49 protein-coding genes, 8 pseudogenes and 1 riboswitch are annotated in these 57,671 nt (G+C 56.3%); of the genes and pseudogenes, 25 read left to right on the top strand and 32 right to left on the bottom strand.

Annotated features, from left to right (window positions below; translation table 11 throughout):
• The 5 genes and pseudogenes from ACIPSK_RS30045 to ACIPSK_RS30065 all read left to right on the top strand — a co-directional run.
• Positions 1-391, top strand: a pseudogene (locus tag ACIPSK_RS30045) (hypothetical protein); the annotation flags it as partial.
• A gap of 38 nt (positions 392-429) precedes the next feature.
• Positions 430-666, top strand: a pseudogene (locus tag ACIPSK_RS30050) (helix-turn-helix domain-containing protein); the annotation flags it as partial.
• A gap of 39 nt (positions 667-705) precedes the next feature.
• A pseudogene (locus ACIPSK_RS30055) lies at positions 706-834 on the top strand (DUF2269 family protein); the annotation flags it as partial.
• Between the two features lie 983 nt (positions 835-1,817).
• Positions 1,818-1,955: pseudogene (locus ACIPSK_RS30060) on the top strand (GntR family transcriptional regulator); the annotation flags it as partial.
• Positions 1,956-2,088: 133 nt separating this feature from the next.
• Entirely contained in the window at positions 2,089-2,949 is an 861-nt protein-coding gene (locus ACIPSK_RS30065; RefSeq protein WP_017968989.1) for a S49 family peptidase, read from the top strand.
• Positions 2,950-3,086: 137 nt separating this feature from the next.
• On the opposite strand, the pseudogene ACIPSK_RS30070 reads toward ACIPSK_RS30065, so the two are convergent.
• Positions 3,087-3,746, bottom strand: a pseudogene (locus ACIPSK_RS30070) (IS6 family transposase).
• 500 nt (positions 3,747-4,246) lie between these two features.
• Here ACIPSK_RS30070 and ACIPSK_RS30075 point away from each other — a divergent pair.
• Entirely contained in the window at positions 4,247-5,419 is a 1,173-nt protein-coding gene (locus tag ACIPSK_RS30075; RefSeq protein WP_245268466.1) for a hypothetical protein, read from the top strand.
• A gap of 70 nt (positions 5,420-5,489) precedes the next feature.
• Here ACIPSK_RS30075 and ACIPSK_RS30080 read toward each other — a convergent pair.
• Both ACIPSK_RS30080 and ACIPSK_RS30085 read right to left on the bottom strand, forming a co-directional pair.
• A pseudogene (locus ACIPSK_RS30080) lies at positions 5,490-5,898 on the bottom strand (integrase core domain-containing protein); the annotation flags it as partial.
• Entirely contained in the window at positions 5,832-6,254 is a 423-nt protein-coding gene (locus ACIPSK_RS30085; protein ID WP_318026076.1) for a peptidoglycan-binding domain-containing protein, read from the bottom strand. The gene ACIPSK_RS30085 and the pseudogene ACIPSK_RS30080, both read right to left, overlap by 67 nt.
• A 1,752-nt stretch (positions 6,255-8,006) precedes the next feature.
• Between ACIPSK_RS30085 and ACIPSK_RS30090 the strand changes: the two genes are divergently transcribed.
• Both ACIPSK_RS30090 and ACIPSK_RS30095 read left to right on the top strand, forming a co-directional pair.
• Positions 8,007-8,672 (top strand): transcriptional regulator, encoded by a 666-nt coding sequence (locus ACIPSK_RS30090; protein WP_017968985.1) that lies wholly within the window; start codon positions 8,007-8,009, stop codon positions 8,670-8,672.
• A gap of 123 nt (positions 8,673-8,795) precedes the next feature.
• Entirely contained in the window at positions 8,796-9,347 is a 552-nt protein-coding gene (locus tag ACIPSK_RS30095; protein WP_162118153.1) for a hypothetical protein, read from the top strand.
• A gap of 953 nt (positions 9,348-10,300) precedes the next feature.
• Here the strand turns inward: ACIPSK_RS30095 and rpoN are convergent.
• From rpoN to fdxB, 3 genes and pseudogenes are all read right to left on the bottom strand, one after another.
• A complete protein-coding gene (gene rpoN / locus ACIPSK_RS30100) occupies positions 10,301-11,857 on the bottom strand; it encodes an RNA polymerase factor sigma-54 (protein ID WP_162118150.1) in 1,557 nt (518 codons plus the stop codon).
• Between the two features lie 410 nt (positions 11,858-12,267).
• Positions 12,268-12,588: pseudogene (locus ACIPSK_RS30105) on the bottom strand (RNA polymerase factor sigma-54); the annotation flags it as partial.
• A 17-nt stretch (positions 12,589-12,605) separates the two neighbouring features.
• On the bottom strand, positions 12,606-12,899 hold the full coding sequence (gene fdxB, locus ACIPSK_RS30110) for a ferredoxin III, nif-specific (protein WP_017968979.1): 294 nt from the start codon (positions 12,897-12,899) through the stop codon (positions 12,606-12,608).
• A gap of 922 nt (positions 12,900-13,821) precedes the next feature.
• Here fdxB and ACIPSK_RS30115 point away from each other — a divergent pair.
• Both ACIPSK_RS30115 and ACIPSK_RS30120 read left to right on the top strand, forming a co-directional pair.
• Positions 13,822-14,460, top strand: coding sequence for a hypothetical protein (locus ACIPSK_RS30115; protein ID WP_017968978.1), 639 nt, complete (start codon positions 13,822-13,824; stop codon positions 14,458-14,460).
• A 217-nt stretch (positions 14,461-14,677) separates the two neighbouring features.
• Positions 14,678-15,733, top strand: a complete 1,056-nt coding sequence (locus ACIPSK_RS30120; protein ID WP_162118149.1) for a TlpA disulfide reductase family protein — start codon at positions 14,678-14,680, stop codon at positions 15,731-15,733.
• A 303-nt stretch (positions 15,734-16,036) separates the two neighbouring features.
• Here the strand turns inward: ACIPSK_RS30120 and ACIPSK_RS30125 are convergent, their stop codons facing one another.
• The 10 genes and pseudogenes from ACIPSK_RS30125 to ACIPSK_RS30170 form a co-directional block, all read right to left on the bottom strand.
• On the bottom strand, positions 16,037-16,570 hold the full coding sequence (locus ACIPSK_RS30125) for a cysteine hydrolase family protein (protein ID WP_080635757.1): 534 nt from the start codon (positions 16,568-16,570) through the stop codon (positions 16,037-16,039).
• A 293-nt stretch (positions 16,571-16,863) separates the two neighbouring features.
• Positions 16,864-17,613, bottom strand: a complete 750-nt coding sequence (locus tag ACIPSK_RS30130) for a cytosine permease (RefSeq protein WP_080635756.1) — start codon at positions 17,611-17,613, stop codon at positions 16,864-16,866.
• A pseudogene (locus tag ACIPSK_RS30135) lies at positions 17,544-17,834 on the bottom strand (cytosine permease); the annotation flags it as partial. The pseudogene ACIPSK_RS30135 and the gene ACIPSK_RS30130, both read right to left, overlap by 70 nt.
• Positions 17,835-18,249: 415 nt before the next feature.
• Positions 18,250-19,353, bottom strand: a complete 1,104-nt coding sequence (gene nodX, locus ACIPSK_RS30140) for a nodulation protein NodX (protein WP_017968975.1) — start codon at positions 19,351-19,353, stop codon at positions 18,250-18,252.
• A gap of 285 nt (positions 19,354-19,638) precedes the next feature.
• Complete coding sequence (locus tag ACIPSK_RS30145; protein WP_017968974.1) at positions 19,639-20,130, bottom strand: MaoC family dehydratase; 492 nt, start codon at positions 20,128-20,130, stop codon at positions 19,639-19,641.
• Positions 20,131-20,209: 79 nt separating this feature from the next.
• Entirely contained in the window at positions 20,210-22,036 is a 1,827-nt protein-coding gene (glmS, locus tag ACIPSK_RS30150) for a glutamine--fructose-6-phosphate transaminase (isomerizing) (protein WP_017968973.1), read from the bottom strand.
• Positions 22,037-22,469: 433 nt separating this feature from the next.
• On the bottom strand, positions 22,470-23,021 hold the full coding sequence (locus ACIPSK_RS30155; protein ID WP_017968972.1) for a sugar O-acetyltransferase: 552 nt from the start codon (positions 23,019-23,021) through the stop codon (positions 22,470-22,472).
• A gap of 493 nt (positions 23,022-23,514) precedes the next feature.
• Complete coding sequence (locus tag ACIPSK_RS30160) at positions 23,515-24,723, bottom strand: beta-ketoacyl-[acyl-carrier-protein] synthase family protein (RefSeq protein WP_017968971.1); 1,209 nt, start codon at positions 24,721-24,723, stop codon at positions 23,515-23,517.
• Positions 24,723-25,001, bottom strand: a complete 279-nt coding sequence (locus tag ACIPSK_RS30165; protein ID WP_026154649.1) for a phosphopantetheine-binding protein — start codon at positions 24,999-25,001, stop codon at positions 24,723-24,725. The genes ACIPSK_RS30160 and ACIPSK_RS30165 overlap by 1 nt, the downstream gene beginning before the upstream one ends.
• Before the next feature lie 506 nt (positions 25,002-25,507).
• Positions 25,508-26,464, bottom strand: a complete 957-nt coding sequence (locus ACIPSK_RS30170) for a LysR family transcriptional regulator (protein ID WP_017968969.1) — start codon at positions 26,462-26,464, stop codon at positions 25,508-25,510.
• A gap of 235 nt (positions 26,465-26,699) precedes the next feature.
• Here ACIPSK_RS30170 and ACIPSK_RS30175 point away from each other — a divergent pair, with 235 nt between their 5' ends.
• The 6 genes from ACIPSK_RS30175 (at position 26,700) to ACIPSK_RS30200 (ending at position 32,615) form a co-directional block, all read left to right on the top strand.
• Positions 26,700-27,290 (top strand): NodA family N-acyltransferase, encoded by a 591-nt coding sequence (locus ACIPSK_RS30175; RefSeq protein ID WP_017968968.1) that lies wholly within the window; start codon positions 26,700-26,702, stop codon positions 27,288-27,290.
• Complete coding sequence (gene nodB, locus ACIPSK_RS30180) at positions 27,287-27,937, top strand: chitooligosaccharide deacetylase NodB (RefSeq protein ID WP_017968967.1); 651 nt, start codon at positions 27,287-27,289, stop codon at positions 27,935-27,937. The genes ACIPSK_RS30175 and nodB overlap by 4 nt, the downstream gene beginning before the upstream one ends.
• Positions 27,938-27,957: 20 nt before the next feature.
• Positions 27,958-29,238 carry a chitooligosaccharide synthase NodC gene (gene nodC / locus ACIPSK_RS30185; RefSeq protein ID WP_017968966.1) on the top strand — a complete coding sequence of 427 codons (1,281 nt, stop codon included), beginning with the start codon at positions 27,958-27,960 and terminating at the stop codon, positions 29,236-29,238.
• A gap of 38 nt (positions 29,239-29,276) precedes the next feature.
• Positions 29,277-30,305 carry a nodulation factor ABC transporter ATP-binding protein NodI gene (nodI, locus tag ACIPSK_RS30190; protein ID WP_446533093.1) on the top strand — a complete coding sequence of 343 codons (1,029 nt, stop codon included), beginning with the start codon at positions 29,277-29,279 and terminating at the stop codon, positions 30,303-30,305.
• The gene (locus ACIPSK_RS30195) at positions 30,302-31,090 is read left to right on the top strand and encodes an ABC transporter permease (RefSeq protein ID WP_017968964.1); all 789 of its coding nucleotides are present in this window, start codon (positions 30,302-30,304) and stop codon (positions 31,088-31,090) included. Before nodI ends, ACIPSK_RS30195 begins: the two co-directional genes overlap by 4 nt.
• A gap of 124 nt (positions 31,091-31,214) precedes the next feature.
• Positions 31,215-32,615 carry an AdeC/AdeK/OprM family multidrug efflux complex outer membrane factor gene (locus ACIPSK_RS30200; protein WP_446533094.1) on the top strand — a complete coding sequence of 467 codons (1,401 nt, stop codon included), beginning with the start codon at positions 31,215-31,217 and terminating at the stop codon, positions 32,613-32,615.
• Between the two features lie 257 nt (positions 32,616-32,872).
• On the opposite strand, the gene nifT is transcribed toward ACIPSK_RS30200, so the two are convergent.
• From nifT to ACIPSK_RS30245, 9 genes are all read right to left on the bottom strand, one after another.
• Complete coding sequence (gene nifT / locus ACIPSK_RS30205) at positions 32,873-33,085, bottom strand: putative nitrogen fixation protein NifT (RefSeq protein WP_017968963.1); 213 nt, start codon at positions 33,083-33,085, stop codon at positions 32,873-32,875.
• Between the two features lie 173 nt (positions 33,086-33,258).
• Positions 33,259-33,453, bottom strand: coding sequence for a 4Fe-4S binding protein (locus ACIPSK_RS30210; protein ID WP_003563211.1), 195 nt, complete (start codon positions 33,451-33,453; stop codon positions 33,259-33,261).
• 33 nt (positions 33,454-33,486) lie between these two features.
• The gene (gene nifB, locus ACIPSK_RS30215; protein ID WP_017968962.1) at positions 33,487-34,839 is read right to left on the bottom strand and encodes a nitrogenase cofactor biosynthesis protein NifB; all 1,353 of its coding nucleotides are present in this window, start codon (positions 34,837-34,839) and stop codon (positions 33,487-33,489) included.
• A gap of 365 nt (positions 34,840-35,204) precedes the next feature.
• Entirely contained in the window at positions 35,205-36,290 is a 1,086-nt protein-coding gene (gene nifA / locus ACIPSK_RS30220; RefSeq protein WP_017968961.1) for a nif-specific transcriptional activator NifA, read from the bottom strand.
• A 187-nt stretch (positions 36,291-36,477) separates the two neighbouring features.
• Positions 36,478-36,774: a ferredoxin family protein gene (locus ACIPSK_RS30225; protein ID WP_017968960.1), complete on the bottom strand. Its 297-nt coding sequence runs from the start codon at positions 36,772-36,774 to the stop codon at positions 36,478-36,480.
• A 12-nt stretch (positions 36,775-36,786) separates the two neighbouring features.
• Positions 36,787-38,094, bottom strand: coding sequence for an FAD-binding protein (locus tag ACIPSK_RS30230; protein WP_017968959.1), 1,308 nt, complete (start codon positions 38,092-38,094; stop codon positions 36,787-36,789).
• 15 nt (positions 38,095-38,109) lie between these two features.
• A complete protein-coding gene (locus ACIPSK_RS30235; protein ID WP_017968958.1) occupies positions 38,110-39,216 on the bottom strand; it encodes an electron transfer flavoprotein subunit alpha/FixB family protein in 1,107 nt (368 codons plus the stop codon).
• Positions 39,217-39,232: 16 nt separating this feature from the next.
• Positions 39,233-40,081: an electron transfer flavoprotein subunit beta/FixA family protein gene (locus ACIPSK_RS30240; protein ID WP_017968957.1), complete on the bottom strand. Its 849-nt coding sequence runs from the start codon at positions 40,079-40,081 to the stop codon at positions 39,233-39,235.
• Between the two features lie 223 nt (positions 40,082-40,304).
• Positions 40,305-40,430: a hypothetical protein gene (locus ACIPSK_RS30245; RefSeq protein WP_017968956.1), complete on the bottom strand. Its 126-nt coding sequence runs from the start codon at positions 40,428-40,430 to the stop codon at positions 40,305-40,307.
• Between the two features lie 215 nt (positions 40,431-40,645).
• On the opposite strand from ACIPSK_RS30245, the gene nifH reads away from it, so the two are divergent.
• The 8 genes from nifH to ACIPSK_RS30285 all read left to right on the top strand — a co-directional run bounded on the left by nifH (position 40,646) and on the right by ACIPSK_RS30285 (position 49,152).
• Positions 40,646-41,539 (top strand): nitrogenase iron protein, encoded by an 894-nt coding sequence (gene nifH / locus ACIPSK_RS30250; protein WP_003563197.1) that lies wholly within the window; start codon positions 40,646-40,648, stop codon positions 41,537-41,539.
• A gap of 101 nt (positions 41,540-41,640) precedes the next feature.
• Positions 41,641-43,161: a nitrogenase molybdenum-iron protein alpha chain gene (gene nifD / locus ACIPSK_RS30255; protein ID WP_003563194.1), complete on the top strand. Its 1,521-nt coding sequence runs from the start codon at positions 41,641-41,643 to the stop codon at positions 43,159-43,161.
• A gap of 77 nt (positions 43,162-43,238) precedes the next feature.
• On the top strand, positions 43,239-44,768 hold the full coding sequence (gene nifK / locus ACIPSK_RS30260) for a nitrogenase molybdenum-iron protein subunit beta (protein ID WP_017968955.1): 1,530 nt from the start codon (positions 43,239-43,241) through the stop codon (positions 44,766-44,768).
• 52 nt (positions 44,769-44,820) lie between these two features.
• On the top strand, positions 44,821-46,266 hold the full coding sequence (gene nifE, locus ACIPSK_RS30265; RefSeq protein WP_017968954.1) for a nitrogenase iron-molybdenum cofactor biosynthesis protein NifE: 1,446 nt from the start codon (positions 44,821-44,823) through the stop codon (positions 46,264-46,266).
• 10 nt (positions 46,267-46,276) lie between these two features.
• Positions 46,277-47,614: a nitrogenase iron-molybdenum cofactor biosynthesis protein NifN gene (gene nifN, locus ACIPSK_RS30270; RefSeq protein WP_446533095.1), complete on the top strand. Its 1,338-nt coding sequence runs from the start codon at positions 46,277-46,279 to the stop codon at positions 47,612-47,614.
• Positions 47,615-47,859: 245 nt separating this feature from the next.
• The gene (locus tag ACIPSK_RS30275) at positions 47,860-48,225 is read left to right on the top strand and encodes a thioredoxin family protein (RefSeq protein WP_017968952.1); all 366 of its coding nucleotides are present in this window, start codon (positions 47,860-47,862) and stop codon (positions 48,223-48,225) included.
• 79 nt (positions 48,226-48,304) lie between these two features.
• Positions 48,305-48,586 carry a hypothetical protein gene (locus ACIPSK_RS30280; protein WP_157386395.1) on the top strand — a complete coding sequence of 94 codons (282 nt, stop codon included), beginning with the start codon at positions 48,305-48,307 and terminating at the stop codon, positions 48,584-48,586.
• Positions 48,587-48,819: 233 nt separating this feature from the next.
• Positions 48,820-49,152 (top strand): thioredoxin family protein, encoded by a 333-nt coding sequence (locus ACIPSK_RS30285; RefSeq protein WP_162118137.1) that lies wholly within the window; start codon positions 48,820-48,822, stop codon positions 49,150-49,152.
• An 809-nt stretch (positions 49,153-49,961) separates the two neighbouring features.
• Here the strand turns inward: ACIPSK_RS30285 and ACIPSK_RS30290 are convergent.
• From ACIPSK_RS30290 to ACIPSK_RS30320, 7 genes are all read right to left on the bottom strand, one after another.
• A complete protein-coding gene (locus ACIPSK_RS30290) occupies positions 49,962-50,735 on the bottom strand; it encodes a thiazole synthase (RefSeq protein ID WP_017968949.1) in 774 nt (257 codons plus the stop codon).
• A 1-nt stretch (position 50,736) separates the two neighbouring features.
• On the bottom strand, positions 50,737-50,934 hold the full coding sequence (thiS, locus tag ACIPSK_RS30295) for a sulfur carrier protein ThiS (RefSeq protein WP_003563180.1): 198 nt from the start codon (positions 50,932-50,934) through the stop codon (positions 50,737-50,739).
• On the bottom strand, positions 50,931-51,917 hold the full coding sequence (thiO, locus tag ACIPSK_RS30300) for a glycine oxidase ThiO (RefSeq protein ID WP_017968948.1): 987 nt from the start codon (positions 51,915-51,917) through the stop codon (positions 50,931-50,933). The genes thiS and thiO overlap by 4 nt, the downstream gene beginning before the upstream one ends.
• Before the next feature lie 2 nt (positions 51,918-51,919).
• Positions 51,920-53,743 carry a phosphomethylpyrimidine synthase ThiC gene (gene thiC, locus ACIPSK_RS30305; protein ID WP_017968947.1) on the bottom strand — a complete coding sequence of 608 codons (1,824 nt, stop codon included), beginning with the start codon at positions 53,741-53,743 and terminating at the stop codon, positions 51,920-51,922.
• A gap of 92 nt (positions 53,744-53,835) precedes the next feature.
• Positions 53,836-53,947, bottom strand: a riboswitch (TPP riboswitch).
• Positions 53,948-54,218: 271 nt separating this feature from the next.
• Positions 54,219-54,875: a hypothetical protein gene (locus ACIPSK_RS30310; protein WP_017968946.1), complete on the bottom strand. Its 657-nt coding sequence runs from the start codon at positions 54,873-54,875 to the stop codon at positions 54,219-54,221.
• Between the two features lie 456 nt (positions 54,876-55,331).
• Positions 55,332-55,682 (bottom strand): hypothetical protein, encoded by a 351-nt coding sequence (locus ACIPSK_RS30315; protein ID WP_245268465.1) that lies wholly within the window; start codon positions 55,680-55,682, stop codon positions 55,332-55,334.
• 306 nt (positions 55,683-55,988) lie between these two features.
• Positions 55,989-56,465: an Lrp/AsnC family transcriptional regulator gene (locus ACIPSK_RS30320; protein WP_017968944.1), complete on the bottom strand. Its 477-nt coding sequence runs from the start codon at positions 56,463-56,465 to the stop codon at positions 55,989-55,991.
• A gap of 142 nt (positions 56,466-56,607) precedes the next feature.
• On the opposite strand from ACIPSK_RS30320, the gene ACIPSK_RS30325 reads away from it, so the two are divergent.
• Positions 56,608-57,627, top strand: coding sequence for a 1-aminocyclopropane-1-carboxylate deaminase (locus ACIPSK_RS30325; RefSeq protein ID WP_017968943.1), 1,020 nt, complete (start codon positions 56,608-56,610; stop codon positions 57,625-57,627).
• Positions 57,628-57,671 lie beyond the last annotated feature (44 nt).

Raw genomic sequence — 57,671 nt, forward strand, 5'->3', positions numbered from 1 at the left:
GCCTTCCTATACGCCGTTGCCGCATCCCGAACTCTATTGCGGCGTCGTCGCACTGAACAACAATCAGGCGGTCATACTCTCGAGCTTCGTCGCTCCTGTCCCCAATGCCGTCATGAACTGCATACCGGAGCAAATCTTTTTCGTGAAGATGGGCTACCAGCCGGTCGGAAGCACAGTGGCTTACGACGAGAGCAACGCCGCCTGCTGCGATTTCACCACCAACGATTTGCTAGAGCACCGCGCCCCTTTCCAGTGCCCTTTTGCATCAAGTGCGGCTCATTCGGCCAAGAAGTACTTGCGGCCTTGGCGCTTACGCTCTGCTGTCTCTTCAGGAGCAACACGACATGTGTGCCATCGTCGTCAACTTTGTCCGCTTCGTGACACGCCTTAGGATTCTTCGGTCCGGTATTTTTGTCCCTCTAAGTGTTTGCCCACTATCTCCACGACAGGGCCATGATTCCGTCGGGCTTAAGAAAAACTGCGAACTTTGCGCAATCGGGCCGCGAGCTGCAATGTCTTGAAATGACGGCCAGCGGCCTAATGGCAAAGCAGATCTGCGCTCGCCTGTCGATTTCCGTGAGTGCGGTGCAGCTCTATCTCGCTTCCGCACGCCGGAAGCTCACCGTCGCCACGACGAGTGAAGCGGTCGCCCGGCTCTTGAATTGATATGAGCATGCGGCCGGAGAATCTTCTGCGAGTAGTTCGGTGACGAGTGTTAGTCTGGTCGGGACTGGCGCGGGCATCGATTTCTTCATGTTGGTCGCGCATCGCGCCGGCAATGCCACAATCACGGCCGCCATCGATCGCATCGTGGTGACTGCTGATTTCCTGTACCCTGGTCTATAGTCTAGCGCAAGAAAGCCGCCTCAGGGATAGGGCCGGCGACGGCATCGCAGTGCTTTCGATCGCGCGCGCCATCTCCTTGCATGTCGAGATAATCGATATTCCTTCTTGATTTGGCCACGGCGCGCTTCGTAACGCTCAGATGCTCGGTGCTCGGTCTTTTCCGCCCATTCCATGGACTTCAGGATGCGGCGATCATCTCTTGCTCAGCGACTTCCCATTCCGCGAAAGCTTTCATCGGGGATGTCACGTTGTTTCATCGACGTCTGGACAAGGCGCTTGTTAGAGGCGTTCATCCCCCGCAACTATCTCGCCAACCGTTAAGCCGCAGACACATGATCACGCCTACACTTCCATTGCGGTGTTATGTTGTATTGGTCATCACCTTCGAGGTGAGAATCTAATCTATCCACCTACTTTGTCGGGTGGTCTAGCAAGAGGGGAATCTCATCGGGCTGCTCGACAGGTTGGTACGCGAACATAATCGCTGCAAACTTTCCCACGGGCCAACTACCGATCTTGAGACAAAGTCTGCGATAGTTGTATGAATACATGAACGAACTATACGTTTCTGTTTTTTTCGAAGAAAACCAAAATACAGAATCGCATTCGAGCGTAGCACTCATGTATATCAAAAAATATATTATTGTTGTATATTGATCTACGCCAAGGTGCCGTCTAGATGTGGCACACGAGAGGCCGGAGTGTGCCCCGGGTAGCGACAAGAGGCCTAAATGACACGACCTAACACCCCGACGCCAGAATTGAAGTGCCAGAAATGAAGGTCGGCCCCCTACTTGGGAACGTGACCGCGACCTCCGGTCAATGGCATTTAAAGCCAGCGGCGACAGCATGCCATAGCAGCCGACCGCGGCTGTAATGGACGTCGGCTATCTCGATCGTGCCGAAACGCGTGCTCTTTCGATCGAGAACCGAAAATATTTGACGTCCTACACCGAGAGGAAAACTATCAATTGCCTTGCTGTAAGAACGCACTCCGACGTGGTGGGCCTGATACAAATTTTTCTACTGAACCAGAGCCTGCGAAGGCGGACATTGCTTACGATGATATTCTGCAATTGCTCTACGCTCATTGCCGTGTGCCGGAGCAACAGTGGATTCACAAGGGTAACTCGGCCGCCGTGGAGCTCGTGATATAGCACAAAATTGAGAGCCAGCCCAACGGGGGCAGATGCGGACTTTCGTTGCGGTGAGGATCGCGCGACCCGAAGCGAAGGATGAGAGATGGCCGGATTCTTGAGAAAACTGCTGCCGAAACGGTTCCGGAAGGACGGCATCACCATTCCGGTCGTCCGGCTGCAAGGGGCGATTATCAGCGGCGGCGGCCAGTTCCGGCCGACCCTCAATCTCGCCAATGTCTCTCCGGTTCTGGAAAAGGCCTTCGCCATGAAGGACGCGCCGGCGGTCGCCATCTCCATCAATTCGCCGGGCGGCTCGCCCGTCCAGTCGCGCCTGATCTTCACCCGCATTCGCGAGCTTGCCCGCGAGAAACAGAAGAAGGTTCTGGTCTTCGTCGAAGATGTCGCCGCCTCCGGCGGTTACATGATCGCGCTTGCCGGCGACGAGATCATTGCCGACGCCACCTCCATCGTCGGCTCGATCGGAGTCGTCTCCGGCGGTTTCGGCTTTCCCGAACTCTTGAAGAAGATCGGCGTCGAGCGGCGCGTCTATACGGCCGGCGAAAACAAGGTGATCCTCGATCCTTTCCAGCCGGAAAAGGAAAAGGATATCGAATACCTGAAGAGCCTGCAGCTCCAAATCCATCAGGTCTTCATATCCATGGTGTGCGAGCGTCGCGCCGGCAAGCTGAGGGACGATGCGGCGGTGTTTTCCGGCCTGTTCTGGAGCGGCACGCGCGGCCTGGAGCTCGGCCTCATCGATGGCCTCGGCGACATGCGCCAGGAATTGAAGAGGCGCTACGGCCAGAAGACCAAGCTGGAGCTCGTTACCGCCGGCCGCGGCCTGTTCGGCCGCCGAATTCCGGGCGTGTCGCCTGTTTCACTCGAGGGCGCGGCGTCCGGTCTTACGATGGGGCTTGTGGAAGCGGCTGAAGAAAGAGCATTGTGGAGCCGTTTCGGGCTTTGAAGGCTTGCGGTGCCGGTCCATGGTGGTGGACGCCACACATAGGCGCGATTGACATCGCCCCTTGGTTCTTATGGATTGTCGTCGGCACTGTAAAGTTATCAGCGGATTGATGCAGCGATAGCTGGCCGGGACGGCTGTCAGGCTGCGGCGACACACGCGATTTTGTTCCAGATTTGCATGGCGGCGTTACGCAGGTCGTCTCGATGTTGAGCCGATGACGGCGTATTACGGGGAAAGTGGAACGGGTTGGCAATCGGATCATGGATGGAAACGAACCGCTGAAGCTGGCGTGCCGACTTGAAGCGTTTCATGGTCCTTTCGCGTCGTCGGGTCGGCTGGTGCGAATTTCCCGATCGATTATTGAGGCCTTTATTCGACCAGTGTTCACACCGGGCATGAGGTCGCGCCTGGCGGCATCATAGGACCCGGAGCTTGTCGGTGATCAGGTGGTGTCCACCTTTGAGCCTTCGGCAACTTACGCATCAGACGCTTTGCCGCCTTGGCTTTGGGCGGCTTTGCACCAGTACTTCGAGGACGAAGCCGTCCTGATCGACGGCACGCCAGAGCCACTGCTTCTCGCCATTGATGGCCACCACACATTCGTCGAGATGCCATTTGTCGCCCAGGCAGCCGGCTGAGCGTCGCTTGATCTGCCGGGCGAAATGCCGTCCGAATTTCTCCGCCCAGCTTCGAATGGTCTGATGCGTGACGATGATGCCGCGGGCCGCCAGCATGTCCTCAACCATGCGCAGGCTGAGCGGAAAGCGAAAGTAGAGCCAGACCGCGTGCGCAATGATCTCAGCAGTAAAGCGGTGGCGACGATAAAGCGGGTCACGAGCAACTTATGACATGGCACATGTACGCACATCTTCATCAGCCGTCGGTTAGCTTTACGGTGCCCTTGATGCAAATGCTGGGATGAAAAGCCGCTTTGTGGTCTAGCGAAATTGGATAGCTATGGTTTACCCGGAGGCACTGTTTCGGGTTGACGTTCACGCGAACAAACGTGGTTTTCAGACGCGACGACATGTGCATCACGGCCGCGGAAACCAACAAGGCTGCGAGGCATATCTTCGCTCGTTTGCGACGATGAAACAATCTCGCAGGTGTTGCACCTTGCCAAGCGCATGCAGACACCCGTGTCGCAAAGCGGACAAAGCTGTCGCACTCTGGACCCCATGGCAAAGTGGAGTCGTCCGAAATCCCCGACTTAATCACCACTCAATCGGCTTGGCACGACGAGTGCTAGGACCGACCCAGACACAAAAACTACATTCGATCGGAGCCAGGGAACAGCATGAATATCGTCGCCATTTCCAGATTACTTGCAACGGTGGCAGCTTATGTGTTGGCGCCCACACCCTTCGACGGCTTCGCCCATCCGGTCGATGCCAACCTGGCAATAAACAGGCCGGACGAGACGTCTTGGCGTTTGCTAGCTCATGTTGCTACCCCGGTCGCGCCCGGCAAGATTTTATTCGAAACATGGGCTTCGAACGAAGACACATTTACCCCGCACCCGGTGTTTCCGGGCGCCAAGGGTGACTCACCCTGTAACCCATCGGGCGCGGTCGTTGGAGCGGCGGAAATCGCCACCCCCGTGGCCAGCCCAAAAATACTGAGTGTTCCAGCCCTCCAGCAGCCGGCTCGGACGCGTCGTGCCCCGCATGTGTCGCCCGACGGGAGCGAAGAAGTTCGCCGCAACCAGACGACTTTCGATTACATCGTCTGCAACCAGCTCTTTACCAAGGCCGGTCTGCGATCCTTCTATAATGCCGGCCGGCCGATCTCATTTCCTGTCGGCGCCATGGAAGTCAAGACAAATTGGGTACCCGCCGATGAGGTCGATAGCTCCGATTATTATGTCAGCGAGGCAGCTGACGGGAAGAAATACGCTCTAACCGCCATGCATATCATTAGTAAGGTGCTGCCCAACTGGACCTGGGCAACCTTCGAGCACGAGAACAATCCAGGCCGTTGCGATTATACCGGATGCCATGATGCCTATGGTGCGGTTGTCGCCGACGTGGAGGCGAATGAGGTCCTTGATCGGCGCTACAGCGACTGTGCAAAGAACGACGCGCTGAAAGCCATGCTGAGCTCTGCGGGCCTTTCACCCGTGTGGGAACATTACTGCCTGAAGGGCAGCCAGATCGACTTCGTCACGGCGACCGGCTTGCCAACGCATCTTGGCAATTCGGTAACGGAGGCCGGATTCACCGACACTTCGTCCTGCATCACCTGCCACGCGCGTGCCGCCGTCAACGCAAAGGGAATAATGACGACGCCAGCAGGATTCGTCGATCCGCCGATCCCGGCGCTCTGTCCCAATCCATCCCGTTCCTGCAGTCCGAATGGCGCGCCGGATCCGAATTGGTTCTGGACCAATCCCGGCAAGCTCGACCAGGCCGCCGTTGCCATGCAGACGGATTTCATCTGGTCAATTGCCCGATTTGCAATCGGCGACTAATACCGGCCCTGCCACGAGAAAGTGAACCAATCCCAAACGTCGGGCCACGGGAGGCTGGAGTTTTCCGGCTTCATTCACGGAGTGGGCTGGTTGCGCCTCCCGATTCATCAGTAGGATCGGCACCCTTATTGCCGATGGCACCATGAGGCCTCTCGTCATTGTAACATCTACGCCAACCCACCATCTTTTGGCGGGCATGCGCAAGTGTCAGGAACTAATGCTGGATCAGACCAACGGCTCGGAAGCGATCGCTAAATGCTTCAACGAATGCACTATTAGGTCGGCTTGCCTGGACGGGAGAAGTCCAAGGCCATCCCTTGGCATAGGCAAAACGTCGAGATCACGTGACACAAATTCCGTCCCCTGTTCGACACGGATCTTCCTCGGATAGCCGCCGGTCGGGCACAACCATTCAAGGTTTGCCCGACATCTTCACCTTGATAGCTGTGGCGCCGATCAAGCACGGGTGAATGGCGGGAGCCGGCGGCGACACTTGCGGCGAAAGGCTCACCGGCTCGGAAGGAACGACCTCAGGCTTTGGATCGACCGAAGGCACGATGGGTGCAGCAACCACGCCCGCCGGCAGCGCGGCAAGCTGCGCATCGGCAACCGAACTCGGAAACAGCGCCTTCAGCGAATCCTGGGTCACGACGCCGGAAGGCGTGAGCCCATGAGCCCGCTGAAACCCCTTGAGCGCGGCGACGGATTTCAATCCCCAGATCCCTGGCGCGCCGGCGTCGAAACCGTGATCGGCAAGCGCCTTCTGGACGTCACGAACCGGCCCGATTTCGGCGTAGGCCTGCCCTGTCGAGATCGCGCACAACATGCACTCCATCGCCAATGTCGAGAATTTCGCTTGCAGCGTCACGTCACTCGTACCCCGAGACGGGTGACTATACACCGCTGGGTTGACGCGCCACTGCTCTTGGCCCTCCCGCAGCACAGGTCACTACAACTTTTCTATTCTGTTGGCGCAAAGTCCAAAAAAGTCGTTATCAGCTTCGGCGTTCAGATTCATTGTCAATCAGTACCGAACATTGGGTCTGACGCATTTGATGACGATTTCTTTCACATTGCGCCGATCAATCGTGCCTGAAGAAGATCTTACTTGCGCGCTGATGAAACTGACGAACAACTGCAATTTCAGCTAGGTGGGCGAAAAAACTTAATCGGGGGGAAGAACGTGTGTCGTGAAGCCGACAAAGGTGACGATGTCGTAAGTTGATTGTCGTCAACGCCATCCCAACCGAAAACGCTGTTGGCTAGTCCTGGTGAGATCATGGATGATGATTAAGCGCCACGCCGAGGGATCCCGTGCACCAGAAGGGGTAAGTGCCGTGCTGTTCCGCCTCGGTTAAAAATACTCCGACCTCATCCTTGCAGGGATGACGTCCTAGGCAGTGGTGTCGCTAGGATTTTGATGCTTCAAAGATACGAAGGACCGCGGCCGCTCTAGGAGTTTTAGACAAAATTTGAAACACTCGTCGCGCTGAAGTCGTTTCACAGCTGCCATAAGGAGGGTGCCTGCAGCAGCTCGCCGAGGTACAGGACGCGCTCAATGGGAAGCCGTTCAACGCTCTTGCAGTGCATAGGGCCATCCAGGCTTCAGACTCAGCGGGGCTGGACGCTTCCGCCTACTCGGCTGGCGCGAATGAATTGGCTAGCGCCCGAAGTCACTCGTCCCACCCTTGCTCTGAAGAGACGCGTGCGCGTCAGCTTGCCGACCGTGATGATGGAACCCAGCCACGCGATCATCGCAGCACGGTGATCAACGAGCGATCTCACCGCATTTATTCCTCCACCAATCGCAACACTGACGGCGTGGAACGTCTTGAGGTCGACTTGCACCATCGGGCCACGCGGCGTGTGTATGGTGAGGGTACTGATATCGACGTCAATAGCGGATTTGTGTACGTCGTGGATTGCGTCAGTCATTTATTGAAGCGCTGTACCGAGTCTTTCCTCAGCATGCTTATGTCTCCTAGGGTAAGGTGTCATGGTTGACCTTGACTGTTCGCTGCTTGTGTCGCTTAAGCGGGCAATCGGTTTAGCGCTATATTTAGCTTTTCGGACACTACTATCGAACAAGCTCCTCTTTAGTCTAGGCATGGTGGCCGGTTGCCAAGTAGCTGCTATGGCATTTCGGCCTTTTTGACTTTCGGACTATTCCGTTCGAAGGGCGAGAGATGCACAGCACGATGAAGTAGAAGTTCATGGGCAGGGCGACAAGGAAGGGCGAAGGAGGTATCCACGATCGCCCGGAGATTGATGTAATCGGGGCGCCTCACACAACCGTCCGAGCAGACTCGTGTAGGATGCTCTGGGACAAGCTCACCCAACACGCGCCTATGACCAAGATCATCTATCGCGGGATACGTTTTACCACCCCCCAAGTGGAGCAGCTTTTCCGACGTCCGGCGAATGATGTCCTGCTAAATTTCAAGGTCCAGGATCTCGGTGATGAGTAGCATTGGGGTGAGCGTCTCCAAGGGTCTGGACCGGCGACGCGGGAGTCGGTATTTGCAGAGGCAAGTAGCATTGGCGAAATCTCGCCGAGACATTATCGCAGATAGAAGGCTTCCTTAAAGTGAAAAAAGTCCAGCGCAGCTTTGCCGTCGAGTACAAATCAGATCGGCGAAAACTCAATTCCAAACCGAACTCGATTTGGGGAGACACCGATCTGAAGTCCGTTGCTCAAGATCTGCAGGATGAGGCAATGCCATTTATGGCATTAACTCCGCAGGCAAGAAGCAGTGAGATGCTTGTATCCGGAGAAGAACAGGCCGGGCCGTTATTGACACTGCCGGTCGGGCGGGAGACAAATGCATCGGCTTTACAGGAGACCACAATGGCCGACGAAAACGCTACGATGATCAATGCTGACACGCCGGCCGCCGCGGCGCCCGATGTGCCGAAAAAAACGCGCAAACCTCGCGCCAAGAAGGCTGTGCCTGAAACGGCCGCAGTAGCCGTTTCTCTGCAGCCGGCTGTGGCCTCGAATGCCACCGCCGGAAAGCAGAGGAGAGGACGCAAAGCAAAGTCGGACGAAGGTGCGACAAGCGCCAGGCGTGCGCCTATCAAACGTGCTCCGAGGGCGGTGCAGGCAGCGACCGTACCGTCGGTGGCTGCAGTTGATGAGTTTGCCGATCTTCTGCAGCTCGAAGAGGAAAATCAACGACTGCGCAAGCTGCTGGCGGAGAAGCTCCGCGCTGAAAATGCCGATTTGCGAAAGCGACTCAACCTCGAGATGTAGAAGGCGGCCAAGCGATGGCCGCATTCTTGTGCTGGTAGAAGTGAAGATTTGGCGGCGGTTCGTTCTGCCGCCAACGTTTTTGCTCGCTGTTTGCATGCGCAGCAGAATCCGAGGTCGATTAATATGGCGTCCCCATGGAAACTTCTTACTGGGCTGGTGTCTCGTCGACGCGAGCAGAAGGGCTCGACCGATGATGTGAAGCCGGACGTATTGGCCATCGCGGAGCCGGCTGAAACAGCAACCAAAGACGAGTTGGGCACCACAGACCGTTCGGCCGACGAAAAGCCAGTTTTTGCAAGTCATTCCGCCGTGGCGTCAGTCGACCAGGATCATCCCGACAAAGCGGCAAGCGCTGTTGATGATCGCGCAGGCATCGAAGACGCAAAGTCGGCGGAAGCGGCTGATGCGGCTTTGCCCGATGTGGCCAATACAGCCGCGCGTGCCGCACCGAAGATCTCTCGAGTTGGCGGTGGTCAAACGCGAAAGCGCAGCATGCGGCGCACGAAAGTGGAAGAGATCGCGGTTGTTCTCCCACCGTCTCTGACTGTTTCTGCCACTTTTGAAGAGGCAATCAATCTTGATGAAGAGATTAGGCTGCTCCGGGATCAGCTGGCGCGCAAGCTTCAAATACAGAACACACAATTAAAGAGGATGCTGCAGCGCTTTGAGCGGTGAACGCGTCCATTAGATCCGGGGCCGGCATATTCGTGGCTACATGGACCCGAACGGTTGGAGAGGCGTCCCACCATTCCTCAACTGCTGTTAAGATCCGGTTTGGCTCTCTCCGCAGCGACTCCCAATTTTCCAGATGGCGTGCGAGATAAGCCAAATCAAGGCCGGGCGCGGCAACGACCGGATTCAGCCCGGCAATTGAAAGAGAACGCGGATTCCCCGACTTCGTCGTTGGTCAGATATTGACTCTCGACCGGCCCAAAGACGAATGTCATGGAATCCGCGGCTCTTTGAGGCGCATCGCTGCCGACTCTTCGATAAATTCACGATAGACCGAGCCGCTTCCGTTCGCTTAGCGCTATGGCCGGGAAGCACTCGGCATCCCAATAAGGATGTCGGATCTGTTGTTCGAGAACCCCATAAAGCCCAAATAAACGTTGTGGAAGAGCGAAGTACCTCATGAAAGTCACAGCCCGAGCTCCGCACGATCAGATTGACGATCACACTTGCTTGCTTACGGACGGTCCGCTCCAATTCTGTACCCCTCGGGGAGAACTGCGTATCCGAGCGCGCAAAAGATGCTGATTATGCGGCTGGAGTTCGAGCGGGATCATTGCCAGTCTTCGCCGAGTGCGGAGGAGAAGATGTCGCATGGCCGAAAAGGATTCGACATTCTCTAACACCTTGCGCCGGGGGCAGGCGCGGGCGATCAGCCACGACGCCAACCGGTCCCGTGTTGCAGGTGGAAGAAAAATGTCGGGCTCTCCACGGACGCGAGCAACGGCTGCGTGTGGAAGTCCGTTTGCCCTTGGCACCATGCCGGAGATGTGAACAGATTGAAGTCCTTCACCAAGGTGGAGGGAACGTGATCTGGAATGGTAGCTCTTCACTGTGTGTTCTCCTTCTGCAACCACCGTCTGATTGGTGCCTTCGAAGAAGGCACCCTTGGCGTCTCTTCAGAAACCAGCGACCTTGGCGAGCGCCCGCTTCTCGCGGCGGCGCTGCACCGAAGAGGCAATGTTCATCGCTTCCCGGTATTTCGCAACCGTGCGGCGGGCGAGATCGACGCCGTCCTTCTTCAGCATGTCGACGATATCGTCATCGGAAAGCACCGCCTCCGGGCTCTCCTGCAGGATCAGCGCACGGATCTTGTGACGCACGGCCTCGGCCGAATGGCTGTCACCGCCGGCGACGGCGCTGATCGAGACGGTGAAGAAATATTTGAGTTCGAAGAGGCCGCGCGGCGTCAGCATATATTTGTTCGACGTGACGCGGCTGACTGTGGATTCATGCATCTTGATCGCCTCGGCGACCGTCTTTAGGTTCAGCGGGCGCAGATAGTCGACGCCATGCAGCAGGAAGGCGTCCTGCTGGCGGACGATTTCGCTTGCCACCTTCATGATGGTTTTTGCCCGCTGATCGAGGCTGCGCGTCAGCCAGTTGGCGCTCTGCAGGCAATCGGAGAGGAAGGCGTGGTCCTCCCCGTCCTTTTTCACCTTGGAAAAATACGACTGGTCGATCAGCACGCGCGGCAGCGCATCCGGATTGAGCTCGACCAGCCAGCCGCCGTCCGAGGAGGCTCTGACGACCACATCGGGCATGATCGCTTCGGAAATACCCGCCTCGAAACCGCTGCCGGGCTTGGGATTGAGCTGGCGGATCTCGCCGAGCATGTCGAGAAGATCTTCCTCGTCGACGCCGCAAAGCCGCTTCAGCGTGGCAAAATCGCGCCGGGCAAGCAGTTCGAGATTTTCGACCAGAGCCTGCATGGCCGGGTCATATCGGTCCTTCTGCTTCAGCTGGATCGCCAGGCACTCGGCGAGGCTGCGGGCGAAAACACCCGGCGGATCGAGGCTCTGGAGGGTGGCGAGCACGCGCTCTGCCTGTGCGAGGCTCGTGCCCAGCCTCTCGCCCGCCTCGACGATATCGGCCTGCAGATAACCGCAGTCGTCGAGCTGGTCGACGAAATTCTGCGCGATCAGCCGGTCGGCCATGTCAGGCAGGACGAAGGGGATCTGCTGGGCGAGATGATCGCGCAGCGACACCTGGCCGGCGACGAAATCGTCGAGATCGTAGTCGGCGCCCTCGCCGCTGCCCGGCATCGACTTCCACTGGCTGACGAGCTCCGGCGCATCGAGGCGCTGCGGGGCACCGTCGTCAGGAAAGACATTGGTGTAATTGGCGTCGAGCTCGTCGTTCAGCCGGCTGGTGCTGGCGCTGCCGCCATTGTCATACCAGTCGCTGGAGAGCGGATCCTCACGATTGTCGGTGCCATCATCCGCGCCGGCATCCTCCGGCTGATGAGCATGCTCTCCATCTTCGGCATCGCCACGTTCGCCGCCCGCCTCGCCGTCGTTCGCGAAATTGAGCAGTGGGTTCTTCTCCACTTCCAGGGCGATAAACTGGGTGAGTTCAAAATGAGTCATCTGCAGCAACTGGATGGATTGCATCAGTTGCGGTGACATCATCAGGGAGTGGGTCTGGCGCAGGGTTAGTTTGGCGGACAAAGCCATGGAAACCTCCTGACCGCTAGGAAAACGTTGTCTCAAGGATCGGACTATTGAAAGGCACCCCACAGGCGGCAAGGGAGACGGAGAAGAGCAGTGTGCCTACAAGAGCGATTACTTCCATCGGAGGATCCCCCATTTTCGGCGAACGCTGGTTCATCGGCATGGCTTGTCTGAAGGTAGGCGAGCGCTTACTCTCAGGTGCCGTGTTGGTGACCATAGAACTACTAATCACTCTGGACATTCCGAACTCCAATAACGCTTGAAAGCTCAGTTCCGCGAGCAAGAGCGATGCCAGTCTGAGAAACCTCGCCTTTCCAACTGGGCATGCTCTTGGTTGTCCGCTCTAGACATCTTTGCTACAGGCTTTCGTCGGAGACGCGACAGGGCCACTTAGCCTGTCAATTGGGAGAAATGGTGCAATCGGCGTCGAGTTCGTCCCTTAGCCGCCTGGTGCTGGCGTTGCCGCCATTGTCATGCCATTCGCTGGAGCGCGCATCGGTGCGGTTATCGTAACGATCGTCTGCGCTGGCGTCCTCCGGCAAGCGGCCGAACTGCTCGTCGCCTATCTCGCCGTCGTTCGATCAAAATTCGAGCAGCGGGTTCTTCTCGACTTTCAGGGTGATGAACTGCTTGAGTTCGAAACGCGTCATCTGCAGCAACTGGATGGCTTGCATCAGTCGCGGTATCAGCACCAAAGGGTGCGTCTGACGGAGGAAAAGATTGGCAGAGGTCATGGGAACTCCTGGTCCCGTTAGTCGGAGGTGATGTGAGTCTGACAATTCTTCGGGCAGACGCGGGCGCAGGCGCCGCAACCGATACATCGGCCGGGGTGATCGACAATCATCAGCAATCGCTCGACCTCATCATCGTCTGCTCCATCACCGTCACCTAAAATTTCGCCTGAGTCAGTGATGCCGCGAATGTGCATGACGTCACGCGAACAGACTTTGAAACAACGGCCGCAGCCAATGCAACTTGCGTCTATCTGGCCCAGATATTCCGGGAGCCATCTAGATCCGTCGCGGCTTACGAATGAATCCGGCATAGTGTTCTCCTGTGCAGCGAGGTCTTTTTGCGCAATGCAGATCTAGCATTGCTCTTGAAGGTCGGCTCAGAGCCGTTGAAACGGGCGTTTGAGACATGGATGCCTTTCCTGTGAAGAGGTTTCACGGATCGCTACCATGGTATTCCTCTTCAGCCGTACACCAGGATTAAGATCCAGGTGCCGGCTGGTTCCAAAACGCGCCTTAGGGTATTTTCAAGCACCGAGGCCATAGCCCCTCCTTCACAGGTTGGGAGACTTACATGTCAGCGGCCAGACGTCCCTTGGCTCCAACCGAATTTATTTTTGTGTCTGGTTGGTCCTAGCACTCGTCGTGCCAGGCCGATGGCGCCCTGATTAACCTGGGGATTTCGGACCAGTCCCCTTTCGCCAGGGGTTCCACAGTGCGGCAGCTTTGTCAGCTTTCGCGAGAGCGGGTGTCTCCATGCGCTTGGCTGATTCCGAGATCGTTTAACCCGCTAACGACTGAAGATATGCCTCGCGGCCTGTTGGTTTCGGCGAGCGTGATGCACATGTCGTCGTCCGTTAAACCACTGCATTTGATCGCGTGAATCTCAGCGCGGAGCAGAGCCTCCGGTAAACCATAGCCATCCAGTCTCGCTAGAGAACAGCGCCGCTTTTCATGGCCAGCATTTGCATCAAGTGCGCTCGATCGACCGAGAGGTGCGTCATTGGGGCTCGCCCTCTGCGGCTTCTTCAGGGACACCATGACATATGTGCGACATTGTCGTCACTTTGTCGGCTTCGTGACACGGTTTAGGATTCTTCGGTCCAGTATTTTAAACCTCTAAGTGTCTGTGGCAGCACCAACTTTCGTTCTGCCCATCAATCAACTCAATTGGCACGACGCTTGAAAATTGTTCCCGGGCTGCGACGGAGCCAGCTTGTATGAAACGGAGATCGCATGTCCATCCGGAAAAGGAAGTTCTTCGTCAAGCGGGGACAAGGCATCGTGGTTGGCAGCTTCAACGGAACTAAAACTGCGGAGACAAACATGGAACCGGGTTTGAAAGCAGCGCTCCTTGATCAGATCTCGGCGGTAAAAAAGGTCAAGGACTTCCAAGTAGTGCTCTCCGCAGTTGAAAAGGCAATCAAGTTGATCCCGGACAATATCTACTTGCGCGAGTATCATGTGGCGACATTGATCGGAAAATTGCATGACTTTGAGGCGGGTTGGATAGCGTTGGGCCGATTTACACGGAATGCAATTGAACGAAACTCCGAAGATTGGCTTCTGGCGGCGATGCGGCAACTCTTCGGTTCGCCGTACGATTACTCGTGCCTTCCTTTTGCGGAGCGCTTCTCCATGGGCAAGGAACTCTCCGATCGCATTCTGACACTGTGTCCGCAATGGGATCCTAGGTCGCGCGCTCTCTCTTACGCGGCAATTGCTCCTTACTACCATGAAAACGGCAAAAATGAACGGGCAGTGGAGTTGATCGAGGAGGCATTGAAATTGTTAGAAGGTGAGTCTCTCGCGGATGACGTGAAGCAGGAATGGCTGGCGCAATTGCTGCAGGCATTGGAAAAATACAAGGGATAGAGGATTGATACGAATTTTCCACGGATCCGAAGAAGTGGGATTGAAAAAGAGCAGCCTGTCGGCGCTGCTCAGGCAGCATCTCCAATCATTCTGAGGAAGAAGGGACTTAATATGTTTCGGAGCAGGATTGATCGAAATCAAGGGCAGACGGCCCGATGTCTGCGAGGACTGGCATCACGGCTAGCACGCTGCATGCGAACTAGAGTTGGAGGATAAAATGAGATCTCAGTTCCTAATTGACTCTCGAGCTCCGTCGATCGAAATGCTCACCTGGATATGTGGCAAACCGGTTTTCGCGCTACAGCGCGGCACGATATACATCGTTGCACTCTTCGCGACAAGCTGCGTATTTTGCCCGAAGGCCCTTGCCGACCTGGGGCGGTTGCAGGAGAAATACCGGGATATGGGAGTTGAGGCATTCGGGGTTGCAGCAAGGGAGCTGGCTGCAACGGCTGACGAGGCCCGCGCGCGAGTGGAGACATGGCTAAATAAAAAGCTTCCGAATTCGACGATCCCGATTGCCTTCGAGCATACAGGTGAAATGAACAAGCTTTGGTTGGTTGCCAGCGGATCTGTCGGAGATCCAACAATTTTCGTCGTCGACCGAGACAACAGCATCACCTATATTGGCTACCCGGAGCCTGCGGACCCGGACCTACTCGAGCGCGTTTTGACAAAAGTCATGGACGGCAGTTGGGACACCAGCGCAGAAGCGAAAAAAGCCCACGAGAAGTGGCTTGAAGTAGCGCTCGTTCACCGCGCGAATGGCGCGCTGAGCATTAAGGATTTCAAGACCGCGCTCTCGACAATTGAAGAGCTCAAAGAGGGATTTCCGGATAATCTTCAATACCGCGAACATCATGTCAAGGTGTTGCTTGAAATGATGCACGACTTTGAGGCGGGCTGGATCGTATTGGCCGGACTTGTCCGAGATGCAATCGAAAAAAATGATGATCGTTGGCTTCTGGTGGCGATGCAGCAACTCTTCGGTTCACCGTACGACTACTCCCGCCTTCCATTTGCGGAACGCTTTTCGATGGGCAAGGAACTCTCCGAGCGCATCCTCACACTGTGTCCGCAACAAGATGGCATCTCACGCGCGCTCTATTACGCGACAATTGCCCCTTACTTCTATGATAGCGGCGACAAAGACCGGGCAATTGAATTGGTCGAGCATGCGGTGGAGCTGGTCGAGGGTTCGTCTCTCCCAGACGACCAAAAGCAGGAATGCCTGGCGCAACTGGTGCAGGCTCTGGCCGAATACAAGGGGTAAGAGATACGAGGGAATTCGCTGAGGATCCGCAGAACCGGTCTTGAAAGGAGAACCCGTGGGCGCTGTTTACGCAGTGCCCGCGGAATTCGGCGAACCCCCTAGCGTTCCTTTTCATCTACGCGCCATGCTTCAATGACGCCTCATCGGTCGCCTTGGCTGTGCGTGAGCAGGTGTGCAGGCGAACATGGTAGGGGGCATTTCGAACGTGTTGACGCGTGGGAGACTTCGATAATGGGAACGCCTCGGTTGCAATCGCTATGTTCCCAATCCAGCAATGTTCGCAGTGGGTTTCAAATGCCAACTCTATCTCAGGCGACGGGCTGTTGGTTTACTTGCGTTTATGCGAAAGCACGCTGACCCCTGAGCGGCTTTTAGCCAATCGATCACCGCTCTGGTGCCAGCAACCCACCCGAAATTCTTCTCCACGACCTCCAACATTGTCGCTGTGGCCCGCGGGTCATAGGTGGCCACTGCGTCATTGATCACCACCGCTGGATAGTGAAGCTGATAGGCTTGTCGCGCGGTGTCTTCGACACAGCACTCGGACATGACGCCGGTTATAATGACGCCATCGATATCTCGGTCCCGCAGGATGGGATCCAGAGCGGTTCCCAGGAAAGCACCGTACCCACGTTTTGTGAGCTGAACCTCATCTGCGGCGGGAGCCAGTTCATCAATAATGGCACAACAATCCCTATAGGCCTCGATGTCAGAATAATAGCGCAGATGTCCCGGACGACATCCCTTGATATCATCGGCTAGCCCACGCGCCCATGTGAACTTATCCTGCATGCGCTGGTACGGATCGTTTTCAATTCCGACCCGCGGCGGGAACATCGAACGGTGCGCCAGCGCGTATGAAGTCGTTCTGCATATCGACCACCAGAAGCGCTGGCCGTTCGATCTTAGGCAGGTTGTGGAGCGGCTGCACTGATCAATCCTTTGCTGGATGGAGCCGCATGGCTGCCGCTCCTCAGGGTGACTATCTCGTGGCGCTCTGCACAGGACCCGTTCGGCTCAACCGTGCTCGCATCGGGAAGTAGTAGAGGCAAGCTCCGACAGGCACGCCGACGATCCATGCCACGTCGATGTGCCTAGATAGGCAGCCAGGGGGCCCGTATAGTAATACATCAAAATGAAAGGGATTCCGCCAAGACAGCAAACACGAACGCGCCGATCGCTATCGGATTATATCGGCCGTAGATGCCGTCTGGATCGAAAATGTCCGCTACGCTGTATTGTCCACGCCGCAAGACGTAATAATCAACGAGGTTGATTGCGGTCCAGGGGATGAGTGCATAGCTCATCAGAAAGATGAAATTCAAGAACATGGTCGAGAAGGCGCCGTCGCCAAAATAAGACAGGATAGCATTGGCGATCGCAATCGCGATCATCACAACGGCCCGCTGCGTTGACCCAAAACGCATATTTCCAAATGGTTGTATGGTCGTCACTACTGCCATGAACGCGCCGTAGAGATTGAACACGTTGATGCACAGAAGCGCGTAGACGATCAGCACATACAAGATCGGCGAAAAACTACCGAACACCATAGCAAGACTACTACCGGAGTTGTCACTGAAGGTGGGGATCTGTACCGCCACCAGCGCACCAAGGAGCATCATCGCGAAGAGTGCAACGGCGATGCCCGCGAAGGTATACCAGAACACCTTCTTCGAGGAAACATTGCTCGGCAGGTAGCACGAATAGTCGGCAACATAAGGCGGAACGACAGGGCGAAGGTACAGGTTACGCCGATGCCGGCGAAGACGAGCGCTGGCTTCGTGGCTACCGGCAGCCAGTAGTCCAGGCTGGGTGGGTTGCTCAGCACGATAACGAAGACGACAGCATAGATTGCGCAGGCGATCCAGGTGAGCCAACGCTGGGTGTCGTGGATCAGTTTATAACCGTAAAGCGCGATGGCAAAACTCAGGATCGTGAATACTACGATCGAAACGGAGCGAGGAACCGCTACAACTCCGTTCACAGTCTGGGCGGCGAGCAGAGTGTTGCTGACGCTGAAGCCGAAATAGATGAACATGACGAAAAGCATTGGGAAAATCGCACCAAGCACGCCGAACTGCGCTCGAGACTGGATCATCTGAGGGATGCCAAGCCGCGGACCCTGCACTGAATGGGAGATCACAAATATTCGCTCGGACCCGTCGAAGCTTTACTCGGCAATCGCCGTGATCAAGAACCCGCGGCCGGCCAGCGCCGGGTAAAACTGCGACGGACCTGCCGCGACCGTTCAGCCGGAGTTCCGCGGCGGTTGTTTAGCTCTCGGGGGTCAGAATAATGGACCCATCGAATGATATTGGTTGGCCCTCACGGAGGGGCCAATATTCCCTAATGACCAACTCAGCGGGAATAGCCCGACCCGGAAATAGGTACGAAGGAACAGTCGAACGACAGTCAAAAACCCAATCACATGGACGAACGACGATTTTCTCGATCTGGGCGCGTCCAATGTGGCAGCTTCGATTGAATTCCGATCTTTTACAGGAGCTTTCCGTTTAAGCGACCGAAAGCCTTCTGGCGACTAGCGATGTGCGAAGCTTCATGGCCGGCTTTTCAATCAGCGCCCATGATAGAGTGGCTAATGCCACGGTCCCGACCGGCTCGACGATCCAAAGCCACCAGTGGCCGACCCATCCCATGCCGATCAGCGTGTGCATGACGAGCATATGGTAAAGGTAGATCCCGTAAGAGAGATCCTGCCCGCGCAAAAGGTTAGGGCGCGGAAATGAGTACGCTGCCGACAGGACTAGACCGGCTAGAATAGCGATTCGGAATGCATCGACAGGCGCCGCATTGTTGATAGAGATGAATGCAGCGGACGTCCCTGCTACCCACCACGTTATCGCGAGATGAGCTGCCAGCCACCACAAGAGCTTCCCCTCAAAGATCCTGCTTACGCGATGCCAGTAAAGCCGAGCAAGAACTCCCATCGAAAAAATCCAGAAAGTCGGGCCCACTGTCACCGACAGGAACGGATTGTACCTATCAGTTATGTTGAAGTACTGCGCCATGACCCAAGACCCGAGAGCGGCGACGGCAACGACTAGCGCCCCTGCTCGTTTCCACCGCCGCCAAATTTCCAACAGCGTTGGCAGGGTGAGGTAGAATGTCAGCTCCACCGTCAGCGTCCACAGCACTCCACTTGGGTCCGAGACGCCGTAAAAGCCGCTCATCGTGTAGGGCTCGTAGGTGAAGTAGACGGCCCAGATTCGTGCAGCGGTCAGAATGTAGACCGTGAAGTAAGACAGATACTGCAAGATGCCAGTGACATTTAATCCCCCCGTCACAAACAGGGCAAGTTCCATCACGGCGATGTTGACGAACAGTGCAGGAAAGATTCGGAGCGACCGCTTGACGAAAAAAGAGGCCGCCGACGATGAGCGGATGTAAGAATCTGTTACTAGAAAGCCGCTGATTACAAAGAAGATCGCAACACCCGGCGTCGAAAACAACAGATTGAAGGCCGTTGTGCCGTTCAAAGAATCGCCCAGGTGAAGCCAATTCCACGCGTGGCTGAACATCACTTGGCAGGCGGCAAAGAGCCTTAACAGGTCGAAGTTGTTCCGGTGGCCGGATGAGTGTTCATTGGATGGTCCCATGAATGTCCATTAGCCGGCAGATGCCGCGCAACCTTTCGGCGGTGTATTGAGAACAGAAGTCAGGTGTGGTGGTGGACGGCTTAGTTGTCTGCAGCCAAGACGGTGTAATTGCCGCTTCTCAAGGCTCAGACAGCCTGTCGTCGAGGTAAAGAGCCGTTTGCGCCTTGGCGACTGATTTCGCCCAGTGCCGCCTGCGGATGCAAACCCGAGCGGCATTGGCATCCCCCGTCAGATCGTTTGCCTTCGTTGGTTAACAACATCGATGGGTAATACCTATAACTAGGATCAACTATGAGACGTCTTTGGCCGATCTTTTGGATCAAACTGAACAATCGTGATCCAACTGGCAGTGAGTGCGGGCCGGTTCTCGTTTTCGATCTCGACCGTCACCTCGTAGGTCGTCACCAGCATGCTTGAGCCCCGAAAACGGCAGTCGGACAATACGAAGCGGCCGCGTACGCGACTCCCAGTCTTAACGGGCGACATGAAGCGCACGTTGTCGAAGCCGTAGTTGAGGCCCATTGTCTGCTCGCGAATTTTTGGCATCCCGCTGAAATTCATCACCGACAAAAGTGAAAGAGTCAGGAAACCATGAGCGATCGTGCCGCCAAACGGGCTTTCCACCGCAGCGCGTTCCGGGTTCACATGAATGAACTGATGGTCATGCGTTGCATCCGCGAATAGATCGACTGTTGATTGATCGATCATGATCCATTCGGATCTTCCAACTTCCTGGCCAACTCGCCCAAAGACATCCACGAGCGAAATTTCATTCATACGACCTCACTTATTCTAAATTCCAATGAGAAGGTTTCGGTATTTGTCCGAAATCGCGCTAGCTCCGGGAGCTATGCAATTATTCGACAGTGACCGATTTTGCGAGATTGCGCGGCTGGTCGACATCGGTTCCTTTGGTGACCGCCACGTAGTAGGCAAGCAGCTGTAGAGGTAGAGAGAAGATGATGGGCGCAATTATTTCCTCGACATCCGGCAGCACGATCGTGTGAATGGTATCGAGCTTCGAACGCGTAGCTCCGCTCTCATCGGTGAGAAGAATGACGCGGCCGCCGCGTGCGGCAACCTCCTGCATGTTGGAGACGGTCTTGTCGAAGAATCGATCATGTGGCGCGATAATGATGACGGGCATGTTTTCATCGACGAGCGCGATCGGGCCGTGTTTCAGTTCACCGGCGGCATAGCCTTCAGCGTGGATATAGGAAATTTCCTTGAGCTTTAGCGCGCCTTCCATCGCCAAAGGGAAACTGGTGCCGCGGCCAAGAAAGAGCGCATGAGAGTATCCCGAAAGTTCCCGCGACAGGAGTTTGATCTTTGGCCGAATGTTCCGCAGCACCTGCCTCATGATGCGCGGCATTTCAATCAAGCTCATGACCAGTTGCCGCTCCTCGTCCTCGGTAATCGTACCGCGCGCCTTGCCTGCACTGATGGCCAGAGCAGCAAGAACTGCGAGCTGGCAAGTGAACGCCTTGGTCGAGGCGACCCCGATCTCAGGACCTGCGAGGATCGGGAAGATGACATCGGCTTCTCGGGCAATGGTCGATTCGCTTGCATTGACGACGGCGCCGACCTTCAGCCCTTGTGCCTTGCAATATCGCATTGATGCTAGCGTGTCGGCGGTTTCACCGGACTGCGAGATGAAAAGCGCCGCCGCATGTGGCGACAGGGGGATATCGCGATAGCGGAACTCTGAAGCGACATCGATTTCCACTGACAGGCGTGCGTAGCGTTCGAACCAGTACTTGCCGATCAGGCCTGCCAAATAGGCAGTGCCGCATGCGGAGATCACGAGGCTACTGGCGTTTGCAAAATTCAGTTCCGTTGATACTTGAACTGCCCGATTGCTGGCTATATCGATGTAGCGGGCGAGAGCACCGGCTATGACCTCGGGCTGTTCGTAGATCTCCTTCTGCATGAAGTGGTCATAGTCGCCCTTGGTCACTCGGTCGACAGAGGCCATCGAGGTGTGTCGAGGGCGTGTGACGACATTGCCCTCACTATCGAAGATCCTGAAGTCTGTTTTCTCGATCACGGCCCAGTCGCCGTCAACCAGGTAGGTAACTTCGTTGGTTAAGGGAGCAAGCGTGATAGGGTCGGAGCCTAGAAACATTTCCCCGTCGCCATGACCAATCACCAGCGGAGGTCCATTGCGCGCCGCCATAATGGTGGCTGGCTCATCCTGGAAAAGAATTGCAAGGCTGAAGGCTCCCTTCAGCCGCTTTAGCATCGCGTGCATGGCCTCTCGGCCGCTCATACCGCCGCGACGGGATTTTGCGAGGAGATGCGCGACGACCTCGCTATCGGTGCTCGTCTCGAAATCCGCACCAGTCGCCTCCAGTTCGGCCTTCAGCTCCGCGAAGTTTTCGATGATACCGTTATGAACGACGGCAATACCGTCGACGATATGTGGATGAGCGTTTCGTTCTGTCGGCGCCCCATGAGTAGCCCAGCGGGTGTGGCCGATGCCGATGATCCCGTCTAGCGGCTGTTGCTTTAGCCTCATTTCAAGATTGACGAGCTTACCCTGCGCGCGGCAGCGCTCCAACGTGCCCTCAGAGATCGTGGCAACGCCAGCGGAGTCATATCCGCGGTACTCCAGACGCTTTAGCGCGTCGAGCAGTCGCTGCGACACCGGGCGCCGCCCGACGATGCCAACAATCCCACACATTGATTTGTCTCCGTTCGGTGTGCCAAAGGACGAAGGTGCCACGATGCTTTGTAGCGCGCCCATTTGCGGAACCTTCTAATCGCATCCGGTAAGATGTTTAAAATCGATTGTTGTGATCGCGCACATCCAAATTGTGGATGCAACTCGCGCCATTGCCTTTACGAGATCCGCTCAATGTAGGTGGAGATGCCGCACCAAGTTCATTGAATTGATGGCGAAACACCTCGCCTTCTCAGGCGAGTTCAGTTTCCACTGGTTCGACGAGACGTGCAAAGCCCACATATGTGCATCCGTCAGAAAGCCGTCGTGGTTGCCGCGTTGGCCGGTCTGATATCCAAGATTTAAGAATCAACCACGCCATATCGGCTTGGTGGCAAGTGGGAGTGTTGGTTCACAAGCACCGCCTTGACTATGGCGTTCTCAGCGGCTTGCCTCAGCGCTTCAACCGAGCCGGATTTCCCATGGCCTTTTCCCCTGCGGGTATATCGCGGGTGACTACGCTTCCGGCGCCGATGACGGCGTTGTCGCCGATCGTCACCCCTGGGAGGATAATTGCTCCACCCCCAATCCAGACGTCTTTGCCAATCCGGACAGGCCGACCTAGCTGCAGACCAGCCTGCCGCTGCTCGGGATCATGCGGATGGTCGGCGGTGTAGATCTGCACAGCCGGTCCGACTGCCGTCCCAGCACCGATCGTCACTTCTGCTACGTCAAGAATTACGCAGTTGAAATTGATGTAAACGTAGGCACCAAGCCTGATGTTGAAGCCGTAGTCGCAATGAAATGGCGGACGGATGACGGCTCCAGTTCCGACCTCTCCTAGTCGCTCCAGAAGAAGTGCGTTCCAATGCTCGGCCGTACTTCCCAGAGTATCATTATATCTCTTCAGCCAAGCTCCCGTGGCCAACAGGTCCGTCTGAATCTCCTCGTCCGCCGGGTTGTACATCTCGCCCGCCAGCATCTTTTCTTTTTGAGTGCGTGTCATTGTCTGTTCTCAGTTCGCGTTCATCGATGAAGTTGTTGGTCCTCTGACGCCCGGCTTGAACGAGGTTCAGATAAGCTCCTCTTCTCGACGCTCGACATCGCATGGCGCAGAAGAGAAGTCCCGGCAGGAAAGCGGTCGGCAAAGCGGCGTTTGCGTGGTCCAGAGGCTCGTTCGACAGCAGTGGATTGAAAGTGGCAGTGACCAGCCCGGCCGGCAAGCGGAATCGATAGCAAGTGAAGTTGAAGAGCCGCTCCGAGTGCCAAACCCGGAGCGGGCGCTCTTTCCAGCCGGTTGCGTGAATGATCATAACTGCGGAACGCAACCATATTTTCCTCATCCCGCCTTGTGAGCAATCCCCGGCAAGCCGTTGTGGACTAACCATTGGTGCGAATTGACCTGCATTCGTAACGGCACGCCAGTTAGCTTCTCTCCAGCGGCACCACCCTCGCGGTTGCAGCTGGAACCATTCACGGCCACATCGTCCGCCGCCTCTTCACACTTGTCTGAATGCCAGGACGGCGTTGGTGCCTCCCATGGCGAACGCATTGCTCATCGCTACGCGCACCTTGCGCTCACGCGGGACATTGGGAGTGACGTCGAGATCGCACTGGGGGTCAGGCTCACGATAGTTGGCGGTGGGCGGTATGACACCTTCTTGGATCGCCATGACGCAGGCAATCATTTCAAGTGCGCTGGCAGCACCCAGGCAATGGGCGTGCATGGACTTGGTGGAGGAGACGGACATCTGAAAAGCGTGGTCTCCGAAGACGCGCTTGATCGCTGCCGTCTCCATCTCGTCATTCGCAACGGTGCCGGTGCCGTGCGCGTTCAGGTAGTCTACATCGTCCGGGTTTAGCTCGGCATCGGCGAGGCAGCTGCGCATTGCGGCCTCCGGTCCCTCGATGGAGGGCATGACAATGTCGTAGGCATCGCCGGAAAGTCCGATTCCAGCAACCTCGGCAAGCATAGTCGCACCGCGGGCAGCAGCGTGCTCGTAACTTTCCAGGACAGCCATTCCGGCACCCTCGCCAAGGACAACGCCTTTCCTATCGGCGGAGAACGGGCGACAGGTATCAGGGGCAAGCACGCGCAGTGCTTCCCATGATTTCAGGACTCCCCATGTGAGCGGCGCATCGCTTCCCCCGGCAAGCATGACGTCTGCACGGCCCAGCCTGATCTGATCTACCGCGGAAGCGATGGCATGATTTCCGGCAGCGCAGGCAGAGGTGACGCCGAAGACGGGGCCGCGTAGCCCCAAAAAAATGCTGACGTGGCCGGCAGCCGCACTTGGCATTCCCTTCGGTGCAGTGAAGATGCGCGCCCGGGTCACTCCATCTAAAAGGATACTACGGTAGGTTTCTTCGATCGTTCCCCAGCCGGGTCCGCCGACGCCCATCGCGGCGCCGAAGCGGTGGGCATTTTGTTCATCGCAGGAAAGTCCGGCCTGCTTCATGGCTTCGGTTGCAGCAATCACCGCGAGAAGGCTGAAGCGGTCCATAGAGACAAGCTGTTTGCGCGGGATGTCGTGTTCCGGTATCGCCTTGATCTCGGCACCAACGGTGCCCTCCAGATCATAAAGATCTGTCGTGATGATCGGGCTGATTGCGGAGCGGCCTTCGCGCATTTCTTTCCAAATAGATGCGGCATTCGTTCCTAATCCGCATAGTCCGCCAATTCCCGTGATTACGACGCGCCTGTCCATCACGCCTCCTTCGCGATCAAGCCGCGAACGGCTTCGACGACATCGCCGATATTTTTCAAATTAGACCAAGCATCGGCCGTGTTCATCTCGATCCTGATACCGTAGGCCTGCTCCAGGTCCCAGAGCACATCGGCCAAAGCCAGTGAATCGATGCCAAGGGAGGTCAATTCGCTATCAGCGGTGATGTCTCCGATTGCTGCAGGAATCCTCCCGCCATTTTCCGATTGGGCGAGGTTTTTGATTGCAGCAATGATTTCTACTGTGAGCTGATCGGCCATCATGTTCCTTTCCATCATTCCAGTTAGTCCTGAACGCGGCGCACATCCGGGCAAGCAGGGCTTGAGCACGTTCGATGCTCCTGCGGGAGGGGCCGGCCTACGTCTGGTTTTGTGCTATGGAGCATGCCGAAGGATTGGTAAAATTGATTGATTGGATCGAAAGCATCCGCAGTATGGATGAAGGAATGAGCCCCGCGCACCATTCCCTTGTACCTTTGTACATGTGGCGCGCATATGAAGCGCGATATCCAGGACGCGGAGAGGTTCGCGTGGATTCGCGACTTTGACAACTGATCGAGCCGAGCGTGGCTGCCGGCCAAAAACACACTATTTTTATCCAAGTTCGGATGGGTGGAAACGCGGAATGCGAGGGGTGGCAGCTTTCGCAGCGTCACTTGCTATCCTCATCAAAACTAATCGCGAAACTAAAAACGGTTCGACTGGTCAACGCGCGAAGCAGTCAGGTCGCCAACGCCTGCAGTGAGATACCGTAAGCGACTGCAGCTCTACCAGGATTGGGTCGCTCTGGGCTCTTGAGAGCATCTTTCGGAGGATGTCTCGATGCGCGAAGCCTCCTCCAGTATTATGTTGCGCATCCAGATGCTCCCGGGGTCAGAATTGTGAAGCAACGGCCACTGTAGTGCTTCTGTGAACGAGAGAGGAGGTAGCGGATGATCTACGATCTGAAGGGGAATCGTCGGTTCGAAATGTCTGACAAGCAGCAAGGGAAGGGTTGCTATCCGATTCGTCCCCTGAAGTAACATTGGGATCGAGTTGAAACCGGGGACCACGATTTCGACACGCCGCTTAAAACCGTGCTCCAGTAACAGCCATTGTTCAATGGATGGCTTCAAAGTACGTCCAAACATGGCCGCGACGTGCCCCATCGACATGAATCGCTTGAGGGAAAGTTTCCCGCGCAGCTGCTGATTGCTAGGGCAGCCGACGCATACGAGTTTGTCCTCAAACAGCTTCGCGCTGGGATGAGTGGCTGACATGAACTGATCCGGAAGGATCAAAAAATCCAAGTCTCCACTGCGGAGACGTTCGTCCGGATCATCATTGACGTGGAGCAATTCAAAGCTGACGCCAGGTGCCTCGCGCGCTACGCGCTTTATCACCTTTTCAAAGAATACGAGCGTCATGAAATCGGACAGTACGATTCTGAAGCGCCGGTCAGATTCCGCCGGGACTAATGGATCCCACGCAATGACAGAGAGCTGAATGTGCAGAAGAGCCTCGCGAACTGCAGGGGCGAGCGCCTCCGCTCGCGGTGTCGGGACAAGTCTGCGCTGCTGCATCAGAAACAGTTCGTCGTTGAAGTAGGCGCGCAACCTGCCGATGGCTGCGCTCATGGCTGGCTGACTGAGGTTGATGCTACGCGCTGCCGCGGTGAGCTTCCGCTCGGTCATCAAAGCATCGAGTGCCACGAGAAGATTTAGATCCAGGCCCTTAAAACGCATTCTCGATCCACGCTGTAGATGATTGTGATCCAAACAATCAATTTTACCAATCTTTCTGAGTGCTTATTAGAAAGGCCGGAACTTATCAAGGCGCCAAAGCAAACTAGCGAGCGGAGGCGGATCGTATCTGTCGCAAATAGACGACAAGCGGTCCCATCTGTCCTATCAGCGTGTGCGCCTGAACCAATCTCTGCTGCTTTGGGCTTGTTGGCTGAGGAACGAATTGGAGCTTTGCATGTCTGCTGGAGTGCGGTGGAAAATAACCTGGGAAAATGATCTCGAACCGTCGGATCATGCGGAACTGTCTGAATTTTTCCGAGCAACCTATGGTCCGACTGGCGCATTCAATGCCAAACCTTTCGAGACTGGCCGCAGTTGGGCGGGTGCGAGGCCGGAACGCCGGGCAATTGCTTACGATTCAAAAGGCATAGCAAGTCACATGGGGTTGCTGCGTCGCTTCATAAAAGTTGGTGATACCGATTTGCTGGTCGCCGAACTTGGCTTGTACGGCGTGCGGCCGGATCTGGAGGGGCTTGGCATCCCTCACTCGATCCGCGCTTTGGCTCCGGCTTTGCAGGAGCTGGCGGTGCCGTTCGCGTTCGGTACCGTCCGACATGCTATGCGGAACCACGTGGAGAGATTCTGCCGAGACGGTATCTCCAATATCGTCACGGGGGTTCGTGTACGCTCGACCCTTCCAGATGCGCTGCCGGATATGCCCTCCACGCGCACCGAAGACGTGCTCGTCCTGGTATTTCCCATAGGACGACCAATGAGCGAGTGGCCTTCTGGATCATTGATCGAACGAAACGGATGCGAGCTATGAAGCGGCGCGCTTATATAAGCGAAGTGCCGTTCGATGAGGCAGGAAGCGACGATCGTAACATCTACTTGACGTTCGACGACGGTCCCAATCCGCACTGCACTGGCCAGATCCTGGATGTGCTCGCCGAACACCGCGTACCAGCCACCTTTTTCGTCCTCGGTGGGCATGTCAAAGACCACCCCGATCTTGTCCGCCGTGTTGCGGCAGAAGGTCACTTGGTCGCCAATCACACGATGACCCACCCCGATCTTACGGCCTGTGACTCGGAGGCGATCGAACGAGAGATAAAGGAGACAAACGAAGCCATCGTCTCTGCGTGTCCCCAAGTTGCGGTTCAACATATACGAGCGCCATACGGCGCTTGGAACGCGGATGTCCTTTCAAGATCGATGAACGCCGGACTTCGACCTGTTCACTGGTCGATAGACCCGAGAGACTGGTCCCGTCCCGGAGTCGATTCTATCGTTGACGCGGTACTCGCTGCTGCTCGGCCAGGTGCAATCGTGCTTTTGCACGACGGTTGCCCACCTGATGAGATCGGGAACTGCAAGCTCACCGGACTGCGTGATCAAACACTTTCGGCGCTCTTGGCGATTATCCCGGCACTGCATAGCCGTGGATTTTCCCTTCGTTCACTTCCCCAGTAAAACTAAATCGACGAGAAACCATGACCTTGCTTGAAACAACCAGCATCGCCGCCGTCTCGCTTTATGGACTGCTTTCCTCCTCCTATAGGAGTGTACAGGTCCTTCACGCTTTCCGAACTCTCAAGTCGGAAACAGCGGAAAACACCGTCGAAGAGAGCTCTCTGCCAAGCGTGGACATCATCGTGCCTTCGTTCAACGAGAGCCCGCGCGTCCTGTCCGATTGCCTGGCATCCCTTGCCAACCAGGATTATCCGGGGGTGTTGCGAGTTTATGTGGTTGACGACGGTTCCAGAAATCGCGACGCCGTGGTGGCCGAACAGCTTGCCTATGCGGGCGACGCGAGATTCGAATTCATCATGCTCCCCAGGAATGTCGGAAAGCGCAAAGCGCAAATCGCTGCCATTTCCCGATCGTCCGGGGACCTGATCCTGAACGTGGATTCAGACACCACTCTCGCCTCCGACGTGGTTTCCAAACTCAGTCAGAAAATGCGCGATCCGGCGGTCGGTGCGGTGATGGGGCAGCTTGTAGCAAGCAATCAGAGCGACTCGTGGCTGACCCGATTGATCGACATGGAGTACTGGCTGGCCTGCAATGAGGAGCGCGCCGCGCAGGGCCGGTTCGGTGCCGTGATGTGTTGCTGTGGACCCTGTGCCATGTACCGCCGGTCCGCCTTCGTCTTGCTTCTTGATCAATACGAGACGCAGCTTTATCGGGGAAAGCCGAGTGACTTTGGCGAGGACCGTCATCTGACCATCCTAATGCTAAGCGCCGGCTTCCGTACCGAATATGTCCCAAGCGCTATCGCCGCAACCGTCGTTCCTGACGGTTTGGCTGCCTATCTGCGCCAGCAACTGCGTTGGGCACGGAGTACATTCCGAGATACCCTGCTTGGGCTTCACCTCCTCCGTGGCATGAACTGGTATCTGACTTTGGACGTCGTCGGGCAGAATGCCGGCCCTCTTCTGCTTGCATTGTCCGTACTGGCGGGTCTTGCACAGTTCGCCCTGACGGGTTCAGTGCCCTGGTGGACGATAGGAACGATTGGATCATTGACGCTGATACGATGCGGCGTAGCTGCTTATCGTGCCAGGCAGCTTAGATTTCTTGGTTTCTCGCTGCACACGCTCGTGAACGTCTTTCTATTACTTCCGGTGAAGGCTTATGCGCTCTGTACGTTGTCCAACAGTGATTGGCTGTCGCGCGGCTCCGGAGTCAACGCATCAGGCGCCGTTCGGAAGCAGAAGGCCTCCGAAACTCCAATGCTTGCGGCCCCCGAAGCTACTTTCAGCGGCGAATAATCGCTGTGTCGCCGCATCTTGTAAACCTTAGGAACCACATGAACGGTCAATCGGATCTACAGGCAGCTGTGGCTGAGACGCTCCGCCGCCAAAGCAACCTACCGTGCATTTCGATTTCAGAAGCAATCGCTCCCCAAGTAGGAGCGATATCTTCTATTGCGATCGAGCTCGTCGGCGTTACCAAATCATATCGTGGGAAGGCCGTAGTTGACGGATTGTCTTTCAACATTGGGTCAGGAGAATGCTTTGGCCTATTAGGCCCAAACGGCGCCGGAAAAAGCACGATCAGCCGTATGATTCTAGGAATGACGTCGCCTGATGCGGGCATCATCTCGGTGCTCGGAGTGCAGGTACCCCGGCAGGCTCGTTCGGCGCGCGCCCGTATCGGTGTCGTCTCTCAGTTCGACAATCTCGACATGGAGTTCACGGTACGGGAAAACCTGTTTGTCTACGGCCGGTACTTCCGCATGAAGACCACGGAGATCGAAGCGATCGTGCCCTCGCTGCTGGAATTTGCGCGGCTTGAAAACAAGGCAGATACGCGGGTGGCCGATCTTTCTGGAGGCATGAAGCGGCGCCTATCATTGGCGCGCGCGCTGATCAATGACCCGCAGATCCTCATACTAGATGAACCGACCACCGGCCTCGACCCGCACGCACGCCACCTGATCTGGGAGCGTTTGCGATCGCTGTTGGCGCAAGGCAAGACGATCCTTTTGACGACCCACATCATGGAAGAGGCAGAACGCCTATGTGACCGGCTGTGCGTGCTCGAAGGTGGAGTTAAGATAGCCGAAGGCCGCCCCTTTGACCTGATAAAGGAGCAGATCGGCTGCCCCGTCATCGAGATCTATGGCGGAGACCCCCAGGAGCTTAGCCTTTTGATCAAGCCATACGCACGGCGCATCGAAATCAGCGGCGAGACACTGTTCTGTTACACCCCCGACCCAGAACAAGTTCGGGCGCAACTCCGCGGACACTGGGGTCTGCGCCTCCTGGAGCGGCCGCCAAACCTAGAGGACGTCTTCTTGCGGTTAACCGGACGCGAGATGGGGAAGTACCAATGAGTGGAGATAGCGTAACGGCATTGCCGGGCGGCAGCTTGAACTGGATTGCTGTCTGGCGTCGAAATTATCTTGCATGGAAGAAGGCGGCGCTGGCGTCGCTTCTGGGTCATTTGGCCGAACCCTTGATCTACCTGTTTGGCCTTGGCGCTGGTTTGGGCGTGATGGTGGGCCGCGTTGGTGGCGTTTCCTATACTGCTTTCTTGGCAGCTGGAATGGTCGCGACAAGTGCGATGACGGCTGCAACGTTTGAGACGATTTACGCAGCTTTCGGCCGGATGGAGGGTCAGCGCACTTGGGAGGCGATGCTCTACACACAGCTGAGGCTAGGCGATATCGTTCTCGGTGAGATGGCCTGGGCGGCGACGAAGGCCGCTCTGGCGGGTGCCGGCATAGGCGTGGTCGCCGCCGCTCTAGGGTACACGCAGTGGCTGTCGCTGCTATATGCGCTTCCGGTCATCGCGCTGACGGGTTTGGCCTTTGCAAGCCTTGGGATGGTCGTCACCGCCCTTGCTCCGAGCTATGATTATTTCATCTTCTATCAGACGCTTGTTATCACACCTATATTGTTCCTCTCGGGTGCCGTCTTTCCAGTCGATCAACTGCCCATTGTCTTTCAGACGGCTGCGCGATTTCTTCCTCTGTCGCATTCCATCGACCTCATACGTCCGATAATGCTCGGTCACCCCGTGGTGGATGTCTGCCAGCACGTCGGCGCACTTTGCATCTACATCGTCATCCCATTCTTTTTATCGACAGCCTTGCTGCGACGCCGCCTGTTGCGCTGACGATCATTGGTGGAGCGCATCCCGACGGTAGATCAATGCTTTGGTCCGTCTGGTTAGACAAGCCTTTGCTTTCATCGGCGCGGTAGTTCCCGGCAACGGCTGATAAGTTCGATAAGGGCTAGGGATGCGATTCACCCGCTACACGACACCATTTTTTTCGCTGCTGCTCTCGGGATGCGTGGTAGGTCCCAATTATGCGCCACCTGAAATGCCGCTACCTGCGAAATTCAGCGAGGGTGGTGTCACCTCAAACGGCGACGTCACTGTGGTCGCTTGGTGGACCGCATTCAATGATCCAATGCTCACCTCTTACGTGGAACAAGGCATAAGCCAAAATTTGGATGTCCAGCAGGCGATCGAAAGGATTGATTTGGCTGCTGCCACTGTCACGATAGCTGAAGCCAGCGCACTCCCAGATCTCACGTTGAGCGGCTCTCATACGGTAAGCGGGCAAAAGGGTAAACTCCGCAAGCAGACTTACACTAGCAATACCTCCACTGGTGAGTTGTCGCTATCATGGCTTCTCGACTTTGGCGTCTACAAGCGGAACACTGAGAGCGCGGAGGCCGCCCTCGATGCGGCGTACGCGTCAGTAGATATGGCGAAACTCGCCTTCATAAACGATATTATCTCAAGTTATGTTGACGCTCGTTATTACCAGCGGCGTCTAGCGCTTTCGCAGGCTAACCTTAAATCAAGAAGGGAGACTTTTGAGCTCACGACGTCTAAGTTTGCCGCAGGAGCCGTGGCTCGCATGGATGTTGTGCGGGCAGAGGGGCTGGTGCAATCGACGCTGGCCGAAATTCCTAGCCTTGATGCTAATTTTCGCATCTCAGCCCACCGGATAGCGACGTTGCTTGGTAAGCCCGCCGGTTCCATGGTCGAGGAGATTGCAAAAGGTTCAAATCAGCCCGCATTTCACGCGGATGTAAATGTTGGCATCCCTGCAGACATTATTCGAAATCGGCCGGACATTCGAAAAGCCGAGCGCGACCTTGCTGCCAGCACGGCACAGATCGGGGTGGCGGAAGCGAAACTGTTTCCATCTATTACGCTTTCAGGCTCTATTTCGCCATCAGGCATCAATGAACGCGGGGTCTATGGGAATCTCACATCATGGTCATTTGGGCCGAGTTTGAACCTTCCCATTCTAGACGGCGGAAGTCTGCGAGCAAATGTGGAACGGATCAAATCCAAAGCGACGATTTCCTACTTGAACTGGAAATCCACTGTGCTCAAGGCGGTCGAGCAAGTTGAAAATGCGCTAGTGGCAATGCATCGTGACGCGTGTACCGTGCAAGCGTTGAAGGCAGCGGTTAAAACTGCGGAAGAAACTTTGAAGCTATCAACCTCGTCTTACAAGGATGGCGCGTCTTCGCTTCTCGATTTGCTGGAAGCCCAGAGGTCGTTCTCTGTTACACAAGTCAGTCTCGCCACAGCCATACAGCAATCGGCGAAAGATTATGTCCGCCTCATTAATGCGATTGGGGGGCGGATACAACCCGTTTCAAAGGAACGCTTTTAGGTAATCTGTGGGATTGCAGAATGCTTGACTTCAGAAGCTCATTGTCGGCGGCTGGTGAAATTTGGTGTGAACATGTCGAATAGTGGTTTGTCACACCGGGAAACGCCAGCTCCTGCTCGGCCGAAATCGGGGAACTTCATTCTTCCAAACTATGCTGCATGCGAGTTTGCGACGACCAGCCGGGGACCTAAACGTTTGGCGTAGCATATTTCGTCATCAAGTCAGTCGCGCAAACCCCCTAAGTTCGGCGTGCCGCGTCATTCCTGATCGGATTGCCTCTTTGCCTCGACTGTAATCGGTAAACGGGAGCTCTGCGCTAATTCGGGGAGGGCGAGCAGCCATCCATTCCTCACCAACACAAACCCGCCCCAGAAGTCTTCATTCTCCACCGCTACAACGGGCTCCTCGACATCCTTTTTTGACATATAGATCGACAAGCCGGCCCCATTTCTCCGGATCATTGCTTTCATTTACTGTACCTCGTTTTACACACGTGAAATTTGCTCCATTTCGCACCCGTTGGAACCGACGATGCTGCCACGCTCAACCACCTCATTGTTGCAGGGGTTGCTGTCGAGGAGGATGCCCGCCTGCGCCAAAATGCTTTCGCAGGCGAGCCCTTTTTGCTTTCGTTTACGGCTGCTCAGGCAGGAACGCAGGTGTTCGGCATGGGGCAAATGGCTCTGCATTTGGGCGCGTCAAACTCAATCCTACACTCGGTGCATATTTTAGGATCGACCACGAATCTGTCAGTTTTGAAACTGATTGCGCCTGAGGGGCACTCAAATTCGCATGCGCCGCATTGGGTGCATTGTGAGGCGATGATTTTGAAGGCCATGATTCAGCTCCTCTGGTTTAGTCAAAGTGTGTGTCAAGTCGCGGCTGCTAAAGCGTCGTCGTGAAGCACCGCGCTATAATGAGCGTCGATTGCCTGCTCGATGTAGGAGCCGCCATAAGCGCCCGTTGCTCGAACACCTCGGCGTGCGAGTTTATTCGTAGGGCCATTGCCGATCTGGGAACAAATCAGCAAATCTAAGCCTTCGAGCGCATTGATGATACTGTTGAGAGTAGCCTCCTCCCCCCATCCACCAAGGCAGTACGGGTCGATCTTTAGGTTACCTATCAATCCGATGCCCTTTTGACAGACTGAGAAAATCTGCATTTCCTGCGCATGACCGAAATGTTCATTGACCCGGCCTCCACCTTTGGTGGTTACAGCTATAAGGAAAAGTTCGTCAGATGGAGCTGAGACCGGTGTGGCCTCGTCCCTCGCATCCAACGTTTGCCCGCGTCGCTCGCGCTCGATCAACTTGCGATAGGCATGGCGCTTGTCACTGTCGTTGGTCGCTTCAGCTGGGATTTGGGAAATCGTGAATTCGTGTGCGCGATCATCACTGAGCAGACCGACTGCATCGGCACGGCACTGGCGGCAATGGCGCATCACCTTCGTGTCGCCTTCAAGCCGGTCCCGAAGCGCGATTAACTCAGAAGGGGCAGGGCAAAGCTGACCGTTCAGACCATATAGAGTACCATTTGAAGGCTCTGAGATCAGGGGCATTACGTTGTGCATAAACGCGCCCCTGTCCTTGACCCACTTGTTAACCTCGATGAGATGCTCGTCGTTGACGCCCGGGATCATCACCGAATTGACCTTGGTGAGGATGCCGCGTTCTGTCAGCATTTCGAGCCCCAACATTTGCCTCTCATGAAGGATCATGGACGCATCGATGCCGTTGTAGCGGCGGCCATCATAGAATATCCAGGGGTAGATCTCGGTCCCGATCTTCGGATCTACCATGTTGATGGTGATTGTTACGTGCCCGACATTCATGTCGACAAGCTCGTCGACATGTTCAGGAAGCGCGAGGCCATTGGTTGAGATGCAAAGCTTGACGTCGGGGATTTCGCGGGCGATCGGTATGAGCGTCGCTTTTGTCTTCCTCCAATCGTAGCAGGCATCGCCCGGCCCGGCGATCCCCACCACCGAAAGCTGCGGCACTTCGCTGGCGACCGCCATGGCCCTGCGCAGCGCCTGGTCGGGAGTGAGCCTATGTGATGCTACTCCTGGCCTGCTTTCGTTTGCGCAGTCATATTTTCGATTGCAGTAATTGCATTGGATGTTGCAGGCTGGTGCCACCGCTAGATGCATCCGCGCGAAATAAAGATGCGCTTCCCGCGAGAAGCACGGGTGGTCTTTGATCTTTTCACGGATCGCTGGATCCATAGCATCCGGCTCTGAACTGCCACGGGACGAAGGTGCATAGTCACCGAACGTTGTTGCCTCCGACACGCGTGCGGCAGGTGCTGCGTTGGTGTTCCTACACTTACTCATCCCTCTGGACATTCCGGAACTCCAATGACATTTGAAATCTCAATTCCGCGAGCAAGAGCGATGCCAGTCTGAGAAACGTCACCCTGCAAGGCCGATACGCTCTTCGATGTCCGCTTTAGACCATTTTGCTACAGGGTTTCGTTGGAGACACGACAGGGCCACTTGGCAGACCTTGTCTGGTGGGGGGGGAAGCTAGAATCGCCAGGCGTCTGTTCGGCGCGACCTGGCGAACCAGGTCTGCGCCAATGACTGCGTTGTTAGAAGACTTTTCGTTCGATCCCGTGTCGGCGCAGAGAGTAACCGACCTGTCGCGGCGTTCGGCCAAGGAGCCGCGCAGCTTTAGCCTGAACCCATCCGGCCGTCGCCATCGCCTGTTCCAACCGTTCTCTGCCGATCAGACCTGACTGCCCCATTATGGTTTCAGGCGCGAAGGCGGCGACATCACGCGGCTGTCCCACCGACACCGTTTCGTCTCGAGCGAGCCCATGAACTGAGCCCTTGCCGATTCGCTCGGCAACCGCCTTTTTAAGGAGCGGGGAATAGCATCGACCCTGTTCACAGGCGAGATCTTGAGGAACGATGATGTCCGAACGGGCCAGAGTTGCGGTCCTCTGTGTGCAGTTTTGCAGCTCACGAATATTACCGGGGAACTCGCATTTCGAGAGGATATCAAGCGCCGAGGGTGCGAAGCTTAGCGAACGGCCGTTCTCCCTGTTGAAACGCTGGAGGAATTTTTGGGCCAAACGCGGGATGTCACCATCACGCTGCCTGAGTGGTGGCAAAGTGATGGGTACGACATTGATCCGGTAATATAGGTCGGCTCTGAACTCCCCCGCCGCCACGGCCGTTTCAAGATCCTTATTGGTCGCGCATACCAACCTGACGTTGACTTTCAATGTTCTTGTCCCACCGACACGCTCAAGTTCGCCTTCCTGCAAGACGCGCAGCAACTTGGCCTGAAACTCAGCCGAGATTTCTCCTATTTCGTCGAGCAGCAAAGTTCCACCGTGCGCCAGCTCGAACCGACCTTCTTTCTGAGAGGTAGCGCCGGTGAAGGCGCCTTTCTCGTGCCCGAATAGTTCCGATTCCAGAACGCCTGCCGACAGCGCGGCGCAATTCAACTTTACGAAGGGCTTTTCGCGGCGCGACGAGGAATCGTGTATCAGCTTTGCAAAGAATTCCTTGCCCGTGCCGCTCTCACCTCGCAACAGGACAGGCGAGTTGCTCCTTGCGACAATCTGGGCGATTTCAAGAACCTCATTGAGTGCCGCGCTCTCGCCCACAATTTCAGCACCCGGCCGCACTGCAGATTTGGGCATCTTCTCATCATCTGATCCAGCCACGGGACTACTCCATTCAGCACGTGGTTGAGAGTGCTTTGGGCACTCAGGACAATCCTGGAACGTCCTCCGCGCTACATATTGGACTTCGAAGGTCAATAAAAATTACAAATTGGTAGGGCGCTCCACCAGCCGGTTCGTCATTGTTTGCCTACCCTGCGTTGGGTCACCGAATGGCTGAAGAAGCTGGTCATCCAAACTTGAAGAGAACGCCGAACCCACCTCGTGGATACGTCCACTTAATATCGCCGTCGGGTCCGCATAACACCCTACATGTCCCGCATTCCAAGCAGCCATCGGAGACAATCGTCACCTGACGTCTGTCGTTCAGCTGGTAACATTTCGCCGGACAAACCTGTGTTAAGGCGATTAGGTTTGGACTTGGAAACAGGTGTTTCCTGACCGATATGTGCGGGCGGCCCGGGTCAACCAGATATCGGTTCTGGTAAAGCTTGTCCTCAACACGCCGTTTAACGATGGCCTTCATCTGAATCTCCCTTTAGCGCCACGCGCGGGCGAGCCGGACTGCGTCTGAAACCAATCCCCACCGGGATCGTGCTTTCAAAAAGGCGGCAGAGGTGGCAGTTTCTTTGTGAAGTTTTGAGGTTCCGTCGACGCGGACGAAACTGTGCGCAGCTTTAGATATCAACTTTGGATATGAAACAAACAAGCTCTGGCTGTTGGCATGGAGAAACCTTGGCATCTCTTTATGCTTCATTAGATCTTTGATGACGAAGGATGAGTCGAGCATGCTCTTATACAAAGCCAAGTTGCTTTTCACCATCGAGCCGCCGCGATCCTTTACGTCTGCGATCGCTTTACCCGCCAGATAACCTGATGTCATTGCGAGGTTCGAGCCCTCCCGATGTGCGGCATTGTTCAACTGGGCCGCGTCTCCAACCACGACCCACCCATTGCCGAAGAGCTGTGGGATAGCCGTAAAACCGCCTTCGGGAATGAGATGCGCAGCATATTCCTTCACCTCAGACCCGGCAATCAATGGCCGGATCGAAGGATGGTGCTTGAAAGCTTCAAGCAAATCGTATGGCCTTTCCATGGCGGCGGCCAAACCGGAAACGAGGCATCCTATCCCAACCGAGATGGACTCCTTGTTCGTATACAGAAAGCCAAGCCCCGGGACTCCCCGTGAAATTGTCCCACCTGCCTCGATCACACAGCCTTCGTCTGCAGTCAGGCCAAAGCGTTCTGCGATAACGTCCTCCGGCAGGAAATGCATCTCTTTCACGGCAAGTGCGACGCTGTCCGGCTTGGGAGTTTCACGGAAACGTCCTCGTGTTCCTAGGAAGCCATTCACCCCCTCAGCAAGCACCACGACGTCGGCAAAAATGGCCCCGCCAGGGCGGTCGGTGCATACGCCTGTCACGTTGCCGCATGAATCCTGGATAAGTCTTGTGGCCAATGTCTCGCAGAGAACGGTGCATCCGGCCTCACGCACCTTGGCCGAGAACCATCTATCGAATGGGGCACGGATGATCGTGTATCGGTTTGGCCTCCGTTCGTTAAAGTCATCCGACCGATAGTGAATTCCGGTGTGCGACGCGCCGTCCATGATCCAGAAGCGCTGCTCGACAAGATGCCGTTCAAGAGGCGCGTCATCGCGGAAGTCGGGAATGATCTTCTCCAGCGCGTCGGCGTACAGTATCGCTCCTTGAACGTTCTTCGAACCCGGGTACTCGCCGCGTTCCAACTGCAGCACTTTCAGACCACGCATGGCCATCGCATAAGCAGCCGCGTTACCCGACATACCTGCCCCGACCACGATCGCATCGAATTTCTCGTTCTTCATTAGCGGCACCTCAGTTTACTTGCATCGATTGGTATGAGGCGCTAGTCGCCTGGTGAACGCCGCGGTCAGTGCCGGCAGAAGACCGACTGCATCAGCCACAACCGCGACATGGGCGAAATCGAAGATCGGGGCATTGCCGTCGGTGTTGATGGCAACGATCAAATCAGCCCCTTCGACGCCAACCCGATGTTGGACCGCGCCTGATATTCCAGCCGCAAGATAAAGTTTGGGCCGGATCGTCTGGCCGGTTTGGCCAATCTGCCGATCAACCTCCATCCAACCTTTTTGAACCAAAGGTCGGGAGCAGCCGAATTCACCGCCAATTGTCCTCGCTAGAACCATCACACGCTCCAGATTCTCGGCGGTGCCAATACCAAGCCCGCCGGCGACCACGATGTCGGCATAGGCGAGGTTGATTTTCTCTGATCGTCCATCCGGAAGGAAGCCGAGAACCTTTGTGACAATCTCCTCCTCAATCATCATCAGGTCATGCCGAATGATAGGCCCACTTGTATTGGTCACTCTATTGGGAGTCGCCATGACCCGGGGCCGCACCGTCGCCATTTGCGGGCGACAGTTGAGAGTGTAGATCGTGCACAGCAGCGAACCGCCAAATGTCGGCCGGGTGGCTGCGAGCGAGCCGTCTGCATCGACATCCAACTCGGTACAGTCAGCCGTAAGCCCTGTTTCCAGGGTAGTTGCCACAGAACCGGCGAGGTCTCGCCCAAGCGAGGTGGCGCCGAGCAGCAGAATTTCCGGCTTATGGAGGATGACCAGGTCTGAGAGAGCTTTGGTGAAGGGCTCGTTTCGGTAGTCCGATAGCAGCGGTGACTCGACGAGGTAGGCGAGATCGGCCCCGTAAGCGAACGCCTCTGCAATGGCAGACCGACTTCCCAGGCCTTCCGCGGTTCCAATGACCACTCCCGCCAGTTGAATGCTCAGCTTATCGGCAAGCTTGCGCCCTTCACCGAGCAGTTCAATAGACACGGGGTGCACTTGACCTCGCTCAAGCTCGATGAAAACCCAAACGTGCCGATTGTCGCGGAAGTGTCTGGGCAATTCCTTCTTCGCGCTGGCACGACTGACGATTGGAGATTGACTTTCAGCTTCGTGGGCTTCCATTTATGCTCCTTGTTTCTCACGTGAGCCCATTCGGTTGCAAGCTCGCTTCCAATGCGGGCTGGTGCTCGAAGATCGACGCGATTATTTCGTCAGACAGCGGACCGCACTCGTCATCGTTTACTTCGATTTGGATTGCTTTCTCGGCCCGTGGGGTCGGGGCGAATACGCGCTTGACGACAGTCGGCGATCCTCTCAAGCCGCATTTAGCTATCTCCACAATACCGGCGTCGGCTGCACGCCAGGTGGGTATGTGCGCGCGCGCGGCACGCAACGCGTCAGCGACGGAGCCGCGCCGGATGGCGTTGACGCCTTCAAGGACACTGATCAAGCACGGCAGTCGGCTCTTCAGCATTTGTGTGCCGCCTTCCGAACGGCGCTCCACCGTGATCTCTCGGGCATGAAGATCGACTGAAACAATTTTCGTTACGGAGGTCAGTTGTTGCAGTTCAAGACGCCTGGCAATCCCCGGCCCCACCTGCGCTGTATCGCCGTCGATCGTCTGCTTGCCAGTAAACACGATTTCAGGCGCATGGCGGAGACCAAGGTTCGTAATAGCTCGGGAGATAGCAAATGAAGTTGCCAAGGTGTCTGACCCGGCGAAGTGACGGTCGCTAAGGAGTACCGCTTCATCTGCCCCGTATGCCAGAGCTTTCTCCAGCGCTTGTTTTGCCATGGGCGGACCCATGGTAAGCACAGTGACTTTACCCCCATACCGTTCACGCAGTTCAAGAGCTTCTTCCAAGGCGAAAAGATCGTAAGGATTGATGATTGTCGGCACGCCTTGGCGCATGATCGTGTTGGTAACCGGATGAACCCGGATCTGTGCGGAGTCAGGCACTTGCTTTATGCAGACCACGATATTCATGCTGTCTTTGGCTCCAACCGAATGTAGCTTTTGTGTCTCGGTCGGTCCTAGCACTCGTCGTGCCAAGCCGATTGCGCGGAGATCAGCTGGCGGATTTCGGGGGGATTCGGGTTGGCTAGTCGTCGACAGTGCGACAGCTTTGTCAGGTTTGCGACACGGTGGCTGCATGCGCTTGGCAGGGGTGCAACACTGCTCGCGAGATTTTTAACCGCAAACGATTTCGCTAGAGCACCGCGCCGCTTTCCATTGCCAGCATTTGCATCAAGCGCAGCTCATTCGACCGAGAAGTGTTGGCATTGAAGCCGACCCACTGCTGCCTCTTCAGGAGCAACACGACATGTGTCGACATTGTCGTTTCCTTTGTCGACTTCGTGACACGTCTTAGGATTCTTCGGTCCGGTATTTTATCCCTCTAAGTGTTTGCGGCAGCACCAAATTCCGTTCTGCCAAATCAATCCGCCCAGTCTGGCACGACGCTTGAAAATTGTTCTCGGGCCGCGACGGAACCAGCCGCGTCCAATGTCGCGGCATCACCCTCGGTTCGAACACGAAAAGGAAGCAATAATGGCTGCTCTGCGTCAGATAGCGTTTTACGGAAAGGGAGGCATTGGCAAATCCACCACCTCCCAGAATACGCTCGCTGCCCTTGTCGAACTTGGGCAGAAAATCCTCATCGTCGGCTGCGACCCAAAGGCTGATTCGACGCGATTGATTCTGAACTCCAAAGCGCAGGGCACTGTTCTGGATCTAGCCGCAACGAAGGGTTCAGTCGAAGATCTGGAACTCGGCGACGTGCTCAAAACTGGCTACGGCGGCATCAAATGTGTGGAGTCGGGCGGCCCTGAACCTGGCGTCGGCTGCGCCGGACGGGGCGTCATCACATCGATCAACTTCCTGGAAGAAAACGGCGCCTATGACGACGTCGACTACGTCTCCTATGACGTGCTCGGAGACGTGGTGTGCGGGGGCTTTGCTATGCCCATTCGCGAAAACAAGGCTCAAGAAATTTACATCGTCATGTCCGGTGAGATGATGGCTCTCTATGCTGCAAACAACATTGCGAGGGGCATCCTCAAATATGCCAGCGCCGGAAGCGTGCGGCTTGGCGGTCTGATCTGTAATGAGCGGCAGACCGATCGAGAATTAGACCTCGCGGAAGCGCTGGCCGCCAAGCTCAATTCGAAGCTCATTCACTTCGTGCCACGCGACAACATTGTCCAGCACGCGGAGCTTAGAAAGATGACCGTGATCCAATACGCGCCACGCTCCAAACAGGCGGCGGAATATCGATGGCTGGCCGAGAAGATCCACTCCAACTCGGGAAAGGGCACTATCCCTACTCCCATCACAATGGAGGAGCTGGAGGATATGCTGCTCGACTTCGGGATCATGAAGTCGGACGAGCAGATGCTTGAAGAACTTCTCGTCAAAGAGGTGCAGGCGGGTTTGGCGCCATAGTCGTCCGCAGATAGGGCGGCGCGGGTGACAAAGCGTGTTAGTCGACTAACCATGCCTCCTCGTTGAGGCTCCAAGCGAACCTTCGAGAGAGGAATGGCCCTATGAGCCTCGACTACGAGAACGACGGTGATTTCAACGCAAGGCTTATAGATGAGGTGCTCTCGCAGTATCCGGATAAGACGGCCAAGCGCCGCAAAAAGCACCTTGGCGTCGCGAAGGGCAGAGAGGCAGCCGAGCAGGGCTCCGATGCGCTTTGCGAGACCGGAGTGAAATCCAACATCAAGTCTATTCCGGGGGTGATGACCGTCCGCGGCTGCGCTTATGCCGGCTCGAAGGGTGTCGTGTGGGGGCCGATCAAGGACATGGTCCATATATCGCATGGACCTGTCGGTTGTGGGCACTATTCCTGGTCGCAACGCCGCAACTATTACGTCGGTCTGACGGGCGTCGACGCCTTTGTCACCATGCAATTCACGTCTGACTTTCAAGAAAAGGATATTGTTTTTGGTGGCGACAAAAAGCTCGAGAAGCTCATCGATGAAGTTGAGGAACTGTTTCCACTGAACAATGGTGTCAGCTTGCAGTCCGAGTGTCCCATCGGACTGATCGGAGACGATATAGAAGCTGTGGCGCGCAAGAAGGCCAAGGAGCACAACAAAACGATCGTGCCGGTGCGATGCGAAGGGTTTCGTGGCGTGTCGCAATCGCTTGGCCATCATATCGCCAACGACGCGATACGCGACTGGGTTTTCGATAAGAAGGACACCTACTTCGAACCCAGCTTTTTCGACGTTAACGTCATAGGTGACTACAATATCGGCGGCGATGCGTGGGCTTCGCGCATTCTGCTGGAGGATATGGGGTTGCGCGTGGTCGGCAACTGGTCGGGAGATGCCACGCTCGCGGAAGTGGAGCGTGCACCAAAAGCGACGCTCAACCTTATTCACTGCTACCGGTCCATGAACTACATCGCTCGGCATATGGAGGAAAAGTACGGCATTCCATGGATGGAGTACAACTTTTTTGGTCCTTCCCAGATCGAAACCTCTTTGCGCAATATCGCCGCGTTTTTCGGGCCGGAGACCCAAGAGAGGGCCGAAGCACTCATCACTAGATACCAACCTCTCGTCCAGGCGGTGACGGAGAAGTACCGTCCGCGCCTTGATGGCAAAACTGTGATGCTCTACGTCGGCGGATTGCGCCCCCGCCATGTCATTACCGCCTACGAGGATCTCGGAATGGAGATCGTTGGTACAGGCTACGAATTTGGCCATGGCGACGATTACGAGCGCACCGGCCACTATGTCAAAAAGGGTACGCTTATCTACGATGATGTGACCGGCTACGAGCTCGAGAACTTCATCGAGGCCATTCGTCCGGACCTCGTCGGCTCGGGCATCAAAGAAAAATACCCCGTTCAAAAAATGGGCATACCGTTCCGTCAGATGCATTCCTGGGACTATTCGGGTCCGTATCACGGCTACGACGGCTTCGCCATTTTCGCCAGAGACATGGATCTTGCCATCAACAATCCGGTCTGGGGCCTCTACGACGCGCCATGGAAGGCAACGCACTACTGCGATGCTTACGGTGTCTGCAGTTGTGGCCTGGATGATGAATAATCTTTGCTGAGCGACAACATGTTAGACGTCCTCCAAAGTCCACGCAGCCGCACTCGCGGCGAATAAGGATGAAAACTATGCCGCAATCGGCCGAGAAAGTTCTCGATCATGTTCCTCTGTTCTGCGAGCCGGAATACGAGAAAATGTTTGCCCGCAAGAAGTTAAAGTTCGAATGTCCGCATCCGGATAAGGTCGTGTATGCGCAATCCGAATTCACCGAGACATGGGAGTATCGAGAAAAGAATCTGGCTCGCGAAGCGCTGGTCGTAAACCCTGCTAAGGCTTGTCAGCCGCTCGGCGCTGTTTTCGCAGCGGCTGGTTTCGAGCGGACGATGTCGTTTGTCCATGGGAGTCAGGGTTGCGTGGCTTACTACCGGTCGCACCTGTCACGCCACTTCAAGGAACCCTCGTCTGCAGTTTCGTCTTCGATGACAGAGGACGCGGCCGTATTCGGCGGATTGAAAAATATGATCGACGGGCTCGCCAACACCTACAAGCTCTACGACCCGAAGATGATTGCTGTCTCGACGACTTGCATGGCCGAAGTCATTGGGGATGATCTTCACGGCTTCATTGAAAATGCCAAAAATGAAGGCTCCGTTCCGGTCGATTTCAATGTGCCCTTCGCCCATACCCCAGCCTTCGTCGGCAGCCATGTCGATGGTTACGACAGCATGGTCAAAGGCATTCTGGAAAATTTCTGGAAGAGCACCGATCGCGTGCCGACGCCTGCACTCATCAACATTATTCCAGGCTTCGACGGTTTCTGCGTTGGCAACAATCGAGAAATAAAGCGCCTGCTCGACACGATGGGAGTCGCCTACGTTTTCCTTCAAGACGCCTCGGACCAGTTCGACACCCCTTCCGACGGCGAGTATCGCATGTATGACGGAGGAACAACGATCGAAGATGTGAAGGCAGCCAAACATGCGGAGGCGACAATATCGCTGCAACACTATAATACGCGCAAGACGTTGGACTATTGCCGCGAGCTTGGTCAGACGACTGCCTCGTTCCATTACCCGCTGGGCATAGGGGGCACGGACGAATTCCTGATGAAGATATCCGAGCTTTCCAAGAGGGAAATTCCCGAATCTATCGATCGCGATCGCGGTCGGTTGGTCGACGCTATGGCCGATAGTCAATCCTGGCTGCATGGGAAGAAATACGGTATCTACGGCGACCCGGACTTCGTCTACTCAATGGCGCGCTTCGTCATGGAAACCGGTGGCCAGCCCACACATTGCCTTGCCACCAACGGCACCGCAGCCTGGGAAGCGGAGATGAAGGAATTGCTCGCAACCACTCCCTTCGGCGGAGGTGCGCAGGTGTGGGCTGGCAAAGACCTCTGGGCAATGCGGTCGCTTCTGTTGACGGAACCAGTGGATCTGCTGATCGGCAATTCCTATGGCAAATATCTCGAGCGTGACACCGACACTCCACTCGTCCGGCTTACCTTTCCGATTTTCGACCGCCATCATCATCATCGCTTTCCTATCATGGGCTACCAAGGCGGATTGCGTCTTCTAACGGTTATTCTCGACAAGATCTTCGACACACTTGATGAGGAGACCATGTGGGACGTTTCCTACGACCTCACACGCTAAATGCTTGGCCGGCGCAGGCCGGCCATCCGCCGCTGCATTGGAAGGTTGCGCGATGTCATCGACCGAGAAACAAATGCGAGATGCCACCGACGAGATATTCCGCAGTAAGGAAACCAAGCGGGTATGTCACGAGGCGCCGCAGCAGGGACCAGCAGCCGGTGGTGGCTGTGCCTTTGACGGTGCTAAGGTCGTGTTGCAGCCGATCACTGATGTCGCGCATCTCGTCCACGCGCCGCTCGCGTGCGAGGGCAACTCCTGGGACAACCGGGGAGCCGCGTCGTCAGGTCCAGTACTTTGGCGCACAAGTTTCACCACTGATCTTACCGAACTCGAGATAGTGACGGGAGATAGTGAGCGGAAGCTTCTCAAGGCTATCCGGGAGATCAAAGAGGGGTATGCGCCGGCGGCAATCTTTGTCTACGGAACATGTGTCACCGAACTGATCGGTGACGACATCGCTGCGGTCTGCAGACACGCAGCACAGAAGTTCGCAATACCAGTGGTGCCGGTGAAGTCGCCGGGTTTCGGCGGTTCGAAAAACATCGGTAACCGGCTTGCCGGCGAGGCGCTGCTCGAGCACGTCATAGGCACGGTGGAGGTCGACGATCCAAGTCCATACGACATCAATATACTCGGCGAGTTCAATCTCTCAGGGGAATTCCGATTGGTGAAACCGCTTTTGGACCGACTTGGTATCCGTGTCCGCGCCTGCATTCCCGGCGACGCGCGCTTCGTGCAGGTGGCTTCCGCCCACCGCTCGCGTGCAGCTATGATGGTTTGCTCCACTGCTCTCATCAATCTTGCTCGCAAAATGGAAGAACGCTGGAACATTCCATTCTTCGAAGGCTCCTTCTACGGCATTTCCAGCACCTCTGAATCGCTGCGGCGGATCGCCCAACTGCTCGTAAAGAAAGGCGCAGGTTTCGCGTTGCTCCAACACGTCGAGGCTCTCTTAGCAGAAGAGGAGGAGAGGGCATGGAAAAAGCTGGAAGTGTATCGGCGCAGGCTTGAGGGGAAGCGCGTTCATCTGAACACCGGCGGGGTGAAATCCTGGTCCATCGTGCACGCACTGATCGAAATCGGCATGGAAATTGTCGGTACATCCGTCAGGAAATCGACGGCCAGGGACAAGGAGAGAATCAAGCAGATGCTTAAGGACGAAAACCACCTTCACCAATCGATGGCAGCGAGCGAGCTCTATGCGATGTTACGTGAACACAAGCCTGACATCATGCTGTCGGGCGGACGCACTCAGTTTGTCGCGCTTGAAGCGAAGATTGCCTGGCTCGATGTCAATCAGGAGCGCCAGCATGCTTACGCCGGCTACGAAGGCATGGTGGAGCTGGCACGCCAGATTGATTTGGCAATCCACAACCCCGTCTGGGCGCAGTTGCGCGAACCAGCGCCGTGGAAGCAATTCGTTACCACTGCGAGACCGGCGGAAGGATCGGTATTTATATCGAGGTCTGCCGCCGAGGCCGCAAGTGGCTTCCATTGAGGTAACAACTATGGCCCGTATTCTAACTCAAACAAAAGCGACAGCGGTTAACCCTCTAAAGTCGTCTCAACCAATGGGCGCTGCCATGGCCTTTTTGGGCATCGATGGCGCACTGCCAATCCTTCATGGCAGCCAGGGATGTACCAGTTTCGCGCTTGTGCTGCTCGTGAGGCATTTCAAGCATATGGTCCCGCTGCAGACTACTGCAATGGACCAGATGGCGACGGTGGTGGGCGGCGCCGAGTTTCTCGAGAAAGCTCTCGTTAAGCTAAAAGCTCGCACGTGGCCGCGGCTGATCGGGATCTGCACCACCGCCGTGGCGGAAACTCGCGACGAAGATATCGCAGGTGATATCATCAACGCCAAAGGCGCGCGCCCGAGAAAACTCGTTGATACTGAAGTGGTCCTCGCACGCACTCCCGACTTTGCAGGGGCGGTGGAGGAGGGGTGGTCGAAGGCCGTTACGGCTACGGTCGAGGCAATCACCCGGCCCGGGACGCAGGATCGCGATCCGGCGAAGGTCGTCATCCTGCCGGGCTCGAACATCACAGTTGCCGATGTAGAGCATTTGCGGGAAACGGTCGAGAGCTTCGGCTTAACACCCCTCATTTTGCCTGACGTGTCCGGCGGGCCTGAAGAAGCTGTCCGCGATCGATGGATTCCGATCGCACGCGGTGGCGCGAAGGTAGAGCTTATCCGCGATCTCGGGGCGGCAACACTGTGCATCGCCATCGGCGAACAGATGCGCCGACCGGCTGAAGCTTTGCAGGGTTTAACTGGATTGCCATACGTGATGTTCGGATCTCTCACGGGCCTGAATAACGCCGACCGTTTCGCCTGGCTTCTTGCAGCGATTTTGCGCGACAACGCGCCAATGGCTGTCCGTCGTGGCCGCATGCAGCTGCAGGAGGCGATGCTCAGTGGGCATTTTCATTTTGCAGGGAAGAAGGTCGCCATCGGCTCCGAACCGGACCAGCTCTTGCAGTTCGCGCAATTCTTTATCGGCATGGGGGCGGTCATTACAGCTGCGGTCACCACGACCGGGGACTCAAAGGCGCTGCAAATAGTACCAACCGATACGGTCAAGGTCGGTGATCTTGGTGACTTGGAAGAACTCGCCGTAGACGCTGATCTACTCGTCACGCACTCCCACGGCCGACAGGCCGCAGAACGCCTCGCAGTTCCGCTGATGCGAGTTGGTTTTCCTGTCTTCGACCGCATAGGCAGCCAGCATAAACTGAACATCCTTTATCGAGGAACGCGCGACATGATCTTCGAAGTCGCCAACATAGTTCAGGCGACTCAAGGTCTGCCACCCGCTCGCGCACCTCTCGAACCGTACTCATGAGGTGAGCACCGCCGGACCCTTTCATCCGTCGCTTACTCATCCTCGTCGCACGAGGCGCCGCTCCTGATTACTTCATCGGCAGCCACATTGAACTGAAGAAGAAAGGAGGCCGAAGGCGTGGAGACAATGCCACACCCATTCTAGTTCGCGATATAATACTTTCTCTCACATCGTTACGAAGAGAAATATTATCGGATCGAGCTGACGCCTTTGCCAATTCGTGGATCTAAGTTGAGGACCAAACTATGTCTTCCGTAAAAACCGTTAATATCACGAACTTTCAGTCCGAAGTTTTGGAATCGACAATGTTCGTTCTCGTCGATTTCTGCTCTCCTGGGTGTCGCCCGTGCGACATGATCGCCCCAATCCTCGAAGACATCGCCGTCGAGATGAAGGGCCTTGTCAAAGTCGTTAAGCTGAATACCGCTGAGAACCCGAAACTCGCTGCTCAATACCTTCAGCAACGCTTAATAAACGAAAAGTTCGCTGCCTTCGTAGTTCCCACCCTTGTAATCTTCAATGGCCGGAAGGTCGTCGACACTTTGGAGGGCTTCCAGCCGAAGTCCGATATCGAAAAGTGGATATGTCGAACGGTAGCTGATTACTCATGATGTGAATGGACAAGCAGAGCAACCGGCAAACCGCCCTGGGTTTGCCGGAGGCTCCAACTTCTGAGAAAAGGGAGCCGACATGAGCAAGACAACGAACAAGGTTTCAGCGGAAGTCCGCGAGCGTGCGATCCGCTGTTGCTGGTGGGAGGCTGCGCCTGAGCCGGTCAAGAGTCCGTGGGTGCGTGGTGCCTTCAACGCCTGCACCATGGCATCACACGATCTGCCCAGCGTCCTCATGAAATATCAAATCTACGGATCGAAAAGGCCGCTCTCGAAGTCAACGAGAGTGCCGAACAACTCAAGCGCGACAGACCAACCGTACCGTTTAGTGCGCCTGGTTGTTGCTGTGGTCAGCTCGTAACGGCAGCCGGCAAGAATCATCTGCCGGACTGTCTTCCGGTCGGCCTCCACAAACGGTCCCACAGTGGCGGCTTTGCCGGAGGCACATGACGCGCAATGTGGGGCAGTATCTGGCTGAAATACGTGACGTCTCACTCAGTCTGACACCTTCACGACGCGCGTTTCGTCAGATCAATTCGACAACGCATCAACACGTGCATCAAACGGCGCTCAACTCTGGTAACAGGAAAGTTCATGCACTGGGTCAACGTCAATTTCAACAACTTCCAGTTAGAAGTTCGGGAATCCCCATTACCTGTTATCCTTCACCTTTGGGCTGAAGGCTGCGGCCCATGCGACACGATTGCTCAGATCCTAGAAGAAATTGCCGTCGAGATGAAAGGCAGAATCAAAGTCGCCAAGCTGGATCTCGGTAAGAACAGGGAACTCGCCGCGCAATTTGGTATGCATTTTATTCCGATCGTAGCTTTCTTCAAGGGGGGCATAGTCAACGATTTCTTTGTCGGTGCCCCGCAGAAATCCGCTATTGTGAAGTGGGTACATAAAACTTTGCTGACTAGCTCGTGAAGCACAGGTGGAGCAACCGTAGGCGAGAGTTTAAATGCGGGAGATTGAGGCGGTCCGACCGTACGGACGATGAAGGTTCTGTAGATGGCGAGCAAAGGCTGGCCTTGCATTATTGCAATCGTTCACCCCGAAGGCAGCTGTATCAATGTGTTGACCACGGGTTCCGCGGCACACCCAATGGGACGGGCATAGGCGAAGTCACGGCGCCCGGTGGTATTAGCAGGTGAGGCAATATGAGCAGTTTCTCAATTCGCAGACATCACAGCTGGCGTCCTGGCATCTTCGAAGCCAGGGGAGCGCGCGCACGGGATCAATGCCAACCTCCTGCATAAAAAACGGATAAAGCAGCCCCGCGTGCCGCGGTCGTTTTTATCGGCGTTCATCCCGGTTCACTTCAGCCGGACCGTACCCGAAGGCAATGATCACCGCGCCCTCCTGGAGCTACAGAAATGACGACTTGGGTTCATTCGCACTCCGTCGCCAAATTGGCCGTCGAAGTTCGCTTCCTGATTTGGCGACGACCATATGGTCGATCCCATTCGGCTCCGCAAGAACATTCAGTCTTGCTAGACTATTTTGTATTGCTCGTCAGATCGTCTCCCATCAGTATTTGTCCATAGTGAATTTCTCTAGGTCTGTGAGCTGGCAGGACCGTCAAATGCCGGGGCTAAACACTCGGTACGTGCGACGGTTTCTGCGCATAGTTTCGTCTCCGGGCGATCCTTGATGCGCAATTGCAGTAGCTTAATGCCGAGGGGCAAAGCCAAGCCACTCGGCTTTCTCAACGATCAGGTGAAACGGATCGAGCTTCACGTGAATACCGCCTTTCCAATCACCGGCGTGGAGGGTACGGCCATCTCGCGAGGCTCGAGAGGCACGCCGCCATGCGCGATGTGACCTGCAGCGGTTGCGAGCGCAAAAGCCTCGGCGATGGCGGCGGGATCGCCTGCGCCGGCAACGGCGGTGTTGAGAAGAACGGCATCATAACCGTACTCCATCACGGCAGCAGCATGAGACGGGCGGCCGATGCCGGCATCGACGATGAGCGGCACATCCGGAAAATGCGCTCGGAATGCCCGCAGCGCCATCGGGTTCACCGGTCCCATGGCGGAGCCGATTGGCGCACACCACGGCATCAGGATTTGGCAGCCGGCTTCCAGCAGCCTTTCGGCCACGACAAGGTCGTCGGTCGTATAGGGGAACACCTGAAAGCCCTCGCCATTCAGGATGCGAGCCGCTTCGACAAGGCCAAAGACGTCAGGCTGCAGCGTATCGTGGTGACCGATCACTTCGAGCTTGATCCAGTCGGTATGGAAGACTTCGCGCGCCATTCTCGCCGTCAGCACGGCCTCTTGCACGCTGTGACATCCGGCCGTATTCGGCAGCACACGCACGCCAAGCTTGCGGATCAGCTCGAAGAAGGCGCCGCCCGCTTTGCCGCCGGCAGTTTCGCGGCGAAGTGAAACGGTGACAATCTCGGTCTTTGAGCGCTTCACCGCTTCTGCAAGGACAGCTGGAGACGGATAGCGGGCTGTGCCGAGCAGCAGGCGGGAGTGGACTTCAACATCATAAAGTTTCAGCATCTCAGCCTCCTTGCATGGGTGAGAGTATTTCGATGCGGTCGCGCTCGCCGAGCCTGAATTGGGCGCGGTCCTCGCGGTGCACCAGCTCGCCGTTCACTGCAGTTGCCATCCATTCGCCTTCGCAGTCCAGAGCGAGAAGAAGATCTGCGAGCGTTGTGGCCGCGACCTCCTGTTCCTCACCATTGATGATGTAGGTCATGATGCCCTCCTATCCGGTTGCTTGCCTTCTTCAAGAAGAAGCCGCGCCACCTCGCCTGCTATGGCCGGCGCCAGCAGAAAACCGTGGCGGTAGAGGCCATTGACATGGAAGGTGCGCCCCTGCTGCGTCACACGCGGCAGATTGTCGGGATAAGCTGGCCGCACGCCCGCGCCAGTTTCCGTGACCCCTGCCTCGCCGAACACAGGATTGAGCGTGTAGGCGGCATTCAGCAACTCCATCAGCGAACGCGCGGTAATCGGGCCGGTATCGTCATTTTCGATCATCGTCGCCCCGATCATGAAGCGATGTCTTTCGCGCGGCACGATATAGATGGGGTGGCGCGGATGCAGCAGGCGAACGGGACGAGAGAGCGTTGTCTCGCTCGTTTCGACGCAGAGCATCTCTCCGCGAACACCGCGCAATCCGGGCAGCTGGCCGATCTGGGCAGCCCCGGTGCAGTCGATCACGCGATCATAATGGGCAATGTCAGCATTGTGCGTGGCGCCGAGTGTCAGACGCATGCGGGCTTCCTCGAGTCCGGAGGCCAGCCCCGAGAGTGCCTGTCGCGGATCGAGATGCGCTTCATGTCGAAAGAACAGTGCCCTACGGAAACGGCCTGCGAGATCAGGTTCAAGAGACGCGATCGCCTGCTCGTCCAGCCATTCCCATCCGCTTGTCCGGTGGGAAAAGCGGTCGAGTTCGCCGGCATCGCGCCCGGCCGCCACGACAAGTGTTCCCCGGCGATGGACATGGCCGGGCAATGCCGCCTCCCACCAATCGGCGGCAAGACGGCCGAGCGCCAGTACCGGCTCCTCTGCGCTTTCCCGTTCGCACCATGGCGCCAGCATGCCGCCGGCAAAGCCGGAAGCGCCAGCCCCGACCTTGTCGGCATGTTCAGTGACACTGACCCGGAGACCGTGCCGGTAGAGCTGCCAGGCAACGGTGAGGCCGGCAACGCCGGCTCCCTTGACGAGAATGTGCATCGTCATTCTCCGGTTGGCGTTTTCGCCGCTTCGGCGATCGGCATGTAGAGATCGCCGCCATCGCGATACCTCGCGGCCATGGCTTCCAGCCCTTCTTTCTGGGCTTCGGCACGAATGTCGTGGGAAATTCGCATGGAACAGAATTTCGGGCCGCACATCGAGCAGAAATGCGCCACCTTATGGGCTTCCTTAGGCAGCGTCTCGTCGTGGAAGCTGCGGGCAGTTTCGGGGTCCAGCGAGAGGTTGAACTGATCCTCCCAGCGGAATTCGAAACGGGCACGCGAGAGCGCATCATCGCGCAGCTGTGCTGCCGGATGCCCCTTGGCGAGATCAGCCGCGTGAGCCGCTATCTTGTAGGTGATAACGCCGGTCTTGACGTCATTGCGATCGGGAAGACCGAGATGCTCCTTCGGCGTGACGTAGCAGAGCATCGCGGTGCCGAACCAGCCGATCATGGCTGCGCCTATTCCAGAGGTGATGTGATCGTAGCCTGGTGCGATATCGGTCGTCAGCGGCCCAAGCGTATAGAAAGGTGCCTCGCCGCAGACCTCGAGCTGCTTGTCCATGTTCTCCTTGATCTTGTGCATCGGCACATGGCCGGGGCCCTCGATCATAACCTGGCAGTCTTTCGCCCAGGCGATCTTGGTCAGCTCTCCCAGTATTTCCAGTTCGGCGAATTGCGCTGCGTCGTTGGCATCGGCGATGGAGCCAGGGCGCAGGCCGTCGCCGAGCGAGAAGGAAACGTCATAGGCGCGGCAGATGTCGCAGATCTCCTCGAAATGTTCGTATAGGAAGCTTTCGCGATGATGATGGAGACACCACTTCGCCATGATCGAACCGCCGCGCGAGACGATGCCAGTAACACGATTGACAGTCAGCGGGATATAGGCGAGCCGCACGCCGGCGTGGATGGTGAAGTAGTCGACACCCTGCTCGGCCTGCTCGATCAGCGTGTCACGATAGACCTCCCAGGTCAGGTTCTCGGCAATGCCCTCGACCTTCTCCAGCGCCTGATAGAGCGGCACGGTACCGATCGGCACCGGCGAATTGCGGATGATCCATTCGCGGATGTTGTGGATGTTGCGGCCGGTGGAGAGATCCATGACCGTGTCAGCGCCCCAGCGGGTCGCCCAGACCATTTTCTCGACTTCTTCCGCCATCGACGAGGTGACAGCCGAGTTGCCGATATTGGCGTTGATCTTCACCAGGAAATTCCGGCCGATGATCATCGGCTCGGCTTCGGGATGGTTGATGTTGGCGGGGATGATTGCCCGACCCGCCGCCACTTCCTGCCGGACGAAATCCGCCGTCACATGGTCCGGAATGTGCGCGCCGAAGCTTTCGCCGTCGCGGACCATCGCATCCGCGTGCACCTTGCGGCCAAGGTTTTCGCGTATAGCGATGAACTCCATTTCCGGCGTGATGATACCAGCCCTCGCATAGGCGAACTGGGTGACGGCCTTGCCGTCCTTCGCGCACAGCGGCTGGCGTAGCGTGGGAAATTCGGGCGTCAGCCTTTCGCCGCTGGCGAAGCCGTTGTCTTCGGGACGGACATGGCGGCCCTGATACGCCACGACGTCGCCGCGGGCGAGAACCCAGTCGCGTCGCAGTGAGGGCAGCCCCTGTTCGATACGGATCTCGGCGCCCTCGATCGTATAGGGGCCGGAGGAGTCGTAGACGACGACGGGCTGCTCGCCCGATGTCGGATGCAGGCTAATTTCGCGCATCGGCACGCAAATTTCGGGATGGACTTCTCCCCGAATGTAGATTTTCTTGGATGCCGGCAAGGGGCCGGTGGTGACGGTTGGGGTGCCTGCGATATTCATGGTTTGAGGCTCCAAGTTTTCGATTGGAGACCCAGTCCTCAGCCGGAATGATGAAAAGACGCCGGCACGGATTCCACGCGTGAATCCACTGCCTTGGAGCGCTTGCACCGTCCCTACGCCAGTATGAACTGGATCAGGTTCAACGGGTCACTGCGCGCGATAGCAGTATCTCAGCCCCTTGCCGGGACCCCCCTGGTGAATGCGAAAATGGGTAGAGGGTTGCCGAGGTACTGTCAAGCGACGATCCGCGGTGGCTTGGGATGCAGGTTACACTCACGCGCGTGCCATTGTGACAGCTAGGTCACGGTCGCGAAGCATGTGACTGGTCCTGCGGCCATTCCATAAGATTGCATGCATCGTTCATTCTCCGTGCGGAGCGTCATTGCCCTGAGCTGCAGTGCTTGACACTGATCAAGATGACTCGCGTTCACCCGTTCTCTTTCGAAAAATGAATTGGATGGCCGTCGCACAAGCTCTATCGAGAAAGCAACCGCGGAACTGGAAAGTCTAGCACATTATCCGTGTAGCTTTCGACCACGGCGCTAAACGGCGTTCCGTCTCGAAGTTTAAGGACGGCACGATGTTCGAGCAGGAACGGCGGCAGGCTAAGGGAACTTGTTTCATGCGCTGTTAAGCCGTCCATGTCCCAGCCTTCGGATAGGGGGGACCAGAGCAACGTGGCAGACAGGTTTGTGCGAGTGAAATTAAGAGCCTGAACGGCTCTGCCAAACGCGATATCGCTGGTCTTCAAAGCCCGATTCATCTCTGCAGTTAATTTTGCGGGTACATACCAATTGTCGGCTTCCGACAAGACGCGGTCGCCGCAGACCAGGCGGACACGGCGATAAGCGACCAGCTCACCGGGTCCGACGGTCAGAAGTTCACGGACGTGCTCGTCGGCCGGCTTGTCTTGCCCGCGGACACGCTGTGCTACGATCTTGGAACCTTCCGGCGCGAGCTTATGCGCCGCGCACCAGCGGTCAAGGGTCAACGTAGCACTGGCGTTGCTCAGGAGAGCGGCATTCAAGGTCTGGAGGACCGCAAGCGCTTCTACTCGAGATCCCGGCGTGTTCAGCCACTGAGACCGCGTGGACGATCCTTGTGAAAAAGCAATCTGCGTGCCCAGCACCATGCCGACCGCTGCAAGTCCGGCGATGCGGATGCATTTCAAAGAAGATAATAACACTGAAAATGAACTCCTTTTCTGCGGCAGATTTGATGGGCGAACTGTGCGGGTCAAATTTTGTGATTTTGGTAGGCGAGCATTGCTTCCTGCAGCAAGGTTTGAACTGCGCCTTGCGTGTACCGGATAAGGGCCAGGTTATCGATTGACTGCTTACCACCTTTCGATGTTCTTAGCCTTATTGGCCCGCACCTGTGAAGCCTAGGCCCAAGCTGTCCTTCGCTTGCATCGCATCGATATCGTCGATGACAACCTCCACCCCCGCGCGCCGAGCTGTTGTTGGAGTTTGAAACCGATGGCGACTGCGTCGGCGATTTCACCCTGGAATTTGGAAACAAGACTGACTCTTAAATCGGGAACGTGGCGGCCCGTCCGAACTCTCCGAGTTCTATACACTCGTAACCCTCACCTACGGATTTTAGCGCCTTTGTCGTCCTCCTCGCTCTTTGCGAAATGTTCATGTCGTTGGATTGGATAAAAGAGGTCGCAGCCGTAAGCCCAATCCAAGAGCAATTGTTGAAAAAGGGTCTTCTTCTTCGACGCAGAGTCCTTCTGCCGGTGGTCGACGGCCGCTGCCCGCAAACGCGAGTCGGCAAGGTACTTGTCTGATTTCTTGTTGCGCTCCATGCCATCGTGCTCCTTGTGTAAACCTGCCGGCGATGATGTCGCCTGCAAGGGTTCAGCTTCATAGGAAAAAGTCTGTCCTGTTGTGATATCGGAAGCCGAGTTGCGGGACATTTGATGAAGTTGATACATAAAGCAACGTACTCGATAGGATATACTTTCTGTTATAACGCCAATTATCGAATATAAGAATTCGTACTGGTGGTAAAACAGTAGGTTATAAGAATATAAGTTCGCATATATTATTGCATATATTGCACTTCCTTTCTTTGGCTGCAACCGTCAAGACCACTTTGTCGTCCACCGCTCTACGGCTGAAGCAATCAACTGCACGATATGGAGCGCCGCCTCAGTCTCCGATCGTGGAGGGAATGATCGCGGCCCAGGCATCCCGGTCAGACGAAAACGGCGCGGCAAACGGATCGCCGCCGAAGACGCCTAGAAGGGCAACCTCGCGTTCTCCTTGACTTCCTTCATCACGAAGAAAGTGCGCGTCTGGCGCACGCCCGGCAGGGCGATTAGCTTCTGGCCGTGCAGCTTGTTGAAATCGGCCATGTCACGGACGCGGATTTTCAGGAGGTAATCGAAATCTCCGGCTACCAGACTGCAGTCCAGCACTTCCTTCAGCTCCATGACAGCGCCCTCGAATGCGCCAAAGCTCTCAGGTGTGGAGCGATCCAATACCACGCCAACCATCACCATCGCGCTGAGGCCGACGGCGCTCGGCGCGACCTCCGCCCGAACGCCGGTGATGTAGCCCTCCTCGAAAAGGCGCTGAGTTCGCCTATGGCAAGTTGCAGCGCTGACATTCACGCGCTCGGCAAGATCGGCATTGCTGAGCCGGCCCTCCGATTGAAGAGCGCGTAAAATCTTGAGGTCTATTCCGTCAAAATCCACTGTGGAAGAAACTTTCATATTGGATCTCACAATTGAAGAAGTGGTGTATGATAGCGAAAATTGATCTCAATCGAGAAAGTTCTTGCAGGAAAATTAGAGAGCACCTTTCAAAAGATATCAGCTAGCCTTGTGCCACGAATCGGTACGGAGGCCCTGATTGATGTCATTGTTGGAAAAGTTCGAACGTTACCCGCTCACCTTCGGCCCGACTCCGATCGAGCACTTGCCACGGCTTACTGCGGCGCTGGGCGGCAAGGTCGAGATCTATGCCAAGCGCGACGACTGCAATTCGGGCCTCGCGATGGGCGGCAATAAGCTCAGGAAGCTCGAATATATCGTGCCCGACGCGATCGCCTCCGGCGCAGATACGCTGGTGTCGATCGGCGGAGTCCAGTCGAACCATACGCGGATGGTGGCTGCGACTGCGGCGAAGATTGGCATGAAATGTGTCGTCATCCAGGAGAAATGGGTGCCGCACTACGATGCGATCTATGACCGTGTCGGCAATATATTGATGACGAGACTGATGGGCGCCGACAGCCGGCTAGTCGACGCTGGGTTCGACATCGGCATCCGCAAGAGCTGGGAGGACGCGATTCAGTCGGTGGAGGACGCGGGCGGCAAGCCCTATGCGATCCCGGCTGGCGCTTCGGTACATAAGTTCGGAGCCCTCGGCTATGTCGGCTTCGCCGAGGAAGTCGCGGCACAGGAGAAGGACCTAGGCTTCACCTTCGACTACATCATTGTCTGCGTTGTCACCGGTTCGACCCAGGGCGGAATGATCGTCGGCTTCGCCGCAATGGACAGGGCTGACAGAGTCATTGGCATTGATGCCTCGGGCACACTCCAGCAGACCCGGGATCAGGTGCGAAAAATCGTCGACGCGACCTCAGAACTCGTGAACCTTGGCCGGTCGGTGCGTGAAGACGAGATCGTCATCAACCCTGACTATGCCTATCCCTCTTATGGAGTGCCCTCAGAGGAGACAAATGAGGCGATCCGACTCGCGGCGCGCACCGAGGCGATGATCACCGACCCTGTTTATGAGGGAAAGTCGATGCAGGGGATGATCGATCTTGCGCGAAAGGGCTTCTTCCCCGAGGGCTCTAAGGTGCTCTACGCCCATCTCGGCGGCGCCCCGGCAATCAACGGCTACAGCTATTACTACAGGGACGGCTGATTGGTGCCGTCAGGTTAACCGGCCGCGAACAGGTGGATAATTGC

The sequence above is a fragment of the Rhizobium sp. LARHSG275 genome, from assembly GCF_052871115.1.

Excerpts from the sequence above, each read along its gene's own strand:
- ACIPSK_RS30065 (WP_017968989.1), top strand. The coding sequence starts at position 2,089 with ATGGCCGGATTCTTGAGAAAACTGCTGCCGAAACGGTTCCGGAAGGAC.
- ACIPSK_RS30075 (WP_245268466.1), top strand. The coding sequence starts at position 4,247 with ATGAATATCGTCGCCATTTCCAGATTACTTGCAACGGTGGCAGCTTAT.
- ACIPSK_RS30085 (WP_318026076.1), bottom strand. The coding sequence starts at position 6,254 with ATGGAGTGCATGTTGTGCGCGATCTCGACAGGGCAGGCCTACGCCGAA.
- ACIPSK_RS30095 (WP_162118153.1), top strand. The coding sequence starts at position 8,796 with ATGGCGTCCCCATGGAAACTTCTTACTGGGCTGGTGTCTCGTCGACGC.
- rpoN (WP_162118150.1), bottom strand. The coding sequence starts at position 11,857 with ATGGCTTTGTCCGCCAAACTAACCCTGCGCCAGACCCACTCCCTGATG.
- fdxB (WP_017968979.1), bottom strand. The coding sequence starts at position 12,899 with ATGCCGGATTCATTCGTAAGCCGCGACGGATCTAGATGGCTCCCGGAA.
- ACIPSK_RS30115 (WP_017968978.1), top strand. The coding sequence starts at position 13,822 with ATGTCCATCCGGAAAAGGAAGTTCTTCGTCAAGCGGGGACAAGGCATC.
- ACIPSK_RS30120 (WP_162118149.1), top strand. The coding sequence starts at position 14,678 with ATGAGATCTCAGTTCCTAATTGACTCTCGAGCTCCGTCGATCGAAATG.
- ACIPSK_RS30125 (WP_080635757.1), bottom strand. The coding sequence starts at position 16,570 with ATGTTCCCGCCGCGGGTCGGAATTGAAAACGATCCGTACCAGCGCATG.
- nodX (WP_017968975.1), bottom strand. The coding sequence starts at position 19,353 with ATGGGACCATCCAATGAACACTCATCCGGCCACCGGAACAACTTCGAC.
- ACIPSK_RS30145 (WP_017968974.1), bottom strand. The coding sequence starts at position 20,130 with ATGAATGAAATTTCGCTCGTGGATGTCTTTGGGCGAGTTGGCCAGGAA.
- glmS (WP_017968973.1), bottom strand. The coding sequence starts at position 22,036 with ATGTGTGGGATTGTTGGCATCGTCGGGCGGCGCCCGGTGTCGCAGCGA.
- ACIPSK_RS30155 (WP_017968972.1), bottom strand. The coding sequence starts at position 23,021 with ATGACACGCACTCAAAAAGAAAAGATGCTGGCGGGCGAGATGTACAAC.
- ACIPSK_RS30160 (WP_017968971.1), bottom strand. The coding sequence starts at position 24,723 with ATGGACAGGCGCGTCGTAATCACGGGAATTGGCGGACTATGCGGATTA.
- ACIPSK_RS30165 (WP_026154649.1), bottom strand. The coding sequence starts at position 25,001 with ATGGCCGATCAGCTCACAGTAGAAATCATTGCTGCAATCAAAAACCTC.
- ACIPSK_RS30170 (WP_017968969.1), bottom strand. The coding sequence starts at position 26,464 with ATGCGTTTTAAGGGCCTGGATCTAAATCTTCTCGTGGCACTCGATGCT.
- ACIPSK_RS30175 (WP_017968968.1), top strand. The coding sequence starts at position 26,700 with ATGTCTGCTGGAGTGCGGTGGAAAATAACCTGGGAAAATGATCTCGAA.
- nodB (WP_017968967.1), top strand. The coding sequence starts at position 27,287 with ATGAAGCGGCGCGCTTATATAAGCGAAGTGCCGTTCGATGAGGCAGGA.
- nodC (WP_017968966.1), top strand. The coding sequence starts at position 27,958 with ATGACCTTGCTTGAAACAACCAGCATCGCCGCCGTCTCGCTTTATGGA.
- nodI (WP_446533093.1), top strand. The coding sequence starts at position 29,277 with ATGAACGGTCAATCGGATCTACAGGCAGCTGTGGCTGAGACGCTCCGC.
- ACIPSK_RS30195 (WP_017968964.1), top strand. The coding sequence starts at position 30,302 with ATGAGTGGAGATAGCGTAACGGCATTGCCGGGCGGCAGCTTGAACTGG.
- ACIPSK_RS30200 (WP_446533094.1), top strand. The coding sequence starts at position 31,215 with ATGCGATTCACCCGCTACACGACACCATTTTTTTCGCTGCTGCTCTCG.
- nifT (WP_017968963.1), bottom strand. The coding sequence starts at position 33,085 with ATGAAAGCAATGATCCGGAGAAATGGGGCCGGCTTGTCGATCTATATG.
- ACIPSK_RS30210 (WP_003563211.1), bottom strand. The coding sequence starts at position 33,453 with ATGGCCTTCAAAATCATCGCCTCACAATGCACCCAATGCGGCGCATGC.
- nifB (WP_017968962.1), bottom strand. The coding sequence starts at position 34,839 with ATGGATCCAGCGATCCGTGAAAAGATCAAAGACCACCCGTGCTTCTCG.
- ACIPSK_RS30225 (WP_017968960.1), bottom strand. The coding sequence starts at position 36,774 with ATGAAGGCCATCGTTAAACGGCGTGTTGAGGACAAGCTTTACCAGAAC.
- ACIPSK_RS30230 (WP_017968959.1), bottom strand. The coding sequence starts at position 38,094 with ATGAAGAACGAGAAATTCGATGCGATCGTGGTCGGGGCAGGTATGTCG.
- ACIPSK_RS30235 (WP_017968958.1), bottom strand. The coding sequence starts at position 39,216 with ATGGAAGCCCACGAAGCTGAAAGTCAATCTCCAATCGTCAGTCGTGCC.
- ACIPSK_RS30240 (WP_017968957.1), bottom strand. The coding sequence starts at position 40,081 with ATGAATATCGTGGTCTGCATAAAGCAAGTGCCTGACTCCGCACAGATC.
- ACIPSK_RS30245 (WP_017968956.1), bottom strand. The coding sequence starts at position 40,430 with ATGTCGACACATGTCGTGTTGCTCCTGAAGAGGCAGCAGTGGGTCGGC.
- nifH (WP_003563197.1), top strand. The coding sequence starts at position 40,646 with ATGGCTGCTCTGCGTCAGATAGCGTTTTACGGAAAGGGAGGCATTGGC.
- nifD (WP_003563194.1), top strand. The coding sequence starts at position 41,641 with ATGAGCCTCGACTACGAGAACGACGGTGATTTCAACGCAAGGCTTATA.
- nifK (WP_017968955.1), top strand. The coding sequence starts at position 43,239 with ATGCCGCAATCGGCCGAGAAAGTTCTCGATCATGTTCCTCTGTTCTGC.
- nifE (WP_017968954.1), top strand. The coding sequence starts at position 44,821 with ATGTCATCGACCGAGAAACAAATGCGAGATGCCACCGACGAGATATTC.
- nifN (WP_446533095.1), top strand. The coding sequence starts at position 46,277 with ATGGCCCGTATTCTAACTCAAACAAAAGCGACAGCGGTTAACCCTCTA.
- ACIPSK_RS30275 (WP_017968952.1), top strand. The coding sequence starts at position 47,860 with ATGTCTTCCGTAAAAACCGTTAATATCACGAACTTTCAGTCCGAAGTT.
- ACIPSK_RS30280 (WP_157386395.1), top strand. The coding sequence starts at position 48,305 with ATGAGCAAGACAACGAACAAGGTTTCAGCGGAAGTCCGCGAGCGTGCG.
- ACIPSK_RS30285 (WP_162118137.1), top strand. The coding sequence starts at position 48,820 with ATGCACTGGGTCAACGTCAATTTCAACAACTTCCAGTTAGAAGTTCGG.
- ACIPSK_RS30290 (WP_017968949.1), bottom strand. The coding sequence starts at position 50,735 with ATGCTGAAACTTTATGATGTTGAAGTCCACTCCCGCCTGCTGCTCGGC.
- thiS (WP_003563180.1), bottom strand. The coding sequence starts at position 50,934 with ATGACCTACATCATCAATGGTGAGGAACAGGAGGTCGCGGCCACAACG.
- thiO (WP_017968948.1), bottom strand. The coding sequence starts at position 51,917 with ATGCACATTCTCGTCAAGGGAGCCGGCGTTGCCGGCCTCACCGTTGCC.
- thiC (WP_017968947.1), bottom strand. The coding sequence starts at position 53,743 with ATGAATATCGCAGGCACCCCAACCGTCACCACCGGCCCCTTGCCGGCA.
- ACIPSK_RS30310 (WP_017968946.1), bottom strand. The coding sequence starts at position 54,875 with ATGGTGCTGGGCACGCAGATTGCTTTTTCACAAGGATCGTCCACGCGG.
- ACIPSK_RS30315 (WP_245268465.1), bottom strand. The coding sequence starts at position 55,682 with ATGTATCAACTTCATCAAATGTCCCGCAACTCGGCTTCCGATATCACA.
- ACIPSK_RS30320 (WP_017968944.1), bottom strand. The coding sequence starts at position 56,465 with ATGAAAGTTTCTTCCACAGTGGATTTTGACGGAATAGACCTCAAGATT.
- ACIPSK_RS30325 (WP_017968943.1), top strand. The coding sequence starts at position 56,608 with ATGTCATTGTTGGAAAAGTTCGAACGTTACCCGCTCACCTTCGGCCCG.